Origin of the sequence: Streptomyces sp. 2114.4, assembly GCF_900187385.1 — a bacterium.
Classification (GTDB): Bacteria; Actinomycetota; Actinomycetes; order Streptomycetales; family Streptomycetaceae; genus Streptomyces; species Streptomyces mooreae.
The window spans coordinates 2,587,106-2,644,776 of record NZ_FYEY01000001.1 but is presented as its reverse complement, the minus strand read 5'-3'; the positions used below and the strand labels follow the sequence as shown (position 1 = coordinate 2,644,776).

Genomic DNA, 57,671 nt, shown 5'->3' with positions numbered 1-57,671 from the left:
CCGGCCGCGTCGAGGAGGCGTACGAGCGGGCCGCGGAGCGGGTACGGCAGGAGGTCGCGGCCGGAGAGGTGCTGTCCGGGGATGCCCGGGCCCACTGGCGTGATCATGGGCCGGGCCGTCGGTCGGACGAACTGCTCGACGCGCTGACCGACGGCCTGACCTCGCTGCTGACCTGCGCCGTCGAGGAGGCCGACGAGCGGGCCGCGAGTGCCTGGCGGCAGGATCCCGCGGCCACCGAGGTCTCCATGTCGGCCGCCGCGGGCGCGACGGGCGCGGGCGGACGGCTCGGCGTGATCGTCCGGCGCTGGCGGCGCTGTCTGGAGGAGCTGGCCGAGGAGGAGACCCGTGAGGCGCGTGCCGGGCAGGCCGGTGAACGGGCGGGGTCGGTGGAGCCGGAGGAATCGGCGGCGCTGTTGGCCACCGCCCTGCTCGGCGGCCGGCGGGCCCGTACAGCGGGCGAGAACCTGGCCGATCTCTTGGGGGCCCAGACCGCGCTGCGGCTCTGCGACCGCGGTGCCCGGCTCCTGGCCACGTACGTGGAGCGGGCCCTGGACGGCGAGCGCGAGCGGCGGCTGGCACCGCTGGACCGGCTGACCGTGCCGCTGGACCAGCAGGCGGAGCTGATCGCCGCGCTGTCCTTGGTGCAGAGGGAGCGGCAGGAGGAGTCGGAGAGGCAAAAGCGGGCGCGGGACGAGGGCGAGCGGGAGAGGGCGAGGGAGAAGGGGATGGAGAGGGAGATGGAGAAGGAGGAGGTGTCGGGGTGAGTGATTCCGAGGCGGCGGTCGGTTCCGGGGAGAGGCCCGGGAAGAGGCGGGAGACGGGGGACGGGGAGGCCGAGGAGAGGGCGGGGCAGGCTGTGGCTTCGGGGGATTGGGTGACGTCGGCGGGGCTGGGGGCTGACGGGCCTGGAGGGGCTGAAGGGCCTGGAGGGGATCAAGGGCCTGGAAGGGCTGAAGGGGGCGACGCGCTCGTGGAGGGGGACGACGCGCTCGTGGAGCCTGTGGGGGGCCGGGAGCCGGATGAGGGCGGGGAGCGGGAGACACGCGTGGGGGCGGAGCCGGTGGTGCGGGCGGCGGTGGTGGGTGGGCCGTGGGATGACGGGCTGATTGCGCGGCGGGCGCGGGATGTGGGGGTGCCCAGGCCGCTGGGGCGGCTGGCGGGGAGCGAGGAGCGGGTGGAGACGCCCGTGGTGGCAGGTGTGGCGTCGTCGGGTGGGAGCCATGGTGTGTCAGGCGTGCGGGCGTTTGGCGCGTCGCATGCTGAGTCACGGACCGCCTGCCGTGCCGAGGCGCGTGGTGACCGCCGCGGAGGCGACCGTGGTGACGCGATGGTTCAGCCGCGTTCGCCGGCGGGTGTGGAGGGTGGGGGCGTGGGCCCCTACCGGTGGGTGGCGGGTGGTGGGCGGCGGGCCGCCGGGGGTGGGCTGCGCGGGCGGCTGGATGCCTTGCGGGAGTTGATCGCGCTGTCCCGGTCCCGGCTGGACGGGCGGGCGCTGGAGGGCGCGGGGCGGGTGCTGGAGACGGCGGGCGAGCGCTACCGGCTGTCCGGCGAGCACACCGTCGTCGCCATCGCGGGCGCGACCGGCAGCGGTAAGTCGTCGCTCTTCAATGCGCTGGCCGGGGCGAACCGTTCGCAGGTCGGGCCGCGGCGGCCGACGACCGCGGAGCCGGTGGCCTGTGTCTGGCCGGGCAGCCGGTCGGGCGCGGAAGGGCTGCTGCACCGGCTGGGCGTGCCCGCGCACCGGCGGCACGCACCGGCGGACGGCAGCTCCGAGCTGCACGGGCTCATCCTGATCGACCTGCCCGACCACGACTCCTCGGCCACCGAGCACCGCGCTCAGGTGGACCGGATGCTGGAGCTGGTGGACGCGATGATCTGGGTGGTGGATCCGGAGAAGTACGCGGATGCGGTGCTGCACGAGCGCTACCTGCGGCCGTTGGCGGGCTACGCCGAGGTCATGTTCGTCGTCCTCAACCAGGTGGACCGGCTGCCCGGGGACGCCGCCGACCAGGTGGTGGACGATCTGCGCAGGCTGCTGGACGAGGACGGGCTGGCCCTCGGCGAACACGGGGAGCCCGGGGCGGCGGTGCTGGCACTGTCCGCCGCGACCGGCAGGGGTGTGGGTGAACTGCGGGAGTCACTGGGCCAGTTCGTCGCGGAGCGGGGAGCGGCCGACCGGCGGCTGGCGGCGGATGTGGATGCGGCCGCCGAGCGGTTGCGGTCCGTATATGCGGCACAGAGGCGGGTCGGGCTGACCGAGCAGGCCCGTGCGGAGTTCGACGACCGGCTGGCGGAGGCGGTCGGGGCGGTGGCCACGGGGCGCGCGGCGGAACGGGACTGGCTGCGGTACGCGGAGCGCGCGTGCGGGTCACCGTGGGCGCGGATGCGGGGGTGGCGGGGGAGCCGCGGGAGCCGGTGGGGACTGTGGGGCTCCGGGGGCGGGACAACGGGCGCAGCGGGTATCGGGGGAGGGCTCACGGGCGCCGGGCGGGCGGAGGCGGGGCGCACGGGCGCGGGGCGGCAGGGGGCGTCCGGTGAGCTGCCTGCGGCCGGTGGCGCGGCCCGTGAGGCAGGGGAGCCGGCGGTGGACGGCCGGGCCGCGGCACGGCCCGTGGTGGAGCAGGCCGTCCGCACGGTGGCTGCTGAGGCGGCGCACGGATTGCCGGCGCCCTGGGCCCAGGCGGTGCGGGAGGCGGCGGACCGGGGGGCGTACGGGCTGCCGGAGGCGTTGGACAAGGTGGCGGCGGATGCCGAGGAGTCGCTGCGGGGCGGGCCTGGAGTGAAACCGCGATGGTGGAAGGTTGCCGCCTCGTTGCAGGGGCTGCTGTCCGTACTCCAAGTCGTCGGTGTGCTGTGGCTGCTGGGCGCCGTCACGGGGGCGGGTGGGGCGACGGCTTGGGTCTTCGGGCTGCTGCCCGCGCTTCTCGGCTCGGTGGGCGGGCCGGCGCTGGCGTGGCTGTGCCGGGTGGTGGCACGCGGACCGGCCAGGCGTTACGGGCAGGACGCCGAGCGGCGGCTGCGGGGTGCGGCGGCCGGGTGTGGACGGGCGCGAGTCCTGGAGCCGGTCGCCGCCGAGCTGTTGCGCTATCGCGAGGTACGGGAGCAGTACGCGGTGGCGTCGGGCGCCTGATGGGGGGGGTGAGGGGTGTTGCGCTGCCGCCGGCCGTGCCCGTGTGCCTGACGGCTGTTGCCTCGTGGCGGTGCCTGGCGGCGCGTCTGACGAGTGGCATCGGCGCGTGACAGCGGGCGCGGGGCGGTGGGCCGGGACGGTGGATTCCCCCTCCCGGGTGGCCGAGTTGTCCACAGTCGGCCGACCGTCCACAGGCCGCCGCGGCGCCCGCCGAATCCGTGCAGCATGAGGTCAACGCAGCGCGAGCGGCACATGACGGGAGCGAGCGCATGACGCGGGGGAGGCGTGTTCCGTGAACGACACGATGGTGACGCTGGTGGGGAATGCCGCAACGGCGGTGGAGCACCGGCAGACGACGGCGGGTGTGTCGGTGGCGAGGTTCCGGCTGGCGGCTACATCCCGTCGGTGGGACAGGGCGCAGGAGCGCTGGACCGACGGGGGGACGAGTTTCTACACGGTCCGGTCGTGGCGGGCGCTCGCCGACAACGTCGCGGCGTCGGTGGCGGTGGGGGAACCACTCGTCGTCCAGGGGCGCTTGCGGTTGCGGGAAGGGGAGCAGCCGCCCGACCGGGGCGGGCAGCGCTGGTTCTCGGCGGAGGTCGACGCCGTGGCGATCGGCCACGATCTCGCCCGCGGCACCGCCGCCTTCCGGAGAGTCGTCCGGCCGCCGCGTACGGACGCCGACCACGGACCGGCCCCGTCATCCGCACCGCACCTCTTGCCCTCGTCGCGGCAGGAGCCTCCCGGACAACAAGAGCCCGGGGAAGGGATGTTGTCCGCTGACCGGACACCGCCGGGCGCCGCGGGGTCACGGACTGAACCAACTGAATCAACTGAACCAACTGAACCGACAGAATCGGCAGAATCGGCAGAGGGGGAACGGCCGGTGGCCGGAGAGGACCCGGCGCAGGCCGACGCACAGACGCCCGCCGAGAAACCGGCACTCGCCACGGAACCCGCCACGAGGCCGGCGCCCGCCACGAGACCTGTGCCCGCCACGAGACCTGCACTCGCAAAGCAACCCGCCGGAAGACAGTCACCTACCAAGCGCCGGCCACCCACCGCGCGGCAGTCACCCGCCAAGAGACGGGCTGCCGAAGCGATTTCGCCACCGTCCGAACCGCTGGAAGGGGCCGTTCCGCCGGCCTCCACCCTAACCCTTTCGCCTGAGAAGGTCGCTGTGTACCGAAAAGTTCCGGGGATTTGTCGATAATGACAGGCCAGGGTGCCCGTTGTCGGTAACGATTGCGATTCGGATCGCTTATGGGATGCCATTACTGGGGACCCTGATGCACCTGCTCCATAAGATCCGACAAGTACTCACGGGGGCTGACGTGTTCGGCTGTTGAGTTCTTTGGGATCTTTTCGGCGAGGCATCCTCTCCCACTCGACCGCCTCGCCCAGAGGGGAAATTCATGCTTTCGATGAAGAGGCGGGGCGCAGCTCGCCTTGCCGCCGCGGTCGTGGCCTCGGGCCTGGTCGCGGCGGGTGCGATAGCCACCGCGGGCACTGCCGCGGCGGATGACACGACCCCCACGCACGGGGGTGCCACCGCCACGCTCGGCGGTCTGAAGACCTTCGACCAGGCGGTCGTGCACAACGACGGAGGGGACCAGCGCGTGGGCGCGGGCCTCTTCGAGATGGCGGTCGACAACGGCGGCACGCTCCAGACGTACTGCATCGACATCCACAACCCGACGCAGCAGCAGGCGAAGTACCAGGAAGTGCCCTGGAGCGCCTCGTCGCTGCACAACAACGGGGACGCGGGCAAGATCCGCTGGATTCTGCAGAACTCGTACCCGCAGGTGAACGACCTGGCCACGCTCGCCTCCAAGGCCGGCGCCGGCAACCTCACCGAGAAGACCGCCGCGGCCGGCACCCAGGTCGCGATCTGGCGCTTCTCCGACCATGCCAAGGTGGACGCGGTCGACCCGGCGGCCGAGAAGCTTGCCGACTACCTCGAGAAGAGCGCACAGAACGTCGGCGAGCCCAAGGCGTCGCTGACCCTGGACCCGCCGGCGGTCTCCGGCAAGTCCGGCAGCAAGCTCGGCCCGGTCACCGTGCACACCAACGCCGACAGCGTCACGATCTCCCCCGCCGCCGGTGTGCCGGCCGGTGTGAAGGTCGTCGGCAAGGACGGCAAGCCGGTCACCAGCGCGACCGATGGCACCCAGCTGTTCTTCGACGTGCCCAAGGGCGCCGCCGACGGCAGCACCTCGCTGACCGCGCAGGCCGCGACCAAGGTCCCGGTCGGCCGTGCCTTCACCGGCATCGGTGAGCACGCCAAGAGCCAGACCCAGATCCTGGCCGGTTCCAGCGAGTCCACGGTCTCCGCGGCCGCCACGGTCTCCTGGAAGAAGCAGGGCGCCATCCCGGCGATCACCGCCGAGAAGAACTGCGCCAAGGGCGGCGTGGACGTCACGGCGGCCAACAAGGGCGATGAGGCCTTCCGCTTCCAGCTCTCCGGCAAGAACTACGAGATCGCCCCGGGCAAGTCGCAGACCGTGACGGTCCCGGTGTCCGAGGACCAGCCGTACAACATCACGATCAAGGGTGAGGGCGGCTTCAAGAAGTCCTTCTCCGGGGTCCTGGACTGCAAGACCGCCGGCAGCGGCGGCGGCAAGCCCTCCTCGCAGCCCAGCCCGGCCTCGGTCGGCGGCAGCACGGGCGGCGACAAGGGCGGCGACCTCGCCGAGACCGGTTCCAGCAACGCCACTCCGATGATCGCGGGCGTCGCGGTCGTCCTCGTCGTGGTCGGCGGCGCCGCGGTGTTCTTCCTCCGCAAGAAGAAGACCGGCACCCCGGCTCAGTGACGCCAGGGACCCGGTGACCCGGCGTCCGGTGGTACCTGACCGGAGCCGTTGAGAGCCGGCGAACAGCGACCACCGGCGGCCGCTCGGTTACCTCAGGGTGAGCGAGCGGCCGTCGGTCGGCAGGAAGGCCCCGGAGCGCGACGGCGCTCCGGGGCCTTCCGCGTCCGGCGCCACCGGGCCGCTTCCTCCCGCGGGGAAGCGCGGCCCGGGGGGCGGACGCCGGGCACAGCGGAAAAGCTCGCCGCGCGCCGCACGCCGCACGCCGCTCAACAGTGATCAACGCGGGCAGAACGCTGACAGAGGGCAACCGGGCGGACACCGCCTCGTCGCGGGTCGGCGCTGAGCAGGGGCGCTCTGACCTACTCGTTTCCGCCAGAGCACAGGCGTACGGCAAGATGGGTGTATCTGCCCTTCCCATGGTCACGGCGTATGACGGCCCTGGGGCGGTGCCGCACAGACCCTGATCCATCCAAATCTGCCGGACGGTTTCTCTTGGCTGAGTACATCTACACGATGCGCAAGGCGCGCAAGGCGCACGGCGACAAGGTCATCCTCGATGACGTGACGCTGAGCTTCCTGCCGGGCGCAAAGATCGGTGTCGTGGGTCCCAACGGCGCCGGCAAGTCCACGGTGCTGAAGATCATGGCCGGTCTTGAGCAGCCGTCGAACGGTGACGCTTTCCTCTCCCCCGGCTACACCGTCGGCATGCTCCTGCAGGAGCCGCCGCTGGACGAGTCCAAGACGGTGCTGCAGAACGTGCAGGACGGCGCTGCCGAGATCATGGGCAAGCTCCACCGCTTCAACGAGGTCGCCGAGCTGATGGCGACCGACTACTCCGACGCGCTGATGGAGGAGATGGGCAAGCTCCAGGAGGACCTCGACCACGCCAACGCCTGGGACCTGGACACCCAGCTCGAGCAGGCCATGGACGCGCTGGGCTGCCCGCCCGGCGACTGGCCGGTCACCAACCTCTCCGGTGGTGAGCGCCGCCGCGTCGCGCTGTGCAAGCTGCTGCTGGAGGCCCCCGACCTGCTGCTCCTCGACGAGCCCACCAACCACCTGGACGCCGAGTCCGTGCAGTGGCTGGAGCAGCACCTCGCGAAGTACCCCGGCACCGTCGTCGCCGTCACCCACGACCGGTACTTCCTCGACCACGTCGCCCAGTGGATCTGCGAGGTCGACCGCGGCCGCCTGCACGGCTACGAGGGCAACTACTCCAAGTACCTGGAGACCAAGGAGACCCGTCTCAAGGTCGAGGGGCAGAAGGACGCCAAGCGCGCCAAGCGTCTGAAGGAAGAACTGGAGTGGGTGCGCTCCAACGCCAAGGGGCGGCAGGCCAAGTCCAAGTCGCGACTGGCCCGTTACGAGGAAATGGCCGCCGAGGCCGACAAGATGCGGAAGCTGGACTTCGAGGAGATCCAGATCCCGCCGGGCCCGCGTCTGGGCAATGTCGTCGTCGAGGTCGACAAGCTCAACAAGGCCTTCGGCGAGAAGGTCCTGATCGACGACCTGAGCTTCACCCTGCCCCGTAACGGCATCGTCGGCGTCATCGGCCCGAACGGCGCCGGCAAGACCACGCTGTTCAAGATGCTCCAGGGCCTGGAGACCCCGGACTCCGGTGACATCAAGGTCGGCGAGACCGTCAAGATCTCCTACGTCGACCAGAGCCGCGAGAACATCGACCCCAAGAAGACCCTGTGGGCCGTGGTCTCCGACGAGCTCGACTACATCAACGTCGGCCAGGTCGAGATGCCCTCGCGCGCCTATGTGTCCGCGTTCGGCTTCAAGGGTCCGGACCAGCAGAAGCCGGCCGGGGTGCTCTCCGGTGGTGAGCGCAACCGCCTCAACCTGGCGCTCACCCTCAAGCAGGGCGGCAACCTGCTGCTCCTCGACGAGCCGACCAACGACCTCGACGTCGAGACCCTGTCCTCGCTGGAGAACGCGCTGCTGGAGTTCCCGGGCTGCGCCGTGGTCGTCTCCCACGACCGCTGGTTCCTCGACCGCGTCGCCACGCACATCCTGGCGTACGAGGGCGAGTCCAAGTGGTTCTGGTTCGAGGGCAACTTCGAGTCGTACGAGAAGAACAAGGTCGAGCGCCTCGGTGCGGACGCGGCCCGTCCGCACCGCGCCACGTACAAGAAGCTGACCCGGGGCTGACCGCCGTGCGTCACCTCTACTCCTGCCCCCTGCGCTGGTCGGACATGGACGCCTTCGGCCATGTCAACAACGCGGTGTTCGTCCGCTACCTCGAAGAGGCGCGGATCGACTTCATGCGCCGGCTGGCGCCGGGGGGCGGCAGTCCGTCGTTCACGGGCGGCTCGGTCGTCGCCCGGCACGAGATCGACTATGTGCGGCCGCTGGTGCACCGGCCCGCCCCGGTGACCGTCGAACTGTGGGTGACGAAGATCAGCGCCGCGTCGATGACGGTCGGCTACGAGGTCAAGGACGAGGACACGCTCTACCTGCGCGCCTCGACCGTCGTCGTCCCGTACAACTTCACCGAGGAGCGTCCGCGCCGCCTCACCGCGGAGGAGAAGGCGATCCTCAAGGAGTATCTGGACGACGCCTCGCACCAGACGTCGCAACCGAAGGGAACCGTCGCGGTATGACGGTGCTGCACCTGGCCGACGCGGGGGAGGCGGCGGATCTCGCCGCCTTCCTCGCCCGGCTGATCCACTACGACAAGGCCGCCGCGGTACGCCTCCAGGCCGATGGCGGGGTGCTTGCCGTCTTCGGCCGCCCGCCGTCCTTCGAGGTGCTGGCGATCCGCACCGCCCGGCTCGCCGGGGACAGCTCCGGGGAGGCCGGGAACAGCACACCGGACGCCGGGAGCGGTACTCCGGGCGTCCGGCACACCGCTGTGGACGCGACCGTCTTGGCCGGCGCGCTTCTCGAAGGCATCGAGGAGCCGGCGGGCGTGGTGACCGTGCCCGCCGCGGTCACCGGCCCGCCCTGGACCGGGCTGCTGCCGCCGCGCGGCGGCTGGCAGCGGGTGCCGGGACTGCCCGCGCCCGAGGCGCTGGTGCGTGCGGTGGCCGGCGCGGTCGCCGAATTCCGGGCCCGGGACGAGGCGTTGCCGCCGCAGCACCGCAACCGCGGCGAACGGGACCGTATCGGCCGGGAGATCTGGTCGCGGACCCTCGGCGACACCCACCTTCCGCTGCGCGCCGCCCATGCCGCGCACTCGCTGGGCTTCCTGCGCCCGGTGCGCGCGGGTGCGCTCGTGGGGGGCGGTACGTCTCCCGGAGCCGCTGACCCCGTCACCGCACCGCAGCCCCAGCCGCTGAGCCTGCTGTCCGCGGGCGGCTGGCTGCGGCTCAGCACCCCGTACGGGTCGGTCGCCGTACGGACCGGGGGCCCGGAGGGTCTGACGGGGCTCTCGGGGCTCACGGTGACGCCTGCCTGACGAGGCGGCGGGGCGGACGGCTGACCGGCGCCGACGCCGACCGGCCCGCGGCGGCGCTGACCGGCTTGCGCCGGGGCGCGTACGAGGTGTCAGCCCGCGCCGCCCTGTGTACGACCGTGTCAGCCCGCGCCGACGCGCGTACGGCCGTGTCAGTCCGCGGTGTTGATCATTGTGGCGGCCGCGTACGTGAGGTAGTTCCACAGCTGCGTGGCGTGCGCCTCGGACAGGTCGAGGGAGTCCACCGCGTCCCGCATGTGGCGCAGCCAGGCGTCGTGGGCGGCCCGGTCGACGGTGAAGGGGGCGTGCCGCATCCGCAGCCGCGGGTGTCCGCGTCCGTCGCTGTACGTACGGGGGCCGCCCCAGTACTGCATGAGGAAGAGCGCCAGCCGCTCCTCGGCCGGGCCCAGGTCCTCCTCCGGGTACATCGGCCGCAGCAGCGGGTCCTCGGCGACTCCCTGGTAGAAGCGGTGTACCAGGCGCCGGAAGGTCTCCTCGCCACCGACCTGTTCGTAGAAGGTCTGCTCCTCGAGCGTGCCGCGTGGAATCTTGTTCACCCGTCCATGGTGGCAGACGCCCCGGCCGAGGACTTCGGTCGTAGGACGGAGAGGCCCCTCACGCCCGGAACGGCGACCGGGAGGGCAGCGGGAAAAGCGGCCGGAATGCGGTCGGAAGTGCGGCCGGGGCGTGATCCGTTGATCACGCCCCGGGGTCGCTCGGTGGTCCGCCGAGGGTCAGCCGCGGCGGACGGTCAGCGTCGTCCAGGCACCGACGTGCACCCGGTCGCCCTCATGGAGTGGCACCGGTACATAGGGCTGGATGGGGTCCTCGGCGAGGTTGATCGTCGTGCCGTTGGTGGAGTTCTGGTCCACCACCGCCCAGCTGCCGTCCTGCTGCTGCACCAGCAGCGCGTGCTGGTGCGAGACGCCCGGGTCCTCCGGCGCGCTGCCCAGATCGATGTCCGGGGCCTCACCGGTGCTGTTCCGGCGGCGGCCGACCGCGATCTGTCCGTTGGCGAGCGGGAGCACCTGCTCGGGGGAGTACGAGGGCAGATTGAGCCCCGCCGCCTCCGGGCCGCTGCGGCCCATCATCGCCATGAAGTACTCGCGGTCCGGCGTGATCGCCACCACCCAGCCGTTGCCGACGACCGGCTGCGGACCCTGCGGCGGTGCCGCGGGCCCCTGGCCGGGGCCGCCGTTCCACTGCTGGTCGGGTCCGGGCTGCTGCGGCGGCATCTGCTGCTGCTCGTACGGCGCGGACTGCTGCGGCTGCTCGTACGGGCCGGGCTGCTGCTGCTCGAACGGAGCCTGCGGCTGCTGCTCGTACGGGGCCTGCGGCTGCGCCGGGAACGGCGACGGCTGCTCGAACGGGGCCTGCGGGCCCGGTCCGGGCGGTGCGGGTGCCATCGGCGGGGGTCCGGCCTGGGCGCTCGGCGGATTCAGCGTCCAGTCGTCGCCGCCCTGCTGCTGCGGCGGCGGGCCGGGCTGACCGGCCGGGCCGGGGCCGGGCATGCCGGGGAAGCCGCCGGGGCCAGGCTGACCGGGACCGCCGGGGCCGGGCTGGTCGGGAAACCCGCCGGGGCCGGGCCGGCCGGGGCCGCCGGGGGGCATGCCGTGCGGGGGCTGGGGCTGCTGCGGCGGCGGGAAGCCGTAGCCGTCCTGGCCGCCCTGCGGGCCGGGTGCGGGCGGCGGGAAGCCATAGCCGCCCTGGCCGCCCTGCGGGCCCGGCTGCTGGGTGGGCGGCGGCGCGTAGGACGTCGGGGAGTTGGTGAGGAAGTTGTAGCGGCAGCCCTCACAGAACGGCGCCATCGCCTCACGCGGGGTACCGCACTGGGGGCACGTCTCGGACTGGCCGGCCTGGCCGGGCTGACCGGGTCCGCCCTGGGGGCCCGGTGCGGGCGGCGGGAAGCCGTAGCCGCCCTGACCGCCCGGGTTTCCCTGACCGCCCTGGGTGCCGGGACCGGGGGCCGCGGGGCCGGGGGCCGGCGGCGGGAAGCCGTAGCCGTCCTGGCCGCCCTGGGTGCCGGGGCCGCCGGGACCGGGTGCGGGGGGCGGGAAGCCGTAACCGCCCTGGCCGTCCTGGCCTCCCTGACCACCTTGGCCGCCCGGGCCGTCCGGAGCGCCGGGACCACCGAAACCGGGGCCCGGACCGGGGCCGCCGGGCGGCGGACCGGGCTGTCCGGGCGGCGGACCGGGCTGTCCGGGCGGAGGGCCGGGTTGGCCGGGGGCGGACCGGGCTGTCCGGGCGGTGGGCCGGGCGGCGTGTTCAGGAAACCTGCAGGCAAGGAGGGCGGCGGGGGCACAGCGCCCGCCATCCGCTGGCCGCACACCTCGCACCAGTCTTCGGCCACCGACTGGTGGCCGCTCGGGCAGGTCGGCATGTCGGTTCTTCCCCCTCCGTACCGATGTGCTGCGGTGGAACTGCTCGGTACTGATCGTGGCTAATTCTTCATGCGAACGGTTTTCGTCGAGCGCGTCTCGAGAGTCATCTCGTCCGCCTCGGCGACCTTCGCCTTCAGTCGCACAGTACCGGTCGCCGCATCGACGACGTCCACCACCTTCGCAAGGAGTTTCGCAGTCTCCTCGTTCCCCGAGGCGCCTGCGAGCTGCACCGCACGGCCCAATTTCGCCGTGGCGCCTTCGGTATCACCCGACTTACGGGCATCCAGTCCCTGCTGGATGAGATATGCCAGTTCCGCCTGTCCTGTGTAGTGCGCGACCTGCGGATCGATCGATGTGGAAGCAGTCACATCGTCCGTCCACACGGCGCGTACGAGCCCCTGTGCCAGCCGCCGCGGCGGGGTGGCGCACGGGGCGGGGCCGTCCGGTGCGGAGATGATCAGCGAGACGCGGCCGGCCAGCATTTCCTGGCCGACGGCGGCCGCGGGGACCCGCAGGCAGAGGTGGTAGTCGCGGGACTCGTCACCCCAGGAGCCGGTCGGATAGTCCCCCGACCGCGGGCCGGAATCCCGGCGCCGGCCCGTCAAGTCCGCCACGGCGGGCGCCACTTGCCGGACGAAGACGGTCTCGGCGCCCAGCGGGGTCCACAGCCGCAGGGTGACATCGGCGATCTCCTTGCCCATCGCCCTCTCCATCAGCCGGGTGAAGTCGGCGGCGAGGTGCGCCGGATCGGCGACGATATCGGCGGTGCCGAGCAGCGCCGAGGCGATCCGGGTGACCTCCTTGACCTCCCAGTCCGTGCCGACACCGCGGGCGTCGCAGGTGAAGGAGCCGGCGCAGGCGTCCAGGGCGGCGCGCAGCTCCTGCGGTGACTCGTGTTCATTGCGGCCGTCGGTGAGCAGCACGGCGTGCCGGACACCCACCGCGGCCCCCGACAGCAGCCGGGCGGTCAGCCGCAGCCAGGTCCCGATGGCCGTACCGCCGCCCGCGCTCAGCTTCCGCAGCGCTTCCTTCGCCCGCGCGCGGGTGGCCGCACCGGCCACGGCCAGCTTGCCGTCGCCGGGGAAGATCTCGGCGGCCCGGTGATTTCCGGCCACCACCGCGAAGCCGGCACCGTCGCGCACGGTGTCGATGGCGGCGGCCGTCGCCTCCCGGGCGCCGCGCATCTTCTCCGGCGGATGGTCCATCGACCCGGAGCAGTCCACCATGATCACCACTCCGGCGTCCGGGCCGCCGGTGCCCGCCGGACGGACCGGCCGGCCCCCGGTCGTGCCGCCCCCGGTCGCGGTGACCGTCACGATGGCGTGCACCTCGCGCCCGCCTTCGGGCAGGTAGGGGTTCTGGTACACCTCGGCGCAGAAGCGCGGCACACGGGACTTGGTGAAGTGGGCCATCCGTTCCGCTCCTTGAGACGCCGTAACCGGTCGATCGGGGCTGTCGGGGCCGTGCTGCGTCGTGCGTGCTGCGTCGTGCGTGCTGCGTCAGGCGTGGTGCGTGGTGCGGGGGCGCACGTTTTCGGACACAGGGCGCGCCGTACCGCGTACGTCGCGCCCTGTGCCGTGCGCCCCGCCGTCATCCGAACCGCTCTCCGAACCGGCATCCCACCGGGGCGGTGGTGAGCCGGTCAGGCCGATCCTGCCCGTCCCGCGGGGGCCGGGAACGGCACCAGAGCCACCGTTACGTTGTCGTGCCCGCCGCCGTCGAGGGCGTGGGTGACCAGCGTGCGGGCGCTCTCCAGCGGCCTGCTGGGCGCGTCGTACGGCAGCACCGCGGCCATCTGCTCCGCGGACTCGGCGTAGTTCCACAGCCCGTCGGTGCACACCACCACGACACCGGGCCCGTCCGGCTGGAACGTGACGGTGTGCGGCTCGACCTCGTACGCGTCCGCGCCGAGCCAGCCGGTGATGGCGTGCGCTCGCTCGTCGGCGTTCGCCTCGGCCTCGGACATCAGGTTGTTGGCGACCATCTGGGCGGCCCAGGAGTCGTCCTCGGTGAGCCGGGCGGGCGGCGCCGTACGGTCGTTGGGGATCCAGTAGGCGCGGCTGTCGCCGACCCAGCCGACGGTCAGCAGCCCGCCGCCGACCACCGCACCGACGAAGGTGCAGGCCGGGGCGTTCTGTTGGCGGTGTTCATCATGCGCCGAGGAGGAGTCGGGAGCCAGCGCGTCGACGGCCGAGGAGGCCGCCAGGATGGCCTCGTGCATGGCCTGCTGGGGGTGGGTACCGCGCGGCAGCGACGTCCGCAGCGCCTCGCCGGCGGCCTCGGACGCCGCCGTGGACGCCTCGTCGGGGCGGGTCGCCGAGGAGACGCCGTCACAGACCACCGCGACCACGGCCGGGGTGCCGTCGGGGAGCGCGGCGGCACGGAGCGCGAAGAAGTCCTCGTTGCGGTGGTGGCGGTGGCCCCGGTCGCTGACCGCCGCGATGCCCGCCAACTCGCGCTCCATGTGGTCGCGTTCACGGGGCCGGGCGTGCCCGCAGTGCTCGCAGTAGCCGTCCGGCCCCACGGCGCCGGAACGGCAGGCGGCGCAGCGGGCGGTGCCGTGGGCGGGGGCGCCGTGGGCGGGGGTGCCGGACGGGGCACCGACCGGTGCGGGGCCACCCGCGGGGACATCGGCGGGCGTGGCGGTGGGCGCTGTGGCGGGCGCGACGGGCGGAGCGGGTGCGGCCTTTGGTGTACGGGAGGCCGGGCCAGGCGCGCCCCGTTCCGCGGCCGCCGTGACGGGCTCCGTGCCCGCCGCGTCGGCGCCCGCCGCGTCCGCGCCCGCCTCGTATCCGGCGACGCGCGGGTCGACGGGCGGCACGGCGGGCGGGTCCACCGGCGGGCCCACAGGCGGCGGCGGGTCGGCGACCGGCGCGGGACCGGCGACCGGCCCGGGACCGGCCACCGAGGGCGCATGGCCGGGCAGCGGCGGGGCGTTGCCCGGCACCGGCACCGGTACCGGCGACGGCGACGGCGACGGCGCGGGCACCGGCGCCGTGCCCGCGTCCCCGTACGGGAGCCGGGCCTGCGGGTCCGGAGGAGGCGGCGGTCCGGCCGGAACCGCACCGTAGGCGGCCGCCGGTCCGGGCGGCGCCGGTGGCAGGGGCGGCACGGGAGGTACGGCGCCGGCGCCGTGCGCGGGCCGGGCGCCGTACGCCGGCGGCGCGGCGGGCGCCGGGAGAGCGGCGCCGCACCGCCCGCAGAAGTTGTCTCCCGCAGCGCACGGCTCGTCGCAGCCCGGGCACCGGGACGGCTCAGTCACACCCATGTCACACCCACGTCCTGGGGCGGAAGCGGTTGGCCCGTTCCACCAGTTCGATCCTTTTCTCACCACGCTGCGCCAGCCGCGCGAGCAGGCGGTACGACCGCTCCAGGCCGAACCGCAGACCGCGCTCGTCCAGCGGGCAGCCGAGCAGCGACGGCCGCCCGGCCACGCCCGCCGGACCGTCCGGCCCGGCACCGTGGCTACCGGAGAGTACCCAGTCCAGGGCGCTGCCCAGTACCTCGGTGGTGAGTTGTTCCCTTCGTTCGGCGTCCAGACCGAAGTCCGCCAGCGCTTCGACCTGTTCGGCGGCCGCCCGCAGATCCGCCGTCAGCGGATCGCGCGGCGGGCGCCCCCGCAGCCGGGCGCGGACCGCCGCGATTCGCGCCGCTATGTAGTGGATGGACGACTCCGGGACGGACTCCAGCGCACCGACCGCGCCGGTGCGGTCGCCCGCCGCCAGGTGCACCCGTGCCAGTCCGAACGCCGCGCCGACATAGCTGCGGTCGGTCGCCCACACCAGGCGGTAGTACTCCACGGCGTTGTCCAGCTGGCCCAGCAGCTCCGCGCAGATCCCCAGCGCCAGCTTCGGCGCCGGCTCGCCGGGGAAGGCGTCGTAGACCGCGTCGAAGGCCAGTGCGGCGCCCTCGCGGTCACCGGTCGTCAGCGACACCAGGCCGCGGTGCCACACCACCCGCCAGTCCGTTCCCCCGGCGCCGGGCCCGGTGCCGCCCCGGCGCGCGGCGGCCCACTGCCCGGCGGGCTCCGCCGTCGCGATCTCCTCCAGCGCCCGCTGCGCCCCCGCGCCGTCCCCCGTCTCCAGACGGGCGCGCAGCGCACGCAGCCGGACCTCCAGGGAGTCGGCGGGCGCCGAGCGCAGGGCGGCCAGCAGTTCGGCGGGCGCGGCGGCCAGCAGCCCGGCCAGCAGCCCGGCGTGCGGATCGTCCGGATCCACCCGCGGCACCGGCAGGGCCAGGGCGGCGCCGGCGATGTCCAGGGGGCGCAGTGCCGGGCCGCCGGGGCCCGGCTCCGCGCGGCGCGCCGCCCCCCGCGCGCCCAGCAGCGAACTGTCGCCCTCCGCCGCGGCCATCAGCTCCGTGTCGACCACCCGGAGTTCGGGCCCGAACAGCGGGGACAGCGCGGGCCGCGGCTCGCCCGACTGGAGCGCCACCACCTCCCGCAGCACGCCTGTCAGCTGCTCGGCCATCTCCTCCGCCGAGGCGAACCTGCGCGCCCGGTCCGGGTCCGTGGCGCGTACCAGCAGCCGGTAGAACGACTCGTAGCTGCGGAACACCTCGATGTGGTCCGGATCGGGCAGGGAGTCCGCGAAGACGTTCGTATAGCCCTGGAAGTCGAAGGTGAGGACGGCGAGGGTGCGGGCGACGGTGTAGAGGTCGGAGGAGACCGACGGGCCCAGCACGGCGATCTCCGGTGCCTGATAGCCGATCGTGCCGTAGACCGGGCTGTGGTGGTCGTCCATCCTGCGCACCGCGCCCATGTCGATCAGCTTGAGCCGGTCGTGCTGCTGGATGGCGTTGTCGACCTTGAAGTCGCAGTAGAGGTAGCCGCGGCGGTGCAGGTGGCCGAGCGCTTCCAGCGCCTCGATGCCGTACGCACAGGCCTGTTCGACCGGCAGCGGATCGCGCCTGCCCTGGGGCGTGCGCCGGTCGTTGGCGAGCTCCTTGAGCGATTTGCCGCCGACGTACTCCATGACGATGTAGCCGTCGAGGCTGCCCGTCGCCCGGTCGAGGTGTTCCACGAAGTTGTAGATCCGCACGATGTTGGCGTGCTCGATCTCGGCGAGGAAGCGCCGCTCGGACACCGCCACCGCCAGCGCCTCCTCGTCGCCGGTGTCCAGCAGCCCCTTGAGCACCACCCACCGGTCGGAGACCGCGTGGTCCGTCGCCAGATAGATCCAGCCGAGCCCGCCGTGCGCCAGGCAGCCCGCGACCTCGTACTGCCCGTGCACCATGTCGCCGGGCCGCAGCTTGGGCACGAAGCTGTACGGGTGGCCGCACTTGATGCAGAAGCCTTCCGTGGTGCCCGGCTGCTCACCGTGTGCCCGGCCCACCGGCGCACCGCAGTCCGTACGGCTGCAGAACCGCTTCCGCTCCGGGACCTCCGGATGCTTCAGCACCGCCGTACGCGGATCGGGCCGCGGCACCTCCGGCACCGTCACCAGCCCCGCGCCCAGCCGCCCCCGCGCCGCCCCGGACGACGCGCCGCTGCCCGCGCCGCGCGCCGACACCGCCGCCATACCGCGCGCCGGCCCCCTGCCGGACACCGACCGCGAATGGCGGGCGGGGACCGAGCGCCGCGAGGGCGAGGAACGGGCGGTGCGTGTGCCGGGGCCGGAACCTGCGCCGGAAGCGGGGGCGGGGGAGGGGACCGTCAGCAACGCCCCCGCCGCCTCGCGGCCCGCCGCGCCGTCCGTGAGCACCCGGCCCGTCAGGCCCGTGGGCGGCGAGGACAGCAGCCCGTCCGGCGAGACCACCGGCGCCAGCCCGCACAGGTCGCAGTACAGCTCACCGCCGCCGACATCCTCGTAACTGCCCGCGCACTCCCGCCGCTGGCAGCGCTCGTCGGCCCGCTCCGTCACGAATCCCCCTTGTCCTCCCGCTGCTGCACGGCCAGCGCCTCCGCCGCCGCCTGCTGATAGCGCCACACCGCCTGTTCGGCGGCCCGCAGATCACACGGCGCACTCCACAGCATCCGCCGCGCCAGGTCGTACCGCTCGGTCAGCAGCGGATCCTCCGCCAAACCGTGACGTGCGAGCTTTCCCCGGTACGCGTCCAGCCTGCCGCGCAGCTCGGCCCGGACCGCCAGCGGCGCGGTCACCGCCGTCAACGACTCGCGCGCCCGCAGGAGTTCGTCCTCCGCCCGCTCCTCCAGGCGCTCCAGCAGCGGCGAGAGCCGGTGCCACTGCGCCCGTCTGCGGTAGTCGGCGGCCGCGGCCAGCTGTTCGTGCAGCGCCGTCGGCGGGCCGCTGACCGCCGGCACCTCCGACGCGGCGATCTTCGCCAGCACCTCGCCCCGGGCCTGCCGCGCCTCGGTCAGCGTGCGGTCCGCCCGCGACAGCACGTCCCGCAGCTGCATCAGCCGCCGCTCCGCGTCCTGCCGCACGTCCAGCACCGCCGCCACCTCACGCCGGATGTCCTCCAGCGCACGGGCCGCACGGTCGTAGCGCACGGTGTCCGGACGGCCGGCGCCCGGCGCCGAACTCCCCGTCGACGACGACACCCAGAACGCCAGCGGATCCGCGATCACCCGCTCCCGCAGCCGCAGCAGCTCGTCCGTGATCCGCTCCAGGTCGTCGCCCGCCGGATGCTCGCCGGGGCGTACGCCCACCGAATGCGCCAGCGAACGCGTGCGCTGCAACTCGGCCGACAGCAGGTCTATCCGGGCCGGCAGCGCCGACCAGACCGCATCGGCGGCGACGATGACGTCCAGCGACTGGGCGTACAGCTCGTTGATCCGCTCGACGAGCGCGTCCAGGCTGAACCGTTCGCCCTCCGGGGCCGGGCCGCCCGGCGTACCGTCGCCGACCGTGGCCGGGCCTGCGCCCGGCACCGTCACCCCGTCGCCGTACAGCAGCCCGGTCAGCTCCGCCAGGTCCTCCGGGGACGGCTGGCGCCGCCGCTCCCGCAGTTCACGCGCCTGCTCCAGCGCCGCCGTGTACGCATCGAACAGCGTCCACAGGAGGGTGATGGAGCGCTCCGCCGCGGCCCAGCGCTCCTTGGTGGTGCCGGTCAGACCGGCGCCCTCCAGCAGCCGCCGCCCCGCGTGGTCCTGCAACGCGAGCAGCGACGTCTCGATCGCCTCGTACTCGGCACCGAGCCGCGCCAGGGCGCGGTCCACCTCCTCCTGGTCCCGAACCGGGGCATCGGGCTCCCCCGGAGAACCGGGGAAGGGCCTGGGGACCCCCATCGATCACCTCTCCAATACGCGTACGTGGCACGGCGTTTGCCGCGGCCGGGCGGCCGCTGCGGTCTGCTCCTCCCACGACCTCTTCCATAGTGACGGCATCCGGCCCTCCCGGGGCGGTCAGTGGCACTACTCCGCTCCTTGGAGCGATCAGTCGCGGTACTGCGGCGCGGGCGGCCCCGATATGCCCGGCAGATCGGCCTTCAGCCACTTGCGGTACGCCCGCATCCAGGCGCTGTCCCCGCCGCCGCCCCGGTAGTCGTCCAGGACCTTGTTCACCCGCCGCACCAGATCGGTGTCGTTCTTGTTCATCGCCACGCCGTACGACTCGTCCGTGAACGGCTTGCCCTTCAGCTCCACCCTCGGGTCCTGCGCCGCCTGCGCCGCCGCCAGCGCACTGTCCGTGACCACCGCATCCGCCTGGCCCAGCTGCAGCCGTACCAGACAGTCGAGTTGGCTGGGCACCGTCAGCACCTGTGCGCCGTGCGCCTGCGCCCTCAGCGCCGTCTCACCCGTCGAACCCGCCGCCGTGCACACCCGCCGGCCCCGCAGCGAAGCGTCGAACGCCTTGATCGCCGAGTCGATCGGGGCCAGCACCTGCTGCCCCGCCTGGAAGTACGAGGTCGAGAACGCCACCTGCTGCTTGCGGGCACAGTTGATCGTCATCGTCCGCACCACCATGTCCACCGCACGCTTCTGCAGCGCCGGGATCCGCTGGTTGGTAGGCACCGTCTTGAAGACCACATGGGGGTGCGGCCCCAGGATGTCCTCGGCGACCGCCTGTGCCAGATCGATGTCGAAACCCTCCAGCGTGCCGGTGGACGGATTGCGGTACCCCCACCGGTAGGTGTTCTGGTCCACCCCGACGACCAGTTGGTCCCGCTCCTTGATCCGCTTCACCGCCGCGCCGTCCTCCGCCGACGGGCGCAGGCTCGCCGCGGCGGTGCGCGTCGTGCACGATGCGGAGGCAGGTGCGGGCGGCGCCGCCCCCGGTCCGTACGCGCGGTGGGCCGGCGCGGACGAGGAGACCCGCCCGCCGCCGTGCCCGGCCCGCCCGCCGCCGTGCCCGGCCCGCTCGGCGTCGCCGCCCAGCACCGGCACCAGCACGGCGGCGACCGCGGCCATCACCCCCATCCCGGACGCGACCGGCGCAAGGACGGCACGCAGATTCACCAGCTCTCCCGCGCGCATCCGCATGCCCCTCTCACCAGGCCTCCTCACCGGTACTCCGCCAGCCTGCGGCCGATGCCCAGCACCGCGCCCACCGCCGCCGACGCCGCCAGCAGCCCGGCCCCCACCACAAGCCCGTCCAGCGCCCTGCGCCCGGCGTCCGCCGCCGACCGGAACTCCGCCTGCTCGTGCACCAGCGCCTGCTGCAGTCCGGCGGACACCCGGTCGAAGGACTGCCCGGTGGACGCGGCCGTGCCGATCACCTTGGCCAGCGCCTGTGCGTAATCGCCCTTCTCGTCCGCCGTCCGTGCCTCGCCGTGCCGCGCCTGCCACTGGCGCACGCCGGTCAGCGCCGCACGCACCGGACGCCGGCCCGCCTCGTCGTCGGCCAGCGTCAGCGCCGCCCCCAGCCTGCTCTTCGCCGGCGCGGCCCCCGGCCCGCCCCCGCCCGTCAGATCCGCCATCCGGGAGCGGAAACCGGCCTCGTAGAAATCCTGCTGGCCGTGCGTCAGCACCGCACCGCGCGCCACCAGCGTCAGATTCTCGTCCCCGCGCGCCTGCAGCGCATCGATCCGCGCCTCGTTGAGCACCCGCAGCGACCGGGCGCCGTGCTCGTACGAACCGGTCAGCCCCGTACGCGCCACGGTATGCCCGGCCACCAGCCACACCAGCAGCACCAGGGAGGCCGCCGTAGCCGCCAGCAGGCCCCTGTTGAACACCCGGTTGGTGCGCCGGTAGTGCCGCCGCTGCGCCCACCCCAGCGCACCGAGGGCCACCACCCCCGCCGCCATCGCGTACCACGGCCGTGCCCCGGCCGCGCCGTAGTCCGCCGCCAGCCGGTCCGTCTCCGCGTCGTACAACGCCCGTGCGGCCGGGAGGAGTTCGGTGCGCATCTGCTCGTTGGCGTACCGCAGGTAGGCGCCGCCCAGCGGCAGCCCCTGCCGGTTGTTCGTGCGCGCCGTCTCCACCAGCCCCGTATAGCGCGGCAGTCCGCTGTTGAGCTTCGCGATCTGCGCGCCGCCGGCCGGACCGCTGTTGTGGGCGGCCGCCTTGACCAGCAGCGCGGACGCGGTGGAGATGTCGGCGGCATAGCGGTCGCGGGTCGCCCGGCTCTCCTTGGCGCCGGCCAGGAAACCGGCCGCGGCCGTCGTATCGGCATCCGCCAGCGAGCGGTAGATGCTCGCCGCGTCCGCGCTCAGCGGCTGGCTGCGCTCCACCACGTCGTCCGCGGCCGCCGCCCGGTCCGCGACCTGCCAGGCCGTGACCGCGCCGAACAGCACCACCAGCAGGGCCAGTACGGCACCGATCACCCGCAGCCGGCCGGGCTCCGTCGTCGCCGCGGCGCGCAGTTCGTCCAGCCCCTCGGCCCAGGCCGTTCTGCGCCCGGCGGCGGGCGGTGCCGCGCCGCCGGCCGGCGCGCTGGTGCTGGACACGGACCCACCCCCCGGTCGCTGACGTCGGGACCGGCCTTCGCGCACGGCGCCCGGGAGCGCTCACGAGAAGAACCGGTGCATGGGCAGCAGTATGTCCGCAGCCACTGACACACACACCGCGATTGCCCCGATCTTGTTCGGAGATCTTGTTCGAGGGGGGGTGTTCGGGCCGCGGTCCGGCGGGGCCCGCCGCGCCGCGGGGGCCGGCACTACAGTGGGCGGAGAATCGTCAGACATCAGGTGATACCGGGGCCCGGACACCGTGCCGAAGGGGGAGTGATCCCGTGCAGTCGGTCCGCAAGGGCAGGGTGTCGCTGGTGGAGAGGGCGACCGACGAGATCCGCGCCCAGATCGTCAGCGGCACCTGGCCGGTGGGCAGCCGCATCCCGCCCGAGAGCGCGCTGTCCGAAACCCTCGGGGTCAGCCGCGCCTCGGTCCGCGAAGCCGTACGGTCCCTGGTGCACGCCGGCCTCCTGGAGCCCCGGCAGGGCGACGGCACCTTCGTGCTCTGCGACGACGACAGCGCCCTCGCCCTCCGCCGCCGCCTCGAACGCGCCGAGCTCAGCCATGTCACCCAGGTCCGCCAGGGCCTCGACGTGGTCGCCGCCCGCCAGGCGGCCAAGCACCGTACGGACCGCCAGCTCGCCGGCATCGAAGCCGCGCTGGCCCGCCGCGGGGCCGCCCTCGCCGCGCAGGACGGCGAGGCCTTCACCGCCGCCGACGCCGAGTTCCACGTCCTGGTCGCCGAGGCGGGTGACAACCCCGTCCTCGCCGACATCTACCGCTCCCTGAGCGCCGCCCTGCGCGAGGAACTGCGCCGCGCCGCCTGCCTGGACACCGCCACCGCGGCTCCTGACGACCCGCACTCCCGCCTCACCGACGCCATCCGTGACCGGGACCCCCGGGCCGCCGTGGACGCCGCGGTCCTGCTCCTGGCCGGTCACGTACGGGACCTGGCGCTTCCGGTGGGGGACTGAGCGGCGGGCGGCTGCGCCCGCCAGGCCGCCCGCAGCCGTTCATGAGCGCCGGCCTCCGCGCCCGCCCGGTCCAGCGTGTCCAGGGCCGCCCCCAGCACCGGCGGGGCCACCACCACCTGGGGCACCGCCCGGGGGGCACGCTCTGCGAGGAGCTGGGTGACCCGGTCGTGGAGGAGCGGGTGACGGGCGGCCAGGACACCGCCGCCCAGCACCACGGGGACCCGTTCGCCGAGGAGACCGAGACGCCTCAGGGCGACGGTGGCCAGGAGCGCGATCTCCTCCGCCTGGCGGGCCACGAGGACGCGGGCGACCGGGTCACCGGCCGCCGCCACGGAGAAGAGCAGCGGCACCAGTTCATGGCGGCGGTGGCCGGGGAGGGCCCGCAGATGGAACGCCTCGATCAGTTCCGGCATGCCGGCCAGGCCGAAGTGCGCGGGCAGGGCGTGTGCCAGCCGGGTCGGTGCGCCGCGGCCGTCCTCCGCCCGGGCCGCGCGCCACATGGCCTCTTCGGCGAGGAACGCCCCGCCGCCCCAGTCGCCGGAGAGCCGGCCGAGGGCCGGGAAGCGCGCGGTGGCACCGTCCCGGCCGGCCCCCACGCAGTTGATGCCCGCCCCGCACACCACGGCGACGCCCACCCGCTCCCCGTCGTCCGGCAGCCCGGCCCGCAGCAGCGCGAAGGTGTCATTGCGGACGCTGGCCGTGCGCGCCCATCCCCGGCCCGCGATCTCGGCGGCCAGGCGCTCCTCCTCGACGGGGAGATCGGCGCCCGCGAGGAACGCGGAGAGGTGCCCGACCCGGCCCGCCGGCCGGGCCTGCGCCAGGACCGACCGCACCAGCGGCGCCAGGACGTCGACCGCCGGGCCGGTCCCCACCGCCGGCGGCCGGAAGCCACCGCCGCGTGCCGTGCCGAGCAGCCTGCCGTCCGTGGCCACCAGCGCCACGTCGGTCTTGCTGTTGCCCGCGTCGATGGCGAGCGCCGTGGCGGTCAGGCCCACGGCAGGTGCTCCCGGTTGTGCGCGATCAGCGCGTCGGTGAGCCGGTCCGCGTGGTCGGTCCGGCCGATGAGGGGGTGCGCGAGGAGAGCGGAGAAGACGGCGTTGCGTCCGCCGGCCCGGTCGGGTTTCCGGCCGCCCCCGCCCCACAACGCGGCCTCGAGGGCGAGGTGTTCGTAGGCGGTGACATGCGCGACCAGCCCGGCGTACAGCGGCTCCAAGGGGCGCACCGGGAGGGGCGTGGCGCCGGTCGAGTCCACGGTCGCGGGCACCTCGATCACCGCGTCGTCGGGCAGGAACGGCAGGGCGCCGTGGTTGAGGGCGTTGACGACCTGGGTGTCTCCGGTGTTGCGCAGGAGGGAGGAGGTGAGGGCCACCGCGGCCTCCGAGTAGAAGGCGCCGCCGCGCCGTGCCAGCAGCTCCGGCTTCTCGTCGAGTGCCGGGTCGCCGTACATGCCGAGGAGCTGTCGTTCGAGGGCGGCGACCTCCGCCGCGCGGGACGGTGCGTTGCGCAACTCCCGTACCACCGCGTCGTGCTGGTAGTAGTAGCGCAGGTAGTACGAGGGGATGACGCCGAGGCGGTCGAGCAGCGCGCGGGGCAGGCGCAGGCGCTCGGCCAGGGCGTCGCCGTGGTCCGCCAGCAGCCGGGGGAGGACGTCCTCACCCGCGACGCGTACCGCCCGCTCCCAGGTGAGGTGGTTGAGGCCGACGTGCTCCAGCTCGACCTCGACGGGGGAGACGCCCAGCAGCGCGGCGAATCCGCGCTGGAAGCCGATGGCGACATTGCACAGCCCCACGGCCCGGTGGCCGTGGGTGAGCAGCGCCCGGGTGACGATGCCGACGGGGTTGGTGAAGTCGACGATCCAGGCACGGGGGTTGCGGCGGCGCACCCGTTCGGCGATGTCCAGGACGACGGGGACCGTGCGCAGCGCCTTGGCGAGGCCGCCGGCGCCGGTGGTCTCCTGGCCGACGCAGCCGCACTCCAGCGGCCAGGTCTCGTCCTGGTGGCGGGCGGCCTGGCCGCCCACCCGCAGCTGCAGCAGCACCGCGTCCGCGCCGTCGATACCGGCGTCCAGGCAAGTGGTCCAGGAGATCCGGCCCGGGTGGCCCTGCTTGGCGAAGATCCGCCGGGCCAGGCCGCCCACCAGCTCCAGCCGGTCGGCGGCCGGGTCGATGAGGACCAGTTCCTCCAGCGGCAGCACCTCGCGCAGGCGCGCGAAACCGTCGATGAGTTCGGGGGTGTAGGTGGAGCCGCCGCCGACCACGGCGAGCTTGACGCGGGGGTGCGGGGTGCGGGGGTGCGGGGTGCGTCCCTGGGGAGACGGCATACGGATCAGCCCTTCACTCCGGTGAGCGTGACGCCTTCGACGAAGGCCTTCTGTGCGAAGAGTGCGAAGAACGGGAAGCATGCGAAGAACAGGACGGGGACGCCCCGCGCGGCGCGGATCCGCGGGCCGGAGCCCGGCGTTCAGCCGGTGTGGAACACCGCATCGCGTGCCGTCGCGAGCGCCGTCCGCAGCGCGCCGGTGAGGATCGGGGGGCCGTCGACATGGCTCAGGCGCACGGCGGGGCGGGACAGCGGGAGCCCGGTGAACTCCTCCTCGACCAGGGCGCGCAGCGCCTGGCCGCCGGCCCGGGGGACCTCGCCGGAGAGCACCACCAGCCGCGGGTCGACGACCGCGACCACGGCCGCTATCCCGGTCGCCAGCCGTCGCGCGATCTCGGCACGGACCCCGTCGTGCGCCATCGCCCCTTCGACGGTACGGACGTCCGGGGCCCCGTACTCCCGGGCCAGGGCGAGCACGGCCGGTGAGCCGACCAGCTGCTGGAAGCCGCCGCCGGCGTCCGCCCGCGCGGAGCCGTGGTCACCGCCCCGGGTCAACGGGGCGCCGGGCAGCGGCAGGTAACCGATCTCGCCCGCGCCGCCGGTGGCCCCGCGCAGCAGCCGGCCGCCCAGCACGAGGGCGGCACCGACCCCCTTGTCCGCCCACACCAGCACGAAGTCGTCGACGTCCTGTGCGGCCCCGTCGTGCTGCTCGGCGACCGCCGCCAGGTTCACATCGTTCTCGAGGGTGACCGGCGTGCCCAGCACCCCGGTCAGCTCGTCCTTCAGCGCCCGCGCATGCCACCCCGGCAGATGCGGCGCATAGCGCAGCCGTCCGGTCCGCGGGTCCAGCGCACCGGGTGTGCCGATCACCGCCCCGTGCAGCTGCCCGCGTGCCAGCCCGGCCCTGGCCAGCGCCCCGTCGACGGCCCGCGCGACCAGCTGCGCGGTCCGGTGCGGCGCCTCCCCGGCAACGGCGTCGGTGTTGACCCGCTCCTCCCCGAGCACCTGCCCGGTGATGTCGGCGACCGCGGCGGTGATCCCCAGCGGATCGACGGCCAGCGCGGCAACATGCGCCGCCACCGGGTCGATCTCGTACAGCTGCGCACTGGGCCCCGGCCGCCCGGTCACATTCCCGGTCGTCCGTACCAGCCCCGCCGCCTCCAGCCGTGCCAGCAGCTGCGAGGCGGTGGGCTTCGACAGCCCGGTCAGCTCCCCGATCCGCGTACGGGTCAACGGGCCCTGCGACACCAGCAGATCGAGCGCGGCCCGGTCGTTCATGGCCCGCAACACCCGCGGCGTCCCGGGCGTGCCCCGTATCCCCGGCGTGCCCTGCCTCCCTTGCGCGCTGTGCCCACCGGCCATGGCGCCGCCCCCCGTTCGCCGACGGCGCCGGAACGCCCACGCCCGCCGAGAATCTGTTAAGAAACCTTCCCATCGTTTCCACGGGAAGCTAAGCGGCGGGCGATGACGTCGTCAACGGTGCGGACGGGAAGATTTCGCCGCCCGTCGCCCCCTCTGCCCACCCGCTGCCCCGGGACGTCGCGCCGGTGCACAGCATCGGCGCACCGCAGAAGGGGCGTACCCGCGCGGTACGCCCCTCCGTCGACAGTCCGGGCCCTCAGCTCCGGATGGCCGGGTTACTTCCCCATCTTCGACGGCGAAGCGATCGGATTGGTCGCCAGGGACTGCGGGGACGTCGGGTTGTTGAGGGCCGAGGGGGCGGCCATGCCGGCCGAGGGGTCGGCGGCCTCCTCGTCCTCCTCCTCGGGGAGCGGGCGCGGGGCCAGGTGGACGCCGGCGGCGTCCAGGGCGCGCTTGATGCGCCAGCGCAGTTCGCGCTCCACGCCGGGGGCCTTGCCGGGCATGGTCTTGGCCGAAACGCTGATGGTGACGGTGTCCAGGTGGACCTCGCTCAGGCCCAGGACCTCCACCGGCTCCCACAGCTGCTCGTTCCAGGGCTCGGCCTTGGACATCTCCTCGCCGGCGCCGGTGATGGTCTCGCGGGCGCGCTCCAGGTCCTGGTCGGCGGCGATCACCACATCAACGGCGGCGGTGGACCAGCCCTGGCTGAGGTTGCCGATCCGCTTGACCTCACCGTTGCGTATGTACCAGATCGCGCCGTTGGGGCCGCGCAGCTTGGTGACCCGCAGGCCGACCTCGATGACCGTGCCGGTGGCCACCCCCGCATCGATCTCGTCGCCGACGCCGTACTGGTCCTCGAGGATCATGAAGACGCCGGAGAGGAAGTCGGTGACGAGGTTGCGGGCGCCGAAACCGATGGCGACCCCGGCCACACCGGCGCTCGCCAGCAGCGGCGCCAGGTTGATCTTCAGCACCGAGAGCACGGTCAGGGCGGCGGTGCCCATGATCACGAAGGAGGCGACGCTGCGCAGCACCGAGCCGATGGCCTCGGAGCGCTGTCTGCGTCTCTCGGCGTTGACGAGCAGACCGCCCAGCGCGGTGCCCTGGGCGGCGGCCACGGTGCGGTTCATCCGCTCGATGAGCTTGGTGATCGTGCGGCGGATCACATGCCGCAGCACCACCGCGATCACGATGATCAGCAAGATCTGCAGGCCGGACGTGAGCCACGTCCCCCAGTTCTCCTGCACCCAGCCGGCGGCGTTGGTGGCCTTGTCCGTGGCGTCGTCGAGCGACGTCGGGCCGGAGGAGCCTGGCGTGGCGGCGCTCAGGTGCGCGGCAGCGGCCGGCGAAGCGGACCAGAACACAGTCGAACCTTCCGTGTGGGACAGCAGACCCGGGCCCCGGTGGGACACTGTGAGCCGGGCTGACCAACCACACTAACGGGGCAACAGGAGCGGTCCGCGCCCTTGTTCGAGTCGGATAGTTGTGCGCAGGGCCGAAATGAGCCGTATCCGGCCGGACGTGCCGGTGTGTGGTGGAAAACACCTCCGACCCGTTACTCGGTCATGGTGGCGCTCTCACCAGGCACCGGGGGACACTGTGGGGAGATCGTCCCGGCGCGAGCCACGCGCCGCCGGCGTACAAGGAGGCACCCGTGCCGCATGTCCTGGTCCTCAATGCGTCGTACGAGCCGCTCGGCGTCGTACCGCTCCGCCGCGCGCTCATCCTCGTCCTCAACGAGAAGGCTGTCAGCCTCGAGGAATCCGGCGCCCTCATGCACAGTGCGACCCATGTCATACCCGCTCCGAGCGTGGTCCGCTTGAAGCGGTTCGTGCGGGTGCCCTTTCGCGGCCCCGTTCCCCTGACCCGCCGGGCGCTGTTCGCCCGTGACGGCGGGCGCTGTATGTACTGCGGTGGCGTCGCAACCAGCGTCGACCACGTCATCCCGCGCAGCCGCGGAGGTCAGCACACCTGGGAAAACGTCGTCGCCGCGTGCCGGCGCTGCAACCACGTCAAGGCCGACCGCCATGTCGCCGAGATCGGCTGGCGGCTGCGGCATCAGCCCGCCCCGCCGTCAGGACTGGCGTGGCGGATCATCGGCACGGGCCATCGTGACCCGCGCTGGCTGCCGTATTTGCAGCCGTACGGCGCGGATGACGCCTTGGCCCGGATCGACGCCGTATCGGCGTAGGTCCGGGTTTCTGCGTCCTGACGGTGGTGTCGCACGTCCCGCACGTCTCGTGCAGCCCGCGCAGGTCGTGCGCCCCGCTCCGGCCGGGGCGGACGCCGCCGGATTCTCGCCCCGTGGCCACCCGCCGCGGCGACGAGGATCCCGCGGCGTCCACGACGGCCGCCGGCGCACCCGCCGCACCGCACCCGTTCCCGGCCGCCGCTCGCCGGGCACCGTTCACCGCTTGTCGTGGCCCGGGTGCCGTGTCTCCGCGACCGCATACGCCTCCACCGACCACAGCGAGTAGCCGAAGCGGGTGGCCCGCTTGTCGCCCTGGATGCGGACGAACCGGGCGTCCTCGGCGTCCATCCGGACGGACTCGCGGCCGCCCTTGCCGTCCCGGACCGTGGCCGCCGTGCGCCAGCTGCGGCCGTCCGGCGAGACCTGGACGCGGTAGCGGGCGGCGTAGGCATCCTGCCAGTTCAGGACGAGCCGGCCGAGCCGGGTCGGATGGGCCAGCGCGAACTGCAGCCAGGCGCCGTCCTCCGGGGCGGAGGACCAGCGGGTCGCGGGGTTGCCGTCGGTGGCCGCCGACGCCGGGAAATCCGCGGTCTCGTCCCCGGAGGAGGTGGCGACGGTGCCGCGCGCCAGGTCCTTGCCGCCGGTGCGCGGATACGAGCGCACCGTCAGCGTCCGCTGGGCACCGCCGAACTCCACCGGGATCTCGTACGTCCCCGAGGGGGCGTTCTCGGGGACGTCGACGGCGATGCGGACCGTGGCGGTGCCGCCCCGCGGTGCGGTGACCTCCTTCGGGGCGTGCACCGTGAAGCCCTTGGGCGCCTTGACCGCCAGCTTCCCGCGGACGTCGCCGGGGCGGCGGGAGTAGATCAGGGCGTCCACCGTCGCGCTGCCGCCGTTCTGGGCGTCCGACTCCTTGCGGGACAGTTCGAGCCCGGCCGCCGGGGTGTCGTCGAACCAGGGGGTGAAGGCGTGCACGGACGGGGCGTGCGCGCTCTTCGCCCAGGTCAGCCGTATCGCGTCGGCACGCAGCCGGGGCGTTTTCGCCTCGGTCCAGCCGCTGGCGGAGAGCCGGTCGAGGCGGCGCCAGCCCTCGCCCGGGACATGCGCCTCCATGGAGACGGCGGCCGCGGACGGGCCCGGGTCGGTCAGTGCGGTCACCGCGGCGAGCGGGCGGGTCCGCTCGAAGGGGACGGTCAGGGACGTCCGGCCGTCGCGTTCGGCGGCGCCGTCGCCGGGCTGGGGGGCGGTGCGGCGGGCGCCGGTCCAGGCGTCCGCCTCGGTCATCGCCCGCTCCAGGAACGGGGCCAGCACCCCCTTGCCGACCGTCGCCGGGCTGTGCGCGCACTCCTTGCGCAGCCGCTGCGCCGTGCGCTGGGCCGACCAGGCGGCGTCGCCGTCGTCATGCGCCTGCGCCATGAGCGTGTCGACGGCCTGGGCCCCGGCCCTGCCGTAGCGGGCCAGCTGCTCGGCCCACGGACGGACCTCGGCGGCCAGGTCGGGGCGCAGGTCCCGGGGCGCGGTGCTCATGGTGGCGAACGCGGCCCGCAGCGCCTTGGCGGCCTTGGCGAGATCCGCATCCCGGCCCGGCCGGCCGTGGTTGACCGCGACCTCGCGGGCCTTCCAGAAGCGGTCGATCAGGGGCTGCAGATAGCCGGACTCGGTCCGGTCCAGCAGCGAGGAGGAGGCGTTGCCGGCCAGCGCGCGCAGCGCGGCACGGGAACGGGGATCGCCGCCCGCCAGATCGTCGACGGCCGCGTCCCAGGACCGGCCCGGGTGGTAGTCGCGCGGATTCCACGCGTAGTCGGCGGCCGTGAACAGCGGGATGCGCGAGGCGAGCGGCTGCTGCATGGCGTTGGCCAGCAGCGCCGTGGAACCGGTGGCGACGGCCGGCTCCCGGCCCCGGTAGGGCCCGAGGAAGATCCGGTCCTGGGCGTAGTCGTTGACCGGGTAGTTGTCCATGGTCACCAGCGGGTGGCCGAACACCTGGCGGGCCGTGGACAGCTCGCCGCCGGTGATGGTCCGCGGGACCACGCCCACACCGGTCCAGGCCACCTCGACCCGGTCGCCGAGCGCGTCGGACAGCGCCCGGCGGTACGCCGTCGAGCCGTCCTGGTAGTACTCGGTCGGCATCAGGGAGAGCGCCCCGGCCTGTGGATGCCGCTGCGCCAGATGCGCGGCGAGCGCATTGGCGACCTTGGCCTGCGCCCGTGCCGCGGCCCGGGGGCCGGTGCCGAAGGCGTCCGCGTCGGCGTCACAGTGCCATTCGCTGTAGCTGACGTCCTGGAACTGCAGCTGGAAGGAGCGCACGCCCAGCGCCCACATCGCGTCCACCTTGCGCCGCAGCGCCCGCATGTCCTCCTCGGACGACAGGCACATCGCCTGGCCCGGGGCGACGGCCCAGCCCAGCGTGACGTGGTTGGCCCGGGCTCGCTCGGCCAGCGCCCGGAAGCCGGCGCGCTGCCCGGCCGGGTAGGGGTCGCGCCACCGGGCCTGGCGGTACGGATCGTCGCCCGGCGCGTACAGATAGCGGTTCTGCTTGGTGCGGCCCATGAAGTCCAGCTGGGCGAGCCGCTGGGCCTGGCTCCAGGGCTGCCCGAAGAACCCCTCGGTGGTGCCGCGCACCGCCGTGCCGGGCCAGTCGCGTACGGCCACCGAGGCCAGCTGCTTCCGGCCGGCCCCGTGGGTGACCAGTTGCCGCAGGGTCTGCGCGGCGTGGAAGAGGCCGTCGGAGCCGACGCCGTCCAGGGCGACGGTGTCCCGGCCCGCGACCTGGCCCACCGCCAGGCGGTAGCCGCCGGCCGGCAGGTCCCCGCGGGCCGGTGCCCGCAGCGCCCGCAGCGCGTCCGCGGCCTGCTCGCCGCCGACGTGGATCACCGGCCCGGCCGCGGGCAGCCGGTCGCCGGGCGCCTGCTGCCGGACGGTGTGCACCCCGGCGTCCCGCAGCAGGCCGCGCAGCGCGTCCAGGGTGTGGGGGTCGGTGTCCGCAGCGGCCACCAGCACCGCCTCGCGGCCGAGCGGCACGGCGTCGCCCAGCTCCCGCATCGACTGCGGGCGCGGCCAGACGGCGGGTGCGTGCCCGGCGCCGGCCGGCCGGTCGGGCCGGTCGGGGGCACCGACGGCGGGGTCCGCGGGCGCCGCCTGGGCGCTGGGCACCCCGCCGAGCAGGCCTCCGATGACCGCGGCGGCCAGTGCGGTGGTTCCGGCCACCCGCGCTCGGGCGCCCGCGCCGTTCCCCCTGCCGCTCCTACCGATACTTCCGACGCTCCATACGCCCCGGCCTCGCACGGCTGCTCCTCGTCCCCGTCCATCACTCGCCGGTCCGCACCGGCGCCCCGTTTATCCCCGCCGATGCCCCTTCGGGCAGACCTCCGGCCGTGAGCCCACCATTGTGGCGGTTCGGGTGTCAACCAGGCGAGGGCGGGGGGCCGGAGGGCCGGCCGGGGGACGGGTTCCGGCCGGTGCCGCGGGCGGGATCCGGGGGGCTCGCGGGCGGAATCCGGAGGGCTCGCCGGCCCGCAGAACTTCCGTCCCGGGGCCCGGTTCCCCCGCGTTCTTGGCGCCCCCCGGCGCCCGGCGCAGTGAAATCGCCTGCGTGAGGCATAATGTGACCTGGGTCACGTTTCGTGAGCAGATACGTCTGCGATCGTGTCGAGTGGGTAGGGCCCACGTGTCCCATTACCGATGAACGGGAGGCCTTCGTGGCCGCATCCGCTCAGCTGCTCCTCGACGCTCTGTCCTCCAAACCGGGAGGTGCGACGATGGAGACCGACATTTTCGACGGGGTGTCCGACCCCGATTCCGGCCTCGACGGCTCCGGATCCTTCAGCTTCGTCGAGCCGCCCCTGACCAGCGAGCCCCCGCTCGCCGACGCCGCCCCGCTGACCAGCGAGGTCCCGATCTCCGCCGAACTGCCGCTGACCAGCGAGCCGACGGCCGCCGGCCACGGCACGGAGTCCATGGAGGTCTGAGGACCCATGGGCCGCGCGCGGCTCGCCCGGCTGCACGGCATCGCCACGTCCTACGAGCCCTCGCCGGGCCGGAGCGTCCAGATCACCGGCGACACCGTCGTCGCCGTGCTCGCCGCACTGGGGGTCGATGCCTCGACCCCGCAGGCCGTCCGCAGCGCCCTGGCCGCATACGAGGACCGCGCGGCCCGCGCCCTGCTGCCCCGCACCGTCGTCGCGCGCCCCGGCCGGCCGCCCGACCTCGCGCATCTCCCCGAAGGCACCGTCCTGCGGGTCGAGACCGAGAGCGGGACGGCCGTGAAGGGCCTGGCGGCGTCCGGTCCGGCGGCCCTGGCCCGGCTGCCCCTCGGTGTCCATGTGCTGCACGCCCGTGCCCCCGACGGCCGCGCCGCCGGCGCCCCGCTGATCGTCGCGCCCGACCGGGTGCCCGCGCCGCCCGGCCGCAGCCACGGCTTCCTGGTGCAGCTCTACTCCCTCCTGTCCCGGCAGTCCTGGGGCATGGGCGACCTGGGGGACCTCGCCGACCTCGCCGCCTGGTCGGGGCGCGCGCTGGGCACCGGCTTCCTCCAGCTCAACCCGCTGCATGCGGCCGTCCCCGGCCCGCCCACCGATCCCTCGCCCTACCGCCCCTCCTCCCGCCGCTTCCCCGACCCGGTCCATCTGCGGATCGAGGACATCCCGGAGTACGCCCGGCTCACCGGCGCCGCCCGCTTACGGGCCGACGAGCTCGCCGCGCGGGCCGGTGCGCTGCGGACCGGGGTGCTCGACGGGGGCGCGCTGATCGACCGGGACGCGGTCTGGGCGCTCAAGCGCGAGGCCCTGGAGCTGATGTGCGCGGTCCCGCTCACCCCGGGCCGGCGGGCCGCATACTGCGACTTCCTCGCCGAGCAGGGTCAGGCGCTGGAGGACCACGCCACCTGGTGCGCGATCGCCGAGCGGCACGGCCCCCACTGGCGCGGCTGGCCCGACGGGCTGAGCGACCCGCGCTCCCCGGCCACGGCCCGGCTGCGGCCGCGGTTGCTCGACCGGATCGACTTCCACAGCCGGCTCGTCTGGCTCACCGACCAGCAACTGGCCGCCGCGCAACGGACCGCGCGGGAGTCCGGGATGGGCATCGGGCTGGTGCACGACCTCGCCGTCGGCGTCCACCCCTCGGGTGCCGACACCTGGGCGCAGCAGGACGCCTTCGCCGCCGGGATGTCCGTCGGGGCGCCGCCGGACGCCTTCAACTCCCGCGGCCAGGACTGGGGCCTGCCGCCCTGGCGCCCGGACGCGCTGGCCGCCGCGGGTCACGCCCCCTACCGGGAGCTGCTGCGCGGCATGCTGCGGCACGCCGGGGCGCTGCGCATCGACCATGTGATGGGGCTGTTCCGGCTGTGGTGGGTCCCCGAGGGCCGGCCGCCGACGGAGGGCGCCTATGTCCGCTACGACGGTGAGGCGATGCTCTCGGTGCTGGCCCTGGAGGCGCACCGGGCCGGCGCCGCGGTGATCGGCGAGGACCTGGGCACCGTCGGGCCGGGGGTCCGTGCGGCGCTCGCCGAGCGGGGCGTCCTGGGGACGTCGGTGCTGTGGTTCGAGCGGGATTACGGGGGCGGGGAGGGCGGCGGCCGGGACGGGGAGGACGGCCCGGAGCCGGCTGCGGAGCCCGCCTCGGAACCTGCTGCGGAGCCCACCGTGCAACCCATCCCGGCGGAGCCCACCCCGCACCCCGCCCCCCTGGCCCGCATCCTGGCGCCCGAGGAGTGGCGCAGCGCCTGTCTGGCCACCGTCACCACCCACGATCTGCCGCCCACCGCGGCCCGGCTGACCGGTGAGGACGTCGCCCTGCGCGAACGGCTCGGGCTGCTCGCCGGGCCGCCGGAGCGGGAGCGCTCCCGCGCCCGCTGTGAACGCACCGAGTGGCTGCGGGAGTTGGTGCGGCGCGGCCTGCTGCCCGAAGGGGCGGCCGACGAGGAAGCGGCCGTCCGGGCCGTTCACCGCTTTCTGCTGCGGACCCCGGCGCGGATGGTGGGCGTCTGGCTGCCCGACGCGGTGGGGGACCGGCGCCCGCAGAACCTCCCCGGGACGTGGCAGGAGTACCCGAACTGGCGCCTTCCGATCGCCGGCCCCGACGGCCGTCCGTGCACCCTGGAGGAGCTGGCCGCCTCCCCCCGCCTGCATGCGCTGATGCGTGAAGTGTCCGGCGGCCGCCGGTAGTCCCGCCCGGCGCTCCGGGCCGCACGCCCCGGGAGCCCGCTCCCGCGCACCCGGCCGCCGGTTGTGCCACCCCGCGCGCGCGGGGCGCCGGGGCGTCCGATACGTTGACTTCGTGAGCAACAAGGTCAAGAAGAATGTCCTGCGCGCCGGAACCATCACCGCCGGCACCGCGCTGATGCTGCTGATGTCGTCCCCCGCGTTTGCGCTCACCCGCGACGACGGTGACGACCCGGGTCCGGGCCTGAGCGTGATCCAGACGCTCGGCCTCTATGTCGCTGCACCCCTCGTGCTCTTCCTGATCATCGCCGGGCTGGTCGTCGCGGGCGACAAGTCCCGCAAGCAGGCCCAGTCCAAGGGCTGACGCCGGGCACCAGTGACGCCTTGAGGGCGCCCCACGGTCATTGACCGCGGGGCGCCCTTCGTCATGCCCGGACCTTGCCCGGACCCGGGTCCGGGCAGGGTCCGGGCGGGGTCCGGTCCGGGCGCCCAACGGTGACAGAACCGGGCCGCGCCCTTTGTCGTACCCAGCTATTTCCGCAGGTGAAAAGGGGGTTGCGAGGCGGCTATCGCGCGCTTTTCGACCGGTTTGAACGGGGGGAGGTGTTTAACCGGTCCTAACCTACGATGACGTAACCTACGGGTCCGTAGGTCAAACCTACGGACCCGTAGGTCGTCGTCCCCAGGAGTTCCCCCGTGACCATCGCCCCCGCCCGCCATAACGGAGAGCTCGGCCAGGCCGCCTGGAGCGACGCCCAGTTGCTCTACGCGCTCGAAGAGGTCGTCGAGAAGGAACTCAACCGCCATCTGAAGATCGCCAAGGACTGGATGCCCCACGAGTACGTACCGTGGAGCGACGGGCGCAACTTCCCCGGGCCGCTGGACGGTGACGCCTGGGACCCCGAGCAGTCCAAGGTCAGCGACATCGGCCGGATCGCCCTCGTGGTCAACCTCCTCACCGAGGACAACCTCCCCAGCTACCACCACGAGATCGCCACCCTCTTCGGCCGCGACGGCGCCTGGGGTACCTGGGTGCACCGCTGGACCGCCGAGGAGGGCCGGCACGGCATCGTGATGCGGGACTACCTGCTCACCAGCCGGGCGGTCGACCCCGACGAGCTGGAGCGGTTCCGCATGGCCCACATGTCGGAGGGCTTCGAGTCGGATAACTCGCACAGCATGCTGCACTCGGTGGCGTACGTCGCCTTCCAGGAGCTGGCCACCCGGATCTCGCACCGCAACACCGGCCACCACTCCGGTGACCCGGTCTGCGACCGGATGCTGGCCCGGATCGCCACCGACGAGAACCTGCACATGGTCTTCTACCGCAACCTCCTCGGCGCGGCCTTCGAGATGGCCCCCGACCAGACCATGTGCGCGGTGCGCGATGTCGTCACCGGCTTCCGGATGCCCGGCCACGGCATGCCCGGCTTCGAGCGGTCGGCCGCCCGGATGGCCATCGGCGGGATCTACAACCTGCGGATCCACCACGACGACGTGCTGCAGCCGGTGCTGCGCTTCCTGAAGGTGCTGGAGATCGGCGGGCTGGGCCCGGCGGGGCTGGCCGCGCAGGAGGAGCTGGGCCTGTACATGGACGGGCTGGACGGCCAGGCGCGGAAGTTCGACGAGCGCCAGGCCGCCATCCTCGCCCGCCGCGAGGCCAACCGCCGCGGCTGACCCGGCCGGCCTCCCCCGCCGCCGTCCGCGGGCGGGTGCGCGCCACGGCGGGTGCGTACGCTGCCCGCATGGCCGACTGGGACCTCAAGAAGCTGCGCATCCTGCGCACCCTCCACGAGCTGGGCACGGTCACCGCGACCGCCGAGGCGCTGCACATGACGCCCTCGGCGGTCTCCCAGCAGCTGACCGGGCTGGCCAGGGCGCTCGGGGTCACGCTGCTGGAGGCGCACGGCCGACGCGTCCGGCTGACCGACGCCGCACAGCTGGTGCTGCGGCACGCCGAGGCGGTCTTCGCCCAGCTGGAGCGCGCGGACGCGGACCTGCTCGGCTACCTCCAGGGTGAGGCGGGCCAGGTGCGGATCGGCGCCTTCTCCACCGCCATCCCCGCCCTGGTGGTCCCGGCCGCCTTGGAGCTGCGCCGCAGCCACCCCGGCCTGTCGGTCGTCGTGCGGGAGGCGGAGGCGGAGGCCGCCTACGAGCTGCTGGCCGAGGGCAGCGTCGATCTGGCGCTGTCCCTGGCCGCGCACGCCCCCACCCCGCGCGACCCCAAATTCAGCCGGGTCTCGCTGCTCGCCGACCCGCTGGACGTGGCGCTGCCGGCCGGCCATCCGCTGGCCGGTGAGCCGGGGCTGCGGCTGGCCGACCTGGCGGACGAGCCCTGGATCTTCGGCAGCAGCGGGCCCTGGTCGCAGATCACCACGACCGCCTGCGAGAGCGCCGGCTTCGTGCCCGAGCAGGCGCACGCCGCCGCCGACTGGAGCGCGATCTGGGCGATGGTGGCGGCGGGAATGGGAGTGGCGCTGGTGCCCCGGATGGCGATGGCGGGCGGCCTGGGCGGCGCCGGGCGCGGTGCGGCGGAACCCGGCGTGCGGGACGGGCGCGGTGGCGGGGGAGTGGCGGTGCGGGTCCTGCACGCCGACCAGCCGCGCCGCCATGTGGTCGCCGCCGTCCGCCGCGGCTCCGAGGGGGCGCCGGGTCTGGCCCGGGTGCTCGCCGCGCTGAGGCAGGCGGCCGCCGCCCAGACGCCGGGAGACACCACTGTTCAGCCCAGCTGAACGTATTCCTCAAAAACTTTCGATGGACCTGAGGGGTGGGTCGCTGCGACCGTGGAGTGGTCCGCACCGCTCACCCCGTCGAAAGGCAACGATGACCGCCCACCCGGCCGCCGACCGCACTGATCCGCACGCCAACGACGCGAACCCGTACGGTGGCGGAGACCCCTACGCCGACTACCGCGGCGGGGACTTCCCCTTCACCTCCCTCGTCGACCTCGCCGACCGCCGCCTCGGCGCCGGGGTGATCGCCGCGAACGACGAGTTCTTCGCCGAGCGCGAGAACCTGCTGAAGCCCACCCCGGCGGTCTTCGACCCGGAGCACTTCGGCCACAAGGGCAAGATCATGGACGGCTGGGAGACCCGCCGCCGCCGTGGCACCGACGGCGACCACCCCTTCCCGGACGACGACGCGCACGACTGGGCGCTGATCCGGCTCGCCGCCCCCGGCGTGATCCGCGGCATCATCGTCGACACCGCCCACTTCCGCGGAAACTACCCCCAGCAGGTCAGCGTCGAGGCCACCGCGCTCCCCGGCGCCCCCGGCCCCGAGGAACTGCTCGCCGGCGGGGTGAAGTGGGAGGAGCTGGTCCCGCGCACCCCCGTCCGCGGCCACGCCGCCAACGGCTTCGAGGTGACCGTGGAGCGCCGCTTCACCCACCTCCGCCTCAAGCAGCACCCCGACGGCGGGATAGCGCGCCTGCGGGTCCACGGCGAGGTCGTGCCGGACCCGGAATGGCTCGATGCGCTCGGCACCCTCGACCTGGCCTCGGTGCTGCACGGCGGCACCGTCGAGGACGCGTCCGACCGCTTCTACTCCTCGCCCACCCAGATCATCCGGCCCGATCTGTCCCGCAAGATGGACGACGGCTGGGAGAACCGCCGCCGCCGGGTCAAGGGCACCCACGACTGGGTCCGCTTCCGGCTCGCCGCACAGGGCGAGATCCGCGCCGTGGAGATCGACACCGCCTACCTCAAGGGCAACTCGGCCGGCTGGGCGGCCCTGTCCGGGTGCGACGGCGACCCGGCCGACGAGGCCTCCTGGTTCGAGATCCTGCCGAAGACCCGGCTCCAGCCCGACACCCCGCACCGCTTCCGGCTGCCGCGGTCCGTGACGGCCACCCACGTACGGCTGGACGTCTTCCCCGACGGCGGCCTGGCACGGCTGCGCCTGCACGGCGACCTCACCGCGGCCGGCCGCGCCGCCCTCGGCAGCCGCTTCGACGCCCTGGGCGGCTGAGCCGCACCCCGCGTGCACCCGGGCGACGCGGGAGGGGGCGGGGCCGGGCGGAGACCGGCGCGGCCGACGCCGTGGCGGCGGAAGGACATTCCGCCGCCACGGCGCGTAAGCCCCCCTATGGCGGGGACCCGGCGGCATCCGCGACGCCGGGCCCCTGCAGGACGGTCAGGCCGCCGCGTCCGCCGCCTGCGCCTTCAGCGCCCGCTCGATCCCGGCCCGGGACTCGGTCATCAGCCGGCGCAGCGCCGCGCTCGGCTCGGCCGACGCCAGCCAGGCGTCCGTGGCGTCCAGCGTCTCCTGCGAGACCTGCAGCGCCGGGTAGAGGCCCACCGCGATCTGCTGCGCCATCTCATGGCTGCGGGAGTTCCAGATGTCCTTCACCACGTCGAAGTACTTCGTGGTGTACGACGCCAGCAGCTCCCGCTGGTCGGTCTGCACGAAGCCGCCGATGACGGCCTCCTGCGTGGAGTTGGGGAGCCGGTCCGACTCCACCACCGAGGCCCAGGCCTCGGCCTTCGCCTCCGCAGTCGGACGCGCGGCGCGGCAGGTCGCGGCGTACCGCTCGCCCGCCGAGGTCTTGTCCCGGTCCAGCTCCGCCGCGATGTCCTTCTCGTCCGCCCGGCCGGTGGCGGCCAGCCGGTGCAGCAGCGACCAGCGCAGCTCGGTGTCCACGGCGAGCCCGGGGACCTCCTGCGTGCCGTCCAGCAGGCCCTGCAGCAGGTCCAGTTGCTCGTCCGTACGGGCCGAGGCGGCGAACGCACGGGCCCAGGCCAGCTGGTGGTCGCTGCCCGGCTCGGCCGCCCGCAGCTGCTCCAGGGCCGCCGCCGTCCAGGTCGCAAGCCCCGTCTCGCGCCACTCCGGAGCCGCGTACAGGTCCAGCGCCAGCTTCACCTGGCGGTGCAGCGACTGGACGACGCCGATGTCCGACTCCTTGCCGATGCCGGACAGCACCAGCGACAGGTAGTCGCGGGTGGCCAGTTCGCCGTCCCGCGTCATGTCCCAGGCCGACGCCCACGACAGGGCGCGCGGCAGCGACTCGGTGAAGTCACCGAGGTGTTCGGTGACGGTCTTCAGCGACTCCTCGTCCATCCGGACCTTGGCGTAGGACAGATCGTCCTCGTTGAGGAGGATGACGGCCGGCCGGGCCGTGCCCACCAGCTGCGGCACGGCGGTCAGTTCGCCGTCCACGTCCAGCTCGATCCGCTCGGTGCGGACCAGCTTGCCGCCCTGGAGTTCATAGGCGCCGATCGCGATCCGGTGCGGCCGCAGCACCGGCTCGCCCTTGGCGCCGGCCGGCAGCGCCGGGGCCTCCTGCCGGACCGCGAAGGAGGTGATGACGCCCGCGCCGTCCACCTCGATCTCCGGCCGCAGGATGTTGATCCCCGCGGTCTCCAGCCACTTCTTCGACCAGGTCTTCAGGTCCCGCCCGCTGGTCTCCTCCAGCGCACCGAGCAGGTCCGACAGCCGGGTGTTCCCGTAGGCGTGCGCCTTGAAGTAGGCCTGGACGCCCTGGAAGAACTCGTCCATGCCGACATAGGCGACCAGCTGCTTGAGGACGCTGGCGCCCTTGGCATAGGTGATGCCGTCGAAGTTGACCAGGACGTCGTCCAGGTCGTTGATCTCGGCCATGATCGGGTGGGTGGACGGCAGCTGGTCCTGCCGGTACGCCCAGGTCTTCATGGAGTTGGCGAACGTCGTCCACGAGTGCGGCCACTTCGAGCCCGGGGCGTTGGCCTGGCAGGCGATCGAGGTGTAGGTGGCGAACGACTCGTTCAGCCACAGGTCGTTCCACCACTCCATGGTGACCAGGTCGCCGAACCACATGTGCGCCAGCTCGTGCAGGATCGTCTCCGCCCGCACCTCGTACGCCGCGTCCGTCACCTTCGAGCGGAAGACGTACTGGTCGCGGATGGTCACCGCGCCCGCGTTCTCCATCGCGCCGGCGTTGAACTCCGGCACGAAGAGCTGGTCGTACTTCGCGAACGGGTAGGCGTAGTCGAACTTCTCCTGGAACCAGTCGAAACCCTGCCGGGTGACGGCGAAGATCTCCTCCGCGTCCAGGTGCTCGGCCAGCGACGGCCGGCAGTAGATGCCCAGCGGCACCGTCCGCCCGTCCTTCTCGTACGAGCTGTGCACGCTGTGGTAAGGACCGGCGATCAGCGCCGTGATGTAGGTGGAGATCCGTGGCGTCGGCTCGAAGCGCCAGAGGGTGCCGCTCGGCTCCGGCGTCGGCGAATTGGAGATCACCGTCCAGCCCTCCGGAGCCTTCACGGTGAATTGGAAAGTCGCCTTGAGGTCCGGCTGCTCGAACGAGGCGAACACCCGCCGCGCGTCCGGTACCTCGAACTGCGTGTAGAGATAGGCCTGTTGGTCCACGGGGTCGACAAAGCGGTGCAGTCCCTCACCGGTGTTGGTGTAGGCGCAGTCCGCCACCACCTTCAGCTCGTTGCGGCCGGCCCGCAGCCCCGGCAGCGCGATCCGCGAGTCCTTGAACACCGCTTCCGGGTCCAGCGCCTCGCCGTTGAGCACGACCTCGTGCACGGCCGGCGCCACCAGGTCGATGAAGGTCTCCGCGCCCGCGTCGGCCGCATCGAAGTGCACCGTCGTCTCCGACCGGAACGTGCCACCCCCGTTCCCGTCGTCGCCCGGGGTACCCCCCTCCTGCGCGCCGGAGAGGTCGAGATCGATCTCATACGCGTCCACGGTCAGCAGGCGCGCCCGCTGCTGCGCCTCGTCGCGGGTCAGATTCGTGCCAGGCACCAGGTCATCTCCTCGTAAGCGGCCTCGTATGCGGCGTTTCCGTCATCCTTCCACGGCAGGGGCCCCTTGATCGTGGGCAGCTCGGGATCGGTCGCCGCCCGTCTGGCGCCCGCTGCACCGCGGCCGCAAGCGCAGCGTCCGATTCCCGCCAGCACACAGCGCCCGCGAGGCCGACGCTGGAGGCATGACCACCCACACCGCGCACCGCACCCACCCGCACACCAACCACCACACCGCTCTCGCCATCCCGGAGGCCGCGCTCGAGGAACTGCAGGTCACCGACGACGCCGGGCGGCCCACCGAGCCGTTCACCGCACGCGCGGACGGGGTGCCGCTGGACTGCATCGGGGCGCTGCTGCGCTGCTGTCTGCGCGACGTCCGGGCCGGCGAGCGGGTGGCGCTGGTCTCGTATGCGCCGCTGCGCCGCTGGGCGGCCGGGGCCGGGGCGACGCCCGGGGCGTACGACGAGCAGGGGCCGGTGTTCGTCCACGCCGAGGCGTGCGGCGGGCCGGACGGGGCGGCCGGCCGGTATCCGGACATGCGTGCCGGTGCGCTGCGCGTGCTGCGCCGCTACAACGACCAGGGGCAGATCATCGGCGGCCGGTACCTGGAGGTCCCCGAGGATGCCGAGGCCGCGTTCGACGCGGCCCTCGGGGAAGCGTTCGCCGACCCGCGGACGGCGCTGGTGCACGTACGGGCCGTGGAGTACGGCTGCTTCCAGTTCGAGGTGCGGCCGGTCGGCTAGGGGGCCGGAAACGGCGGGTGCCCCTGCGGAGACTCCGCAGGGGCACCCGCCGTGTGCAGGCAGCAGACGTCAGCCGCGCAGCTCCGCGGCGACCAGCTCCGCGATCTGGACGGCGTTCAGCGCCGCGCCCTGTCCCGGCGAAAGTGTGGGTGGCATTCGCGGTAGCAAGATATTGGCTACCTCGGTAGCATCGAGGGTATGAAGATCAGTGTGAGCCTGCCGCAGGAGGATGTTGCCTTCGTCGACGAGTACGCGGCGAGAACAAAGGGCGAATCGCGGTCCGCCGTGATACACGCGGCCATTGAGCTGCTGCGTGCCGCGCAGCTCGAAGCCGAGTACACCGAGGCTTTCGCGGAGTGGGAGAAGGGCGAGGACGCGGCGCTGTGGGACCGCACGAGCAGGGACGGACTTGCCGATGAGGCGTGGTGACATCTACATGGTTGACCTCGAGCCGACGCTCGGCAGTGAGGCCAACAAGATCCGCCCGGCCCTGATCGTGTCCAACAACGGCGCCAATCAGTCGGTTGAGTCCCACCGGCGTGGGGTGGTCACGGTCGTTCCCCTGACGTCGAACACCTCGCGGGTGCTTTCCTTCCAGGTCTTCCTCGGGGCCGACGAGTGCCGTCTGCCCAAGGACTCCAAAGCACAGTGCGAGCAGCTGCGCGCCGTCGCGCCGGAACGCGTGCTCCACAAGGTCGGCGCGGTGCCACGCCGGCGCATGGCCGAGGTTGACGCCGCGCTGCGCCGCCATCTGGCGCTCTGACCGCGACCGCTGGTGCGGGCCGCCTGAGCGGTCCGGGGCCGGAAACGGCGGGTGCCCCTGCGGAGACTCCGCAGGGGCACCCGCCGGGTGCAGGCAGCAGACGTCAGCCGCGCAGCTCCGCGGCGACCAGCTCCGCGATCTGGACGGCGTTCAGCGCCGCGCCCTTGCGGAGGTTGTCGTTGGAGACGAACAGCGCCAGGCCGTTCTCGACGGTCTCGTCGTTGCGGATCCGGCCCACGAAGGACGCGTCCTGGCCGGCGGCCTGGAGCGGGGTGGGCACGTCCGAGAGGGTGACGCCGGGGGCGCCGGCCAGCAGCTCCTGGGCGCGCGCCGGGCTGATCGGGCGCGCGAAACGGGCGTTGACCTGCAGCGAGTGACCGGTGAAGACCGGGACGCGGACACAGGTGCCGGACACCTTCAGGTCCGGGATCTCCAGGATCTTGCGGCTCTCGTTGCGGAGCTTCTGCTCCTCGTCGGTCTCGTTCAGACCGTCGTCGACGATCGCGCCGGCCATCGGCAGCACATTGAAGGCGATCGGGCGGACGTACTTGTCCGGCTCGGGGAACTCCACGGACGCACCGTCGTGCGTCAGCTTGGTGGCGTCCTGCTCGACGGCCTTGCGGACCTGGCCGTCCAGCTCCTCCACACCGGCCAGACCGCTGCCGGAGACCGCCTGGTAGGTGGCGACGACCAGGGAGACCAGACCGGCCTCCTCGTGCAGCGGGCGCAGCACCGGCATCGCGGCCATGGTGGTGCAGTTCGGGTTGGCGATGATGCCCTTGGGCCGGTCGGTGATCGCCGACGGGTTGACCTCGGAGACGACCAGCGGGACCTGGGGGTCGCGGCGCCAGGCCGAGGAGTTGTCGATCACGACCGGGCCGGCGTCGGCGACCTTCTCGGCCAGCGCCTTGGACGTGGCACCGCCCGCCGAGAAGATCACGATGTCCAGCGCCGAGTAGTCGGCGGTGGCCGCGTCCTCGACGGTGATCTCGGTGTCCTGCCAGGGCAGCGTCCGTCCGGCGGACCGGGCCGAAGCGAACAGCCGCAGCTGCTCGACCGGGAAGTTCCGCTCGGCGAGGATGCCTCGCACCACGCCGCCGACCTGTCCGGTGGCTCCGACGATTCCGATCCTCATGGGACTCCTTCTTTCTGGCCTGACATGGGTGTCTGCTCGGGACACCTGCTCAGTAGTGCCTCCATCATGTGTGTGATACCCGTCGCGTTGTCCAATCCGTTCCGTTCCGTGGCGGGCCGGGAGGGCGTACCGGCGCGTAGTGCGCCGGTGTGCTCACGGTGCGTACGGGGCGGTCGACGGTGGGGCGTCGACGCGGTCCCCGGGGCGGTCCCCCGGGCGGCGGACCGTGAGGGAGCCGGGGGCGGTCCGTGGCGGGTCCGGTTACCCCGGCGGGTGAACGGCCGGTGACCGCCGGCCGCACCGCCGGGCAGCGCTCCATGACCGGAAGGTGACCGGCGGATCCCTGTGCGGTGATGGGTTCTCCGCGTTGCCACGGCGTTCACGCGCAGGTCATCCCGGATGCCAACCATCCCAGGTGACAGGGCAGTTGTGCTGCCCGGCCGCCTTCGCGTTCGCACCCGGGGAGCCTTGCGTATGTCCCGTATACGGTCCGCTGCCACCTTCGACCGCCGTACGTTCCTCACCGCCACCGGAGCGGTCGGCGCCGCCACCGGGCTCGGGCTCGCCTTCGGCGTCGGCCCGGACCGCCAGGCCGAGGCCGCCACCGTTACCTCCGGCCCGGCCCCGGCCGCGCCGGTCCCGGTCGAAGCCCCCGCCGTCCCCCGTACGCCGTACACCCGCGGCACCACCCTCGCCGGGGTGTCCGCCCCGCGCGGCAGCGGAGGCTACCGCCGGCTCGGTGACGGCCCCGCCTGGGACCGGGTGGTCCGCGCCGACCTCGCCACGGCCCACGGCGGGCGCGACAAGCGGCGTACCGCGCTGGCGTCGTTCGTGCAGTTCACCGACCTGCACCTGGTCGATGTGCAGAGCCCGCTGCGCTACGAGTACCTGCGCGCCGAGACCGCCAGCGCCTGGCGGCCCCAGGAGGCGCTGTCGGTCGCCGGGGCCGTCTCGCTGGTCGAGCGGGTCAACGCGCTGCCCGGCGGGCCCGCCACCGGCGCCCCGCTGTCCTTCGTGATGACCACCGGCGACAACACCGACAACAACTCCAAGCTGGAGCTGGAGTGGTTCCTGACCGCGATGAGCGGCGGCAGGATCACCCCGAATTCCGGCGACCCGCGCCGCTACGAAGGGGTCCAGGACAGCGGGCTGACGCTGTACTGGCAGCCGGAGCGCGCCCTGCGCGACGCCGACAAGGAGCGGGGCTTCCCGCGGCTGGACGGGTTCCTGGCGGCCGCGATCCGCACCGTCCACAGCCCGGGTCTGCACCTGCCCTGGTACTCGACGGTCGGTAACCACGACTCGCTGCCCGGCGGTTGTTACGCCCCCGGCGACCCCTTCTGGACCGAGATCGCCACCGGCGGCCGCAAGCTGGAGACGCTGCCCGCCGCGGAGGCCGCGAAGGTCTGGAAGGCGGTCAAGGACGGCCTCGACCCCGAGGGGGCGGACTTCAAGCGGCTGCTGACGGCGCACGCCAAGCAGGCCAGGAGGGTCACCCCCGACGAGCGGCGCGCCCCCTTCACCCGGGCCGAGTATCTGCGCGCCCACCTCGACCCGGCGCACACCGGACCCGGTCCGCACGGCCACGGCTACACCTCCGCCCATCTCGACGGGATGCGCCTCTACTACACCTTCCGGGTCTCCGACGACGTGCTCGGGATCAGCCTGGACACCACCGACCCCGGCGGCCACTACACCGGCTCGGTCGGTGACGCCCAGCTGCGCTGGCTGGAGCGGACGCTGAAGGAGAACGAGAAGGGGGAGAAGGCCCATGTGCTGGTCTTCAGCCACCACACCAGCAAGACGATGAACAACTCCCGGCCCGACCCGGCCCGCCCGCACGAGAAGCGGCACAACGGTGCCGAGCTGGTGGAGCTGCTGGCCGCCCACCCCCGTGTCGTCGGCTGGATCAACGGCCACAGCCACAAGAACGAGATCATCGCGCACGGCAGCTTCTGGGAGGTCTCCACCGCCTCGCACATCGACTTCCCGCAGCTGGCCCGGGTCATCGAGCTGGTGGACAACCACGACGGCACGCTGTCGCTGTTCACCACCCTGATCGAGTCGGCCGCCCCGCACCGCACGGACTTCGGCGACCTCTCGCAGACCGGGCTGGCGGCCCTCTACCGCGAGCTGTCCTTCAACGCCCCCGAGGCCCGCAGCGACCTGGCGGGAACGTCCCGGGACCGCAACGTCGAGCTGCTGCTCAAGCGGAGCTGACAGCGCCGGGGGACACCCCCTGACAGGGACCCTGACGGACCCTGACAGGCCCCTAACGCGGCAGTACCACCACATACGCGCTCGGCTCCCGGTCCCCCGCCGCCATCAGCGCCGTACGGATCACCGCGGCCTGCTGCTCGGGGGACGTGCGCAGGGTGCGCGGCAGACAGCGGACGACGGTGATGCCCAGCCGCTCCAGATGCTCGCGCTTGTGGAAGAACGGCGACTGCAGCGGGTCCTCCTCGGGGCGCGGCGCCCGGGTGTCGATCTCCAGGGCCACCGCGTGCTCCGGCCAGAAGGCGTCCACGCCGCCCAGCTGCGGCCCGCCCGGCAGCCGCAGTTCGACGTTCCACAGCGGGTCGGGCAGGCCGTGGGCGCGCACCATCGCATAGAGCCGCTGCTCGGCCAGCGCCCGGCCCTCGGCGAGCAGGGTGTCCACCGCGTCCGCCACGTGCGGCCGGGTCAGCAGCCTGGCCCGGCTCAGCTCCCGCACCACCGAGGTCGCCTCGCAGTGGCCGCCGCGCACCGCCTCGGTCAGCAGCCGGCGCACCGTCGTGGCATCCGTGAGCGTGCCGACCGCGTCCGCGACCGCGCGCGGCACCGGCGCGGCCGGCACCCCGGTGATCTCCTGGGCGACGGGCAGCTCCACGGTCCGTACGATCCGGGCGAAACCGGTCGAGCGCAGCCGCCGGGTGCGGGCCACCAGGACCTCGATGCGGTCCAGGGCGAGCAGCGGGGGCGCCTCGGTGAAGCCGTGCAGGGCGAGCGCCGCCAGACCCGTGATCATCGCCTCGGGGGCGCCGTCGGACCCGTCGCCCTGCCGGGGCACCGCCGGCCCCCGGTGGCTGGCGTACAGCAGGGCCGCATGCAGCCGTTCCTCGCTGGTGGGCGGCCCCGCGTGCAGCAGATAGACACCGGGGAGCAGTTGTTGCCAGGGGCCGCCGGCGCGGCAGCGTTCGGTGGTCTCCGCGGCCGGGACGCCGTGCTCCCGCAGCTGCCGGGTGGTCATCACCCGGCACTGCGCCTCGGAGAGGTGACGGAGGGGGAGGGGGGAGAGCGGGGTGTCGTGGTTCATGTCACCTCGATTCCCGCGCCCGCTCCGCCCCCTAACCGCTGTTACACGCCCGTACCACAAACCGGACAACCCTGTACTAAAGTACGGGCGTTCGACTGCCGAAAGGGGCTGGTCGCCCCGGGGGTTACGGCCTCGGCCCGGCCGCCTCGTCACAAGCTTGTGCCCGCAGTGCCCGCGCCAGATCGTCCCGCTTCTCCAGGACCAGCCGGCGCAGCGCGGGCGCCGCCTGCGGGTGCCCCTCCAGCCAGCCGTCCGCGGCGTCCAGGGTGTCCTGCTCCACCAGCCAGGCCGGGAACAGCGCGCGCACCACCTCCATCCCGATCTCGATGGAACGCTCCCGCCACACCCGCTCGATCGCCGCGAAGTAGCGCGGCCGGTACGGGACCAGCAGCTCCCGCTGCCCGAACTGCGCGAACCCGGCGTTCGTCGCCTCCACCAGGGCGTTGGAGAGCACATCGGACTCCACGGCCTGCTCCCATGCCCCGGCCTTGACCTCGGCCGAGGGGCGGGCGGCCAGGCAGCGCACCTGGTGGCGCTTGCCGGAGGCGGTGTTGTCGCGGGCCAGCTCGGCGTTGATCACGCTCTCGTCCGCGACGCCGTGCGCGGCCAGCGGCTCCAGGATCGTCCAGCGCAGCTCCTGGTCCACGTCCAGGCCGTCGACCTTCGCGGTGCCGTCCAGCAGACCCTGGAGCAGCTGGAGATCGGCGGGGGCGGCGGCGAGGGCGATGAAGTGCCGGGCCCAGGCGAGCTGATGGCCGCTGCCGGGCTCGGCCAGCCGCAGCTCGTGCAGCGCGGCCTCGGCAAGCTCCCTGGCGGCCTGCTCCCGGCGGTCCGGCGCCGAGTACAGCTCCAGCGCCGTCTGCGCCTGTCCGTGCAACGACTGCAGCACGCCGATGCCGGTCTCCCGGCCGGCGAACCGCCGCACCAGGTCGAGGTAGTCGCGGGCCGGCATCAGCCCGTCGCGGGTCAGGCCCCACAGCGCGGCCCAGCACACCGCCCGCGCCATCGGGTCGGCCAGATCGCCGAGCCGGGCCCGCAGGGTGGCCAGCGACCCCTCGTCGAAGCGGACCTTGGCGTACGTCAGGTCCTCGTCGTTGACCAGCACCAGTTCGGGGCGTTCGACGCCGGCCAGCGCGGGTACGGCGGTCCGCGGCCCGTCCACGTCCACCTCGGCGCGGGCGTAGCGCACCAGCGCCGCATCCGCGTCCTGGCGCCGGTAGAGGCCGACCGCGACCCGGTGCACCCGCAGCTGCGGGTGCGAGGGCGCCGCCTCCTGGAGGATGCTCAGCTCGGTGATCCGGTCCTGCGCGTCATAGGTGACCTGCGGGGTCAGGGAGTTGACGCCCGCGGTCTCCAGCCAGGACCGTGACCAGGACGCCAGGTCCCGGCCCGAGGTCTCCTCCAGCACCGCCAGCAGGTCCCCGAGCCGGGTGTTGCCGTAGGCGTGCCGCTTGAAGTAGCGCCGCGCGCCCTCCAGGAAGGCGTCCTGCCCCACGTACGCCACCAGTTGCTTGAGGACGGCTGCGCCCTTGGCGTAGGTGATGCCGTCGAAGTTGAGCTTGGCGTCCTCCAGGTCACGGATGTCGGCGGTGACCGGGTGGGTGGAGGGCAGCTGGTCGGCGTGGTAGGCCCAGGACTTGCGGCGGTTGGCGAAGGTGATCCAGCCGTCGGCGAAGCGCGTCGCCCCCACCTGCGCGAAGGCGCCCATGAAGTCCGCGTAGGACTCCTTGAGCCACAGGTCGTCCCACCACTGCATGGTGACCAGATCGCCGAACCACATGTGCGCCATCTCGTGCAGGATGACGTTGGCCCGCCGCTCGTAGGACGCCTCGGTGACCTTCCCGCGGAAGATGAACTCCTCGCGGAAGGTGACGCAGCCGGGGTTCTCCATGGCCCCGAGGTTGTACTCCGGGACGAAGGCCTGGTCGTACTTCCCAAAGGGGTAGGGGAAGTCGAAGTGGTCGTGGAAGAAGTCCAGGCCCTGCTTGGTGACGGTGAAGATGTCGTCCGCGTCGAAGTGCTTCGCCAGGCCCTTGCGGCACAGCGCGCCCAGCGGCACCTCCAGCTCGGTGCCGTCCTCGAACGTACGCCGGTAGACATCACAGACGTAGTGGTACGGGCCGGCGACCACGGCCGTGATGTACGTCGAGATCGGCTCGGTCGTCGCGAAGCGGTGCCGTCCGCCCTCGGCCTCGCCGTCCCGGGCACCGTTGCTGAGCACCTGCCAGCCCTCGGGGGCGGTGACCTCGAAGGTGAACGGGGCTTTCAGGTCAGGCTGTTCGAAATTGGCGAAAACCCGTCGGGCATCGGCCGGCTCGTACTGGGTGTAGAGGTAGACCTCGCCGTCCTCGGGGTCCACGAAGCGGTGCATGCCCTCACCGCTCCGGCTGTAGGCGCACCGGGCGTCGACGACCAGGGTGTTCTCGGCGGCCAGCGCGTCCAGCGTGATCCGGGTGCCGTCGAAGACCTCGGCGGGGTCCAGCTCCCGGCCGTTGAGGGTGATGGAGGTGACCGACGGCGCCAGCAGGTCGGCGAAGGCCGAGGCGCCGGGCTCGGCACAGCGGAAGCGCAGCGTCGTCAGGGAGCGGAAGGTCTCCGCTTCCGGACCGGACGCGACCGCTGAGCGGACGTCCAGCGCCACGTCATAGGCGTCGACGCTCAGCAGCCGTCCCCGCTCCTGCGCCTCGTCCCGGGACAGATTCTCACCTGGCACGGCGTGACTCCCTCGTCCTCGTCTCGAATATCGAACAACGGGAATCATGGCACGCCCGCCGTCGGTTGAACCGTCCACGGAACAGCATCGTGAACCGACCCAGCACAGCTCTCATAAGGAGACCCCGTGTCCGACTCCGCGAAGACCCCCGCCGACTTCTGGTTCGACCCGCTGTGCCCCTGGGCCTGGATGACCTCCCGCTGGATGCTGGAGGTCGAGAAGGTCCGCCCGGTCGAGGTGCGCTGGCACGTGATGAGCCTGGCGGTGCTCAACGAGAACAGGCTCGACGAGCTCCCCGCCCAGTACGCCGAGAACATGCGTCCCGGCGGCAAGGCCTGGGGCCCGGTCCGCGTGGCGATCGCCGCGCAGCAGCTGCACGGCGACGAGGTCGTGGGCAGGCTCTACACCGCGCTCGGCACCCGCATCCACAACGAAGGCCTCGGGGTGAACCCGGAGAGCATCGCCGCCGCCCTGGACGACGCGGGCCTGCCCGCCGAGCTGATCGCGTACGCCGACAAGGACACCTACGACGCCGAGCTGCGCGCCTCCCACAAGGCGGGCATCGACCTGGTCGGCCAGGAGGTCGGCACCCCGGTCATCGCCGTCCCCGGCCACGACGGCGAGCAGATCGCCTTCTTCGGCCCGGTCGTCACCCCCGCCCCCAAGGGCGAGGAGGCCGCCAAGCTGTGGGACGGGACGCTGATGGTCGCGTCCATCCCCGGCTTCTACGAGATCAAGCGGACCCGGACCCAGGGGCCCAATTTCGACTGATGTCCATGGTTCGGCCGACGTCCATGCACTGATGCCCATGGGAGCGCCCCCGCACGTATCGGACGTGCGGGGGCGCTCCGTCATTCCGCCTGCCAGGTGAAGGGTGAGAAGACGATCACGAGGCAGGACGACCGGGTGCCGCCGGCAAGGGCGCTACGGCGCCAGCAGCAGGCTGTGTGCGCGCTCCTTGGCGGTGGCGTACCGCTTGGCGACGTCCTGCCAGTTCACGACCTGCCACATGGCCTCGATGAAGTCCACCTTCTGGTTCTTGTACTGCAGGTAGAAGGCGTGCTCCCAGGCGTCGAAGACCAGGATCGGGACCGAGCCCTGCCCGACGTTGCCCTGGTGGTCGTAGATCTGCTCGACGATCAGCCGCCCGGAGACCGGCTCGTAGGCGAGGACGCCCCAGCCGGAGCCCTGGGTGGTGGCCGAGGCCTTGGTCAGCTGGGCCTTGAACTGCGCGAACGAGCCGAAGGACTCGGCGATCGCGTCGGCCAGCTCGCCCACGCCGTCCTTCTCCAGCGGCTCGCCGCCACCGTCACCGGTCATGTTGTGCCAGTAGATGCTGTGCAGGATGTGGCCGGAGAGGTGGAACGCGAGGTTCTTCTCCAGGCCGTTGATGTTGCCCCACGCTTCCTTGTCGCGGGCCTCGGCGAGCTGCTCCAGGGTGTCGTTCGCGCCCTTCACGTACGCCGCGTGGTGCTTGTCGTGGTGCAGCTCGATGATCTCGGGGCTGATGACCGGAGCCAGCGCCGAGTAGTCGTACGGAAGTTCAGGAAGTGTGTAGGTGGCCATGCCGATCCCGCCTCCAAGCTGCTGATGAGCAGTAGTTGCAATCAATGTGCAAGAGCACGCTATCAGCAGGAGTGATCAACAGCCGGGTGCGGCGACCGGCCTGGTCCCGAAGACGGAGGCGGGGCGGGACCTCGGAAGGAGGTCCCGCCCCGCCTGTGGGGAGTGGGGGGAGCGCTGCGGAGCGGCTACTCCTTGGCCAGGCCGGCGCCGCTGCCCAGCGATCGCTGCCGGATGAGCCCGATCACGGCCAGCACCGCCCCGAAGCCACCGGTGAACAGCAGCTGGATCCGCTGGTTCTCGTCGCGCACCATCAGCAGCAGCACGACGACGATGCCCGCCAGCGCCACCCAGGTCAGGACCGGGAAGGCCCACATCTTCACCACGAGCTTCTCGGGCGCCTCGCGCTCCAGCCGGCGCCGCATCCGCAGCTGGGCGACGGCGATGAAGCCCCACACCACCAGGACGGCCGCGCCGACCATGTTCAGCAGCCACTGGAAGACCGTGGTGGGCCACAGGAAGCTGAAGAGGACCGCGAGGAAGCCGAAGGCGGAGCACAGCAGGACGGCCCGGCGCGGGACGCCGCTGCTCACCTTGGCGAGGAAGGCCGGGCCCTGGCCGCGGGAGATGAGGGAGTAGGCCATCCGCGAGGCGCCGTAGAGGTTGGCGTTCACCGCGGAGAGCAGCGCGATCAGGATGACCACGTTCATGATCTGGCCGGCCGCCGGGATCTTGAGATAGTCCAGGACCGCGACGTACGGGCCGCTCTTGGCGATGGAGGGGGCACTCCAGGGGATGACCGTGACGATGACGGCCATCGAGCCGACGTAGAAGAGGGCTATCCGCCACATCGCGGTGCGCACGGCGCGGGCCACACCGCGTACCGGGTCCTTGGACTCGGCGGCCGCGATGGTCACCGTCTCCAGCCCGCCGTAGGCGAACACCGACGCCAGCAGACCGACCATCAGGCCGTCGACGCCCTTGGGCAGGAAGCCGCCGTCACCGGTGAGGTGCGAGGTGCCCGGGGCGTGGGTGCCGGGGAGCACACCGAAGATGGCCAGCAGGCCCAGGATCAGGAAGAGGCCGATCGCCGCGACCTTCAGGGCGGCGAACCAGAACTCGAACTCACCGAAGTTGGAGACCGCGGTCAGGTTGGTTCCGGTGAAGAGCAGCATGAACAGCAGGACCCACACCCAGGGCTGGGTGCCGGGGAACCACTGGTGCATCACGTCCGCGGCGCCCAGCGCCTCGGCGGCCACCGCCACACACAGCAGCGCGGTGAACATCCAGCCCACCGTGAACCCGGCCCAGGAGCCTATGGAGCGCTCGGCGTGCACGGAAAAGGAGCCGGAGGCCGGATTCGCCGCGGCCATCTCGCCGAGCATCCGCATGATCAGCATGACCAGCGCGCCGGAGACGGCATAGGCCAGCACGATCGACGGACCGGCCGCCGCGATGCCGGCGCGGGAGCCGACGAACAGGCCCGCGCCGATCACCCCGCCCAGGGCGATCATCGAGAGGTGGCGCTGCTTGAGGCCGTTGGACAGCGAGGAGCTGTCGGGGCCGGCGCCCTGGACCGCGTCGCCGTGCTCGCGCGCGGATGCGGCGGACGAGGGTGTCCGATTCATGTCGTACCTGTCCCAGTAGGTGAGAGCGGAGCAAGGCGATACTGCGTTCCCCCGGGCCGCGACCGGTGCGACGGTGCTGCCGGGCCCCCCGGACCCCGCCGGTTTGCGGGCGGATCGCGCAGGGCCTGCCGACGGCTGTACTTCGGGGTCCTCGGCAAAGCGGGCTCAGTTTGAGCGCCGGTGTCCGCTCAGGGCAACAGTCGTGCAGCGAATGTTCGGTATTCAGACGTGTTCGGCACCGTGTGTGTCCAATGTGTGGTCGATTGTGACGTGGGGTGACCCCCGCCGGCCGGGAGTCAGCGGCGCCCGCGACGCTCCCGGAGCGCCCGTACGCCCGCGACGAGCAGCACCAGACCGGTCGCCCCGGCCGACCACAAAAGCTGCGGCCGGGCCGTGTCATCGGTCAGCATCAGGATCAGCACCCCGCCCATCGCCACCAGCGACGCCCAGGTCAGATACGGGAAGCCCCACATCCGCAGGGTCAGCTTCTCGGGCGTCTCGCGGGCGATCCGCGGACGCAGCCGCAGCTGGGAGACGGCGATCAGGCCCCAGACGAAGAGCAGCACCGCGCCGACCGCGTTGAGCATGTAGAGGAAGACCGAATCCGGCCACTTCAGATTCAGCAGGACGGAGACGAACCCGAACGCCACCGAGGCCAGCACCGCACGCCGCGGCACCCCTCCCCCACTCTCGGCTCCGCCCGAGCGGGGGGACCCCCCTCCCGACACCTTCAGCAGCGCCCGCGGCGCCTCGCCCCGCTCGGCCAGCGAGAAGATCATCCGCGACGAGCCGTAGAGGTTGGCGTTCAGCGCGGAGAGCAGCGCCACGAACACCACGATGTTCATGATCTGGCCGGCGCCCGGCACCCCGAGGCTGTCCAGCACCGCGACGTAGGGGCTCTTGCCCGGCTGCATCGACGACCAGGGCAGCAGGGTCACGATGACCAGCATCGAGCCGACGTAGAAGAACAGGATGCGCCAGACCGCGCTGCGCACCGCCCGGCCCACCGCACGCGCCGGATCGTCCGACTCGGCCGCGGCGATGGTGACGACCTCCAGGCCGCCGAAGGCGAACACCACGGCCAGGACCCCGGAGACCACCCCGGACCAGCCGTGCGGCAGGAAGCCGCCGTGCCCGGTGAGGTTCGCCAGCCCGACGGGCTCGGTGTCCGGCAGCACCCCGAAGACCGCCAGCAGGCTCAGCGCGAGGAACAGCACGATCGCGGTGACCTTCAGCGTCGCGAACCAGAACTCGAACTCGCCGAAGTTCTTCACCGCGGCCAGGTTGGCGAGGGTGAAGACGATCATGAAGATCAGCACCCAGCCCCACTGCGGCACCGCCGGGGCCCAGCCGTTCGCGATCTGCGCCGCACCGGTGGCCTCCACGGCCAGCACCACGACCAGCAGGAACCAGTACAGCCAGCCGACGCTGAAGCCGGCCCAGCGCCCCAGCGCCCGCTCCGCGTGCACCGAGAACGCCCCGGACGCCGGCATCGCCGCCGACATCTCGCCGAGCATCCGCATGACCAGCATGGCCAGCGCGCCCGCGATCAGATACGACAGCACGATCCCGGGACCGGCGACCGCGATCCCCGCGCCGGAGCCCACGAACAGGCCCGCGCCGATCACTCCGCCCAGGCCCAGCATCGTCAGATGGCGCTGCTTGAGGCCCGCGGCCAGCGGCTCTTTCCCGTCGGCGGCCGTCCCCGGGGAGGATTCGACGGCATGGGTCGGTGCGTCGTGCATGGGCTCGTACTCTCGCAAGGGCCGGGGCGGCGGGGGCCGCCGGCGGGTTGGGGGAACTCCACAGGTCACCGCGGGGCGCGCCCAGTGTCGCCGCATGTCGCGCGCTACCACAAAACCGGCGTCCAGAGGCGGCCCGGGCCGTGATGAGCATCACGTGACCTGCGATGACGCCGCACGGCCCGCCGGCGCCCGGCATTCTGGCGGTGGTTCGGAACTCCTGTTCGGAACTCTCCAAGCGGGCCGCTCCGGCTTTGTCGCCGCCACACGATGATCTCCGGCGGTCCGCTGGACTAACGTCAGCGCGTCCCGTCCTGTCCCTCTCACACCCGCGGAGCCCCGATGAGCACTGCCGCTCTTTCCCGTCCTGGCACCGTCCTGGCCGATCTGCTGCCGGCCGCCACCGCCTCCCGCGCCCGCGTCCGTGACGCCGCGCTGGTGCTCGGCGGCGCCGCGCTCACCGGCATCGCGGCGCAGATCGCCGTCCCGGTTCCCGGCTCACCGGTCCCGGTCACCGGCCAGACCTTCGCCGCCCTCCTGGTCGGCGCCTCGCTCGGCGCGGGCCGCGGTGCGCTGTCGCTGGCGCTGTACGCCCTGGCGGGGATGGCGGGCCTGCCGTGGTTCGCCGGCGGTGCCTCGGGCGCGGGCGGCGCCACCTTCGGCTATGTCGTGGGCATGCTGCTCGCCGCCACCGTCGTGGGCGCGCTGGCCCGGCGCGGCGGCGACCGCGGGGTGCTGCGCACCGCCGCCACCATGGCCGCGGGCACCGCCGTGATCTACGCCGTCGGCGTCCCCTGCCTGGCGCTGAGCACCGGCATGTCCCTCGGCCAGGCCGTCGCCGCCGGCCTCGTCCCGTTCCTGATCGGCGACGCCCTCAAGGCCGCGCTGGCCATGGGCGCGCTGCCCACGGCCTGGAAGCTGGCCGGGCGCCGCGGCTGAGCGGGCCGCACACCGCACGCGAAGGGGCCGGGCCCCGTACGCACCCCTGTGGTGCGCACGGGGCCCGGCCCCTTCGCGTGCTGCCTGTCCTACGCCCGGTCCGTCACCCCGGCGCCGACGCCCGGAGCACCCGCCCCGTCCGCCCCGTCCGCCCCGTCCGCCACGGCCGTCCGCGGCCGCCGCCGGTCGAGGATCAGCCCGACCGCCAGCACCACCACGGCCGCGACCACCGACAGCACCATCTGCTGGCGCCCGTCCGGGTTGTAGAACATGTAGCCGATGACGAAGACGATCAGCCCGATCGTTGCGTAGGTCAGCCACGGGTACAGCCACATCCGCACCGTCAGCCGCTCCGGCGTCTCCCGCTCGATGACCCGGCGCATCCGCAGCTGCGAGAAGCAGATGACCAGCCACACGAACAGCGCCACCGCGCCCGACGAATTCAGCAGGAACTGGAAGATGGTGTCCTTCGAGGTGTAGCTGAAGATCGTCGCCACGAAGCCGAAGGCGACCGACGCCCAGATCGCGACCGCCGGCACCCCGCCCTTGTTGACGGTGGCGAACGACTTCGGCGCATCGCCGCGCTGACCGAGCGAGAACGCCATCCGGGAGGCGGTGTAGAGCCCGGAGTTCAGACAGGACAGCACCGCGGTCAGCACCACGACGTCCATCACGGTGCCCGCGTACGGGATGTCCAGCGACTGCAGCACGGCCACGTACGGGCTCTTCTCCACCGCCTTGGCGTTCCACGGAAGCAGCGTCACGATCACCGCGATCGAGCCGAGGTAGAAGAGCGCGATCCGCCAGATGACGCTGTTGACGGCCTTGCGGACGGCCTGCACCGGGTTCGGTGCCTCGCTCGCCGCCAGCGTCACGATCTCGCTGCCCATGAAGGAGAAGACCACCAGCAGCATGCCGGAGAGGATCGCGCCGGGACCGTGCGGCAGGAACCCGCCGTGCCCGGTCAGGTTCTCCGTGCCGACCGGGGCACCGCCCGGCGGCAGCCCGCATATCGCCAGCGCGCCCACCACGATGAAGACGACGATCGCGACGACCTTGATCCCGGCGAACCAGAACTCGAACTCGCCGAAGGACCCGACCGAGATCAGGTTGGTACCGGTCAGCACGATCATCACCAGCAGCGCCCAGGCCCACTGCGGGACGGCCGGGACCCAGCCGGTGAGGATCGAGGCGGCCGCGGTCGCCTCGACGGCCAGCACGACCGACCAGAAGAACCAGTACAGCCAGCCGATCGTGAACCCGGCCCAGCGGCCCAGCGCCCGGTCCGCGTACGCGGAGAACGATCCTGAGGTGGGCGAGGCCGCGGCCATCTCGCCCAGCATCCGCATGACCAGCACGACCAGCAGACCGGTCAGCGCGTAGGAGAGCAGGATGCCGGGCCCGGCGGCCGCGATACCGGCGCCGGAGCCGACGAACAGGCCGGCGCCGATGACACCGCCGATGGCGATCATCGACAGATGGCGATTCTTGAGCCCTGCCTGCAGTCCGTCCTGCGACTGCCCCCCGGTGGACCCGCCGCCGCCGGTGCCGGGGGTGGGGACCGAGGTGGAGGTGGGGGTGCCCCCTGCTCCTGGAGAGCTCGGGGAAGGGTGCGCGCCCATGTGACCGTCCTTCGTGCGTTCGCGGATGGATCCCCCCGCATTAGATCTTCGTTAACCGTTGATTGGAAGGTCTGGAGCCGGATTGTTGTGCGAAACCCTGGATGGTTTCGCGCTGTGCTTGCGTACGGAAGGCGGAGAGTCGCTTTCTGTGCACACAGCCCGGTAAGACCCAGCGGCGCCTACCCGCCGCCGCACGTGTCACACTCATCGCATGCGCGTGTACCTCGGCTCCGACCATGCAGGTTTCGAACTCAAGAACCACCTCGTCGAGTGG

The 57,671-nt window shown here is 73.0% G+C and carries 43 protein-coding genes (2 of these 43 running past the window's edge); 22 read left to right on the top strand and 21 right to left on the bottom strand.

The window, feature by feature from the left end; all coding sequences use genetic code 11:
- The 7 genes from CFW40_RS11495 to CFW40_RS11465 form a co-directional block, all read left to right on the top strand.
- Positions 1-764 carry the 3' portion of a GTPase domain-containing protein gene (locus CFW40_RS11495; protein ID WP_088797695.1) on the top strand. The gene continues 1,261 nt to the left of window position 1, outside the view, so 764 of the gene's 2,025 nt are visible here — the last part of the coding sequence; the start codon falls outside the window, past its left edge; the stop codon is at positions 762-764.
- A 563-nt stretch (positions 765-1,327) separates the two neighbouring features.
- On the top strand, positions 1,328-3,130 hold the full coding sequence (locus CFW40_RS11490; RefSeq protein ID WP_088802054.1) for a YfjP family GTPase: 1,803 nt from the start codon (positions 1,328-1,330) through the stop codon (positions 3,128-3,130).
- A gap of 304 nt (positions 3,131-3,434) precedes the next feature.
- Positions 3,435-4,343, top strand: coding sequence for a single-stranded DNA-binding protein (locus tag CFW40_RS38900; protein WP_371127330.1), 909 nt, complete (start codon positions 3,435-3,437; stop codon positions 4,341-4,343).
- A 202-nt stretch (positions 4,344-4,545) separates the two neighbouring features.
- The gene (locus CFW40_RS11480; protein ID WP_088797694.1) at positions 4,546-5,943 is read left to right on the top strand and encodes an LAETG motif-containing sortase-dependent surface protein; all 1,398 of its coding nucleotides are present in this window, start codon (positions 4,546-4,548) and stop codon (positions 5,941-5,943) included.
- A gap of 492 nt (positions 5,944-6,435) precedes the next feature.
- Positions 6,436-8,100: an energy-dependent translational throttle protein EttA gene (gene ettA / locus CFW40_RS11475; RefSeq protein WP_088797693.1), complete on the top strand. Its 1,665-nt coding sequence runs from the start codon at positions 6,436-6,438 to the stop codon at positions 8,098-8,100.
- A 5-nt stretch (positions 8,101-8,105) separates the two neighbouring features.
- Positions 8,106-8,552, top strand: a complete 447-nt coding sequence (locus tag CFW40_RS11470) for a thioesterase family protein (RefSeq protein ID WP_088797692.1) — start codon at positions 8,106-8,108, stop codon at positions 8,550-8,552.
- Positions 8,549-9,349, top strand: a complete 801-nt coding sequence (locus CFW40_RS11465) for a hypothetical protein (protein WP_088797691.1) — start codon at positions 8,549-8,551, stop codon at positions 9,347-9,349. Before CFW40_RS11470 ends, CFW40_RS11465 begins: the two co-directional genes overlap by 4 nt.
- A gap of 149 nt (positions 9,350-9,498) precedes the next feature.
- Here the strand turns inward: CFW40_RS11465 and CFW40_RS11460 are convergent, their stop codons facing one another.
- The 8 genes from CFW40_RS11460 to CFW40_RS11425 form a co-directional block, all read right to left on the bottom strand.
- Positions 9,499-9,903 carry a globin gene (locus CFW40_RS11460; RefSeq protein ID WP_088797690.1) on the bottom strand — a complete coding sequence of 135 codons (405 nt, stop codon included), beginning with the start codon at positions 9,901-9,903 and terminating at the stop codon, positions 9,499-9,501.
- A gap of 177 nt (positions 9,904-10,080) precedes the next feature.
- A complete protein-coding gene (locus CFW40_RS11455; RefSeq protein WP_088797689.1) occupies positions 10,081-11,154 on the bottom strand; it encodes an FHA domain-containing protein in 1,074 nt (357 codons plus the stop codon).
- A 632-nt stretch (positions 11,155-11,786) separates the two neighbouring features.
- Positions 11,787-13,139 carry a VWA domain-containing protein gene (locus CFW40_RS11450; RefSeq protein WP_088797688.1) on the bottom strand — a complete coding sequence of 451 codons (1,353 nt, stop codon included), beginning with the start codon at positions 13,137-13,139 and terminating at the stop codon, positions 11,787-11,789.
- Positions 13,140-13,369: 230 nt separating this feature from the next.
- Positions 13,370-14,995 (bottom strand): PP2C family serine/threonine-protein phosphatase, encoded by a 1,626-nt coding sequence (locus tag CFW40_RS11445; RefSeq protein WP_088797687.1) that lies wholly within the window; start codon positions 14,993-14,995, stop codon positions 13,370-13,372.
- A 1-nt stretch (position 14,996) separates the two neighbouring features.
- Positions 14,997-17,588: a serine/threonine-protein kinase gene (locus tag CFW40_RS11440; protein WP_088797686.1), complete on the bottom strand. Its 2,592-nt coding sequence runs from the start codon at positions 17,586-17,588 to the stop codon at positions 14,997-14,999.
- Entirely contained in the window at positions 17,585-18,916 is a 1,332-nt protein-coding gene (locus CFW40_RS11435) for a hypothetical protein (RefSeq protein WP_088797685.1), read from the bottom strand. The genes CFW40_RS11440 and CFW40_RS11435 overlap by 4 nt, the downstream gene beginning before the upstream one ends.
- A 147-nt stretch (positions 18,917-19,063) precedes the next feature.
- A complete protein-coding gene (locus CFW40_RS11430) occupies positions 19,064-20,104 on the bottom strand; it encodes a glutamate ABC transporter substrate-binding protein (protein WP_088802053.1) in 1,041 nt (346 codons plus the stop codon).
- 26 nt (positions 20,105-20,130) lie between these two features.
- Complete coding sequence (locus CFW40_RS11425) at positions 20,131-21,516, bottom strand: hypothetical protein (RefSeq protein WP_088797684.1); 1,386 nt, start codon at positions 21,514-21,516, stop codon at positions 20,131-20,133.
- Positions 21,517-21,800: 284 nt separating this feature from the next.
- Here CFW40_RS11425 and CFW40_RS11420 point away from each other — a divergent pair, with 284 nt between their 5' ends.
- Entirely contained in the window at positions 21,801-22,493 is a 693-nt protein-coding gene (locus tag CFW40_RS11420) for a FadR/GntR family transcriptional regulator (protein ID WP_088797683.1), read from the top strand.
- Here the strand turns inward: CFW40_RS11420 and CFW40_RS11415 are convergent.
- The 4 genes from CFW40_RS11415 to CFW40_RS11400 form a co-directional block, all read right to left on the bottom strand.
- Positions 22,457-23,488, bottom strand: coding sequence for an N-acetylglucosamine kinase (locus CFW40_RS11415; protein ID WP_088797682.1), 1,032 nt, complete (start codon positions 23,486-23,488; stop codon positions 22,457-22,459). The two genes, CFW40_RS11420 and CFW40_RS11415, sit on opposite strands and share 37 nt — an antisense overlap.
- The gene (locus CFW40_RS11410) at positions 23,479-24,813 is read right to left on the bottom strand and encodes a 6-phospho-beta-glucosidase (protein ID WP_088797681.1); all 1,335 of its coding nucleotides are present in this window, start codon (positions 24,811-24,813) and stop codon (positions 23,479-23,481) included. The genes CFW40_RS11415 and CFW40_RS11410 overlap by 10 nt, the downstream gene beginning before the upstream one ends.
- Before the next feature lie 140 nt (positions 24,814-24,953).
- The gene (locus tag CFW40_RS11405) at positions 24,954-26,090 is read right to left on the bottom strand and encodes an ROK family transcriptional regulator (protein ID WP_088797680.1); all 1,137 of its coding nucleotides are present in this window, start codon (positions 26,088-26,090) and stop codon (positions 24,954-24,956) included.
- A gap of 359 nt (positions 26,091-26,449) precedes the next feature.
- Entirely contained in the window at positions 26,450-27,538 is a 1,089-nt protein-coding gene (locus CFW40_RS11400) for a mechanosensitive ion channel family protein (protein ID WP_176956523.1), read from the bottom strand.
- 290 nt (positions 27,539-27,828) lie between these two features.
- Here CFW40_RS11400 and CFW40_RS11395 point away from each other — a divergent pair, with 290 nt between their 5' ends.
- Complete coding sequence (locus tag CFW40_RS11395; protein WP_006605595.1) at positions 27,829-28,365, top strand: HNH endonuclease; 537 nt, start codon at positions 27,829-27,831, stop codon at positions 28,363-28,365.
- Positions 28,366-28,581: 216 nt separating this feature from the next.
- Here CFW40_RS11395 and CFW40_RS11390 read toward each other — a convergent pair whose 3' ends face one another.
- Positions 28,582-31,572: a beta-N-acetylglucosaminidase domain-containing protein gene (locus CFW40_RS11390; protein WP_088797679.1), complete on the bottom strand. Its 2,991-nt coding sequence runs from the start codon at positions 31,570-31,572 to the stop codon at positions 28,582-28,584.
- Between the two features lie 491 nt (positions 31,573-32,063).
- Between CFW40_RS11390 and CFW40_RS11385 the strand changes: the two genes are divergently transcribed.
- From CFW40_RS11385 to alc, 6 genes are all read left to right on the top strand, one after another.
- Positions 32,064-32,333, top strand: a complete 270-nt coding sequence (locus CFW40_RS11385) for a hypothetical protein (protein ID WP_088797678.1) — start codon at positions 32,064-32,066, stop codon at positions 32,331-32,333.
- A 6-nt stretch (positions 32,334-32,339) separates the two neighbouring features.
- A complete protein-coding gene (malQ, locus tag CFW40_RS11380; protein WP_088797677.1) occupies positions 32,340-34,526 on the top strand; it encodes a 4-alpha-glucanotransferase in 2,187 nt (728 codons plus the stop codon).
- A 112-nt stretch (positions 34,527-34,638) separates the two neighbouring features.
- The gene (locus CFW40_RS11375) at positions 34,639-34,887 is read left to right on the top strand and encodes a hypothetical protein (protein WP_088797676.1); all 249 of its coding nucleotides are present in this window, start codon (positions 34,639-34,641) and stop codon (positions 34,885-34,887) included.
- Positions 34,888-35,219: 332 nt separating this feature from the next.
- On the top strand, positions 35,220-36,200 hold the full coding sequence (locus CFW40_RS11370) for an acyl-ACP desaturase (protein ID WP_088797675.1): 981 nt from the start codon (positions 35,220-35,222) through the stop codon (positions 36,198-36,200).
- Positions 36,201-36,268: 68 nt separating this feature from the next.
- Complete coding sequence (locus tag CFW40_RS11365; protein WP_088797674.1) at positions 36,269-37,255, top strand: LysR family transcriptional regulator; 987 nt, start codon at positions 36,269-36,271, stop codon at positions 37,253-37,255.
- Positions 37,256-37,346: 91 nt separating this feature from the next.
- Positions 37,347-38,492: an allantoicase gene (gene alc / locus CFW40_RS11360; protein ID WP_088797673.1), complete on the top strand. Its 1,146-nt coding sequence runs from the start codon at positions 37,347-37,349 to the stop codon at positions 38,490-38,492.
- A gap of 165 nt (positions 38,493-38,657) precedes the next feature.
- Here alc and pepN (CFW40_RS11355) read toward each other — a convergent pair whose 3' ends face one another.
- On the bottom strand, positions 38,658-41,252 hold the full coding sequence (gene pepN, locus CFW40_RS11355; RefSeq protein ID WP_088797672.1) for an aminopeptidase N: 2,595 nt from the start codon (positions 41,250-41,252) through the stop codon (positions 38,658-38,660).
- Positions 41,253-41,436: 184 nt separating this feature from the next.
- Between pepN (CFW40_RS11355) and CFW40_RS11350 the strand changes: the two genes are divergently transcribed.
- From CFW40_RS11350 to CFW40_RS11340, 3 genes are all read left to right on the top strand, one after another.
- The gene (locus CFW40_RS11350) at positions 41,437-41,997 is read left to right on the top strand and encodes a DUF1203 domain-containing protein (RefSeq protein WP_088797671.1); all 561 of its coding nucleotides are present in this window, start codon (positions 41,437-41,439) and stop codon (positions 41,995-41,997) included.
- A gap of 198 nt (positions 41,998-42,195) precedes the next feature.
- Entirely contained in the window at positions 42,196-42,426 is a 231-nt protein-coding gene (locus tag CFW40_RS11345; RefSeq protein WP_088797670.1) for a ribbon-helix-helix domain-containing protein, read from the top strand.
- Positions 42,413-42,760: a type II toxin-antitoxin system PemK/MazF family toxin gene (locus CFW40_RS11340; protein ID WP_088797669.1), complete on the top strand. Its 348-nt coding sequence runs from the start codon at positions 42,413-42,415 to the stop codon at positions 42,758-42,760. The genes CFW40_RS11345 and CFW40_RS11340 overlap by 14 nt, the downstream gene beginning before the upstream one ends.
- 103 nt (positions 42,761-42,863) lie before the next feature.
- Here the strand turns inward: CFW40_RS11340 and CFW40_RS11335 are convergent, their stop codons facing one another.
- Positions 42,864-43,895 carry an aspartate-semialdehyde dehydrogenase gene (locus CFW40_RS11335; protein WP_088797668.1) on the bottom strand — a complete coding sequence of 344 codons (1,032 nt, stop codon included), beginning with the start codon at positions 43,893-43,895 and terminating at the stop codon, positions 42,864-42,866.
- A 474-nt stretch (positions 43,896-44,369) separates the two neighbouring features.
- On the opposite strand from CFW40_RS11335, the gene CFW40_RS11330 reads away from it, so the two are divergent.
- On the top strand, positions 44,370-46,115 hold the full coding sequence (locus tag CFW40_RS11330; RefSeq protein WP_088797667.1) for a TIGR03767 family metallophosphoesterase: 1,746 nt from the start codon (positions 44,370-44,372) through the stop codon (positions 46,113-46,115).
- 52 nt (positions 46,116-46,167) lie between these two features.
- Here the strand turns inward: CFW40_RS11330 and CFW40_RS11325 are convergent, their stop codons facing one another.
- Both CFW40_RS11325 and pepN (CFW40_RS11320) read right to left on the bottom strand, forming a co-directional pair.
- Positions 46,168-47,190 carry a hypothetical protein gene (locus CFW40_RS11325; RefSeq protein WP_088797666.1) on the bottom strand — a complete coding sequence of 341 codons (1,023 nt, stop codon included), beginning with the start codon at positions 47,188-47,190 and terminating at the stop codon, positions 46,168-46,170.
- Between the two features lie 124 nt (positions 47,191-47,314).
- Entirely contained in the window at positions 47,315-49,903 is a 2,589-nt protein-coding gene (gene pepN / locus CFW40_RS11320; protein WP_088797665.1) for an aminopeptidase N, read from the bottom strand.
- A 126-nt stretch (positions 49,904-50,029) separates the two neighbouring features.
- Here pepN (CFW40_RS11320) and CFW40_RS11315 point away from each other — a divergent pair, with 126 nt between their 5' ends.
- Positions 50,030-50,674, top strand: coding sequence for a DsbA family protein (locus CFW40_RS11315; RefSeq protein ID WP_088797664.1), 645 nt, complete (start codon positions 50,030-50,032; stop codon positions 50,672-50,674).
- Positions 50,675-50,827: 153 nt separating this feature from the next.
- Here CFW40_RS11315 and CFW40_RS11310 read toward each other — a convergent pair whose 3' ends face one another.
- From CFW40_RS11310 to CFW40_RS11300, 3 genes are all read right to left on the bottom strand, one after another.
- A complete protein-coding gene (locus CFW40_RS11310; protein WP_088797663.1) occupies positions 50,828-51,469 on the bottom strand; it encodes a superoxide dismutase in 642 nt (213 codons plus the stop codon).
- A gap of 185 nt (positions 51,470-51,654) precedes the next feature.
- Positions 51,655-53,094, bottom strand: a complete 1,440-nt coding sequence (locus tag CFW40_RS11305; protein WP_088797662.1) for an amino acid permease — start codon at positions 53,092-53,094, stop codon at positions 51,655-51,657.
- A 296-nt stretch (positions 53,095-53,390) separates the two neighbouring features.
- On the bottom strand, positions 53,391-54,839 hold the full coding sequence (locus CFW40_RS11300) for an amino acid permease (RefSeq protein ID WP_088797661.1): 1,449 nt from the start codon (positions 54,837-54,839) through the stop codon (positions 53,391-53,393).
- Between the two features lie 339 nt (positions 54,840-55,178).
- Between CFW40_RS11300 and CFW40_RS11295 the strand changes: the two genes are divergently transcribed.
- Positions 55,179-55,775, top strand: coding sequence for a biotin transporter BioY (locus tag CFW40_RS11295; protein ID WP_088797660.1), 597 nt, complete (start codon positions 55,179-55,181; stop codon positions 55,773-55,775).
- Between the two features lie 89 nt (positions 55,776-55,864).
- Here CFW40_RS11295 and CFW40_RS11290 read toward each other — a convergent pair whose 3' ends face one another.
- Positions 55,865-57,397: an amino acid permease gene (locus tag CFW40_RS11290; protein ID WP_088797659.1), complete on the bottom strand. Its 1,533-nt coding sequence runs from the start codon at positions 57,395-57,397 to the stop codon at positions 55,865-55,867.
- Positions 57,398-57,608: 211 nt separating this feature from the next.
- Between CFW40_RS11290 and CFW40_RS11285 the strand changes: the two genes are divergently transcribed.
- Positions 57,609-57,671, top strand: partial view of a ribose-5-phosphate isomerase gene (locus tag CFW40_RS11285; RefSeq protein WP_088797658.1) — the 5' end (the start) only. It continues 423 nt past the right edge of the window; the window shows 63 of its 486 coding nt (coding positions 1-63); the start codon lies at positions 57,609-57,611; the stop codon falls past the right edge of the window.

Coding starts and splice junctions, on each gene's coding strand:
- alc (WP_088797673.1), top strand. CDS start 37,347: ATGACCGCCCACCCGGCCGCCGACCGCACTGATCCGCACGCCAACGAC.
- malQ (WP_088797677.1), top strand. CDS start 32,340: ATGGGCCGCGCGCGGCTCGCCCGGCTGCACGGCATCGCCACGTCCTAC.
- CFW40_RS11435 (WP_088797685.1), bottom strand. CDS start 18,916: ATGGGGGTCCCCAGGCCCTTCCCCGGTTCTCCGGGGGAGCCCGATGCC.
- CFW40_RS11445 (WP_088797687.1), bottom strand. CDS start 14,995: ATGGGTGTGACTGAGCCGTCCCGGTGCCCGGGCTGCGACGAGCCGTGC.
- CFW40_RS11405 (WP_088797680.1), bottom strand. CDS start 26,090: ATGAACGACCGGGCCGCGCTCGATCTGCTGGTGTCGCAGGGCCCGTTG.
- CFW40_RS11290 (WP_088797659.1), bottom strand. CDS start 57,397: ATGGGCGCGCACCCTTCCCCGAGCTCTCCAGGAGCAGGGGGCACCCCC.
- CFW40_RS11465 (WP_088797691.1), top strand. CDS start 8,549: ATGACGGTGCTGCACCTGGCCGACGCGGGGGAGGCGGCGGATCTCGCC.
- CFW40_RS11345 (WP_088797670.1), top strand. CDS start 42,196: ATGAAGATCAGTGTGAGCCTGCCGCAGGAGGATGTTGCCTTCGTCGAC.
- CFW40_RS11325 (WP_088797666.1), bottom strand. CDS start 47,190: ATGAACCACGACACCCCGCTCTCCCCCCTCCCCCTCCGTCACCTCTCC.
- CFW40_RS11300 (WP_088797661.1), bottom strand. CDS start 54,839: ATGCACGACGCACCGACCCATGCCGTCGAATCCTCCCCGGGGACGGCC.
- CFW40_RS11340 (WP_088797669.1), top strand. CDS start 42,413: ATGAGGCGTGGTGACATCTACATGGTTGACCTCGAGCCGACGCTCGGC.
- CFW40_RS11335 (WP_088797668.1), bottom strand. CDS start 43,895: ATGAGGATCGGAATCGTCGGAGCCACCGGACAGGTCGGCGGCGTGGTG.
- CFW40_RS11305 (WP_088797662.1), bottom strand. CDS start 53,094: ATGAATCGGACACCCTCGTCCGCCGCATCCGCGCGCGAGCACGGCGAC.
- CFW40_RS11295 (WP_088797660.1), top strand. CDS start 55,179: ATGAGCACTGCCGCTCTTTCCCGTCCTGGCACCGTCCTGGCCGATCTG.
- CFW40_RS11330 (WP_088797667.1), top strand. CDS start 44,370: ATGTCCCGTATACGGTCCGCTGCCACCTTCGACCGCCGTACGTTCCTC.
- CFW40_RS11430 (WP_088802053.1), bottom strand. CDS start 20,104: ATGCGCGCGGGAGAGCTGGTGAATCTGCGTGCCGTCCTTGCGCCGGTC.
- CFW40_RS11350 (WP_088797671.1), top strand. CDS start 41,437: ATGACCACCCACACCGCGCACCGCACCCACCCGCACACCAACCACCAC.
- CFW40_RS38900 (WP_371127330.1), top strand. CDS start 3,435: ATGGTGACGCTGGTGGGGAATGCCGCAACGGCGGTGGAGCACCGGCAG.
- CFW40_RS11365 (WP_088797674.1), top strand. CDS start 36,269: ATGGCCGACTGGGACCTCAAGAAGCTGCGCATCCTGCGCACCCTCCAC.
- CFW40_RS11310 (WP_088797663.1), bottom strand. CDS start 51,469: ATGGCCACCTACACACTTCCTGAACTTCCGTACGACTACTCGGCGCTG.
- CFW40_RS11410 (WP_088797681.1), bottom strand. CDS start 24,813: ATGCCGTCTCCCCAGGGACGCACCCCGCACCCCCGCACCCCGCACCCC.
- CFW40_RS11455 (WP_088797689.1), bottom strand. CDS start 11,154: ATGGCGCCGTTCTGTGAGGGCTGCCGCTACAACTTCCTCACCAACTCC.
- CFW40_RS11490 (WP_088802054.1), top strand. CDS start 1,328: ATGGTTCAGCCGCGTTCGCCGGCGGGTGTGGAGGGTGGGGGCGTGGGC.
- CFW40_RS11450 (WP_088797688.1), bottom strand. CDS start 13,139: ATGGCCCACTTCACCAAGTCCCGTGTGCCGCGCTTCTGCGCCGAGGTG.
- CFW40_RS11480 (WP_088797694.1), top strand. CDS start 4,546: ATGCTTTCGATGAAGAGGCGGGGCGCAGCTCGCCTTGCCGCCGCGGTC.